This is a genomic window from Clostridium acetireducens DSM 10703, from assembly GCF_001758365.1.
In the GTDB taxonomy this organism is placed as follows: domain Bacteria; phylum Bacillota; class Clostridia; order Clostridiales; family Clostridiaceae; genus Clostridium_C; species Clostridium_C acetireducens.
In genome coordinates, this window is the sequence record NZ_LZFO01000013.1 from 1 (window position 1) to 57,671 (window position 57,671).

At 28.1% G+C, this 57,671-nt stretch carries 54 protein-coding genes, 22 tRNA genes, 1 pseudogene and 2 riboswitches (1 of these 79 running past the window's edge); of the genes and pseudogenes, 69 read left to right on the forward strand and 8 right to left on the reverse strand.

The window, feature by feature from the left end:
• Window positions 1–234 precede the first annotated feature (234 nt).
• The 11 genes from CLOACE_RS05535 (at window position 235) to CLOACE_RS05585 (ending at window position 11,792) form a co-directional block, all read left to right on the forward strand.
• A complete protein-coding gene (locus CLOACE_RS05535; RefSeq protein ID WP_070110055.1) occupies window positions 235–870 on the forward strand; it encodes a redox-sensing transcriptional repressor Rex in 636 nt (211 codons plus the stop codon).
• Between the two features lie 214 nt (window positions 871–1,084).
• The gene (locus tag CLOACE_RS05540; RefSeq protein ID WP_070110057.1) at window positions 1,085–1,864 is read left to right on the forward strand and encodes a short-chain-enoyl-CoA hydratase; all 780 of its coding nucleotides are present in this window, start codon (window positions 1,085–1,087) and stop codon (window positions 1,862–1,864) included.
• 13 nt (window positions 1,865–1,877) lie between these two features.
• Window positions 1,878–3,017 carry an acyl-CoA dehydrogenase gene (locus tag CLOACE_RS05545; protein ID WP_070110059.1) on the forward strand — a complete coding sequence of 380 codons (1,140 nt, stop codon included), beginning with the start codon at window positions 1,878–1,880 and terminating at the stop codon, window positions 3,015–3,017.
• Between the two features lie 20 nt (window positions 3,018–3,037).
• Window positions 3,038–3,817, forward strand: coding sequence for an electron transfer flavoprotein subunit beta/FixA family protein (locus CLOACE_RS05550; protein WP_070110061.1), 780 nt, complete (start codon window positions 3,038–3,040; stop codon window positions 3,815–3,817).
• Window positions 3,818–3,837: 20 nt separating this feature from the next.
• On the forward strand, window positions 3,838–4,857 hold the full coding sequence (locus tag CLOACE_RS05555; protein WP_070110063.1) for an electron transfer flavoprotein subunit alpha/FixB family protein: 1,020 nt from the start codon (window positions 3,838–3,840) through the stop codon (window positions 4,855–4,857).
• A gap of 98 nt (window positions 4,858–4,955) precedes the next feature.
• Complete coding sequence (locus CLOACE_RS05560; RefSeq protein WP_070110144.1) at window positions 4,956–5,810, forward strand: 3-hydroxybutyryl-CoA dehydrogenase; 855 nt, start codon at window positions 4,956–4,958, stop codon at window positions 5,808–5,810.
• A gap of 117 nt (window positions 5,811–5,927) precedes the next feature.
• Window positions 5,928–6,818, forward strand: coding sequence for a sulfide/dihydroorotate dehydrogenase-like FAD/NAD-binding protein (locus tag CLOACE_RS05565; RefSeq protein WP_070110065.1), 891 nt, complete (start codon window positions 5,928–5,930; stop codon window positions 6,816–6,818).
• Complete coding sequence (gene gltA, locus CLOACE_RS05570; RefSeq protein WP_070110067.1) at window positions 6,818–8,203, forward strand: NADPH-dependent glutamate synthase; 1,386 nt, start codon at window positions 6,818–6,820, stop codon at window positions 8,201–8,203. Before CLOACE_RS05565 ends, gltA begins: the two co-directional genes overlap by 1 nt.
• Before the next feature lie 111 nt (window positions 8,204–8,314).
• Entirely contained in the window at window positions 8,315–9,220 is a 906-nt protein-coding gene (locus CLOACE_RS05575; protein ID WP_070110069.1) for a DNA-3-methyladenine glycosylase family protein, read from the forward strand.
• A 227-nt stretch (window positions 9,221–9,447) separates the two neighbouring features.
• On the forward strand, window positions 9,448–10,932 hold the full coding sequence (locus CLOACE_RS05580) for a 4Fe-4S dicluster domain-containing protein (protein ID WP_070110071.1): 1,485 nt from the start codon (window positions 9,448–9,450) through the stop codon (window positions 10,930–10,932).
• Window positions 10,933–11,111: 179 nt separating this feature from the next.
• Window positions 11,112–11,792, forward strand: coding sequence for a TVP38/TMEM64 family protein (locus tag CLOACE_RS05585; RefSeq protein WP_070110073.1), 681 nt, complete (start codon window positions 11,112–11,114; stop codon window positions 11,790–11,792).
• Between the two features lie 19 nt (window positions 11,793–11,811).
• Here the strand turns inward: CLOACE_RS05585 and CLOACE_RS05590 are convergent, their stop codons facing one another.
• On the reverse strand, window positions 11,812–12,459 hold the full coding sequence (locus CLOACE_RS05590; protein ID WP_070110075.1) for a TIGR01906 family membrane protein: 648 nt from the start codon (window positions 12,457–12,459) through the stop codon (window positions 11,812–11,814).
• Between the two features lie 310 nt (window positions 12,460–12,769).
• On the opposite strand from CLOACE_RS05590, the gene groES reads away from it, so the two are divergent.
• The gene (gene groES, locus CLOACE_RS05595; RefSeq protein ID WP_070110077.1) at window positions 12,770–13,054 is read left to right on the forward strand and encodes a co-chaperone GroES; all 285 of its coding nucleotides are present in this window, start codon (window positions 12,770–12,772) and stop codon (window positions 13,052–13,054) included.
• Window positions 13,055–13,098: 44 nt separating this feature from the next.
• Window positions 13,099–14,724, forward strand: coding sequence for a chaperonin GroEL (groL, locus tag CLOACE_RS05600; protein ID WP_070110078.1), 1,626 nt, complete (start codon window positions 13,099–13,101; stop codon window positions 14,722–14,724).
• 38 nt (window positions 14,725–14,762) lie between these two features.
• Here groL and CLOACE_RS05605 read toward each other — a convergent pair whose 3' ends face one another.
• The gene (locus CLOACE_RS05605; RefSeq protein ID WP_070110080.1) at window positions 14,763–15,494 is read right to left on the reverse strand and encodes a tRNA lysidine(34) synthetase; all 732 of its coding nucleotides are present in this window, start codon (window positions 15,492–15,494) and stop codon (window positions 14,763–14,765) included.
• Window positions 15,495–15,601: 107 nt separating this feature from the next.
• Here CLOACE_RS05605 and CLOACE_RS05610 point away from each other — a divergent pair, with 107 nt between their 5' ends.
• The 3 genes from CLOACE_RS05610 to guaA all read left to right on the forward strand — a co-directional run bounded on the left by CLOACE_RS05610 (window position 15,602) and on the right by guaA (window position 19,621).
• Window positions 15,602–16,324 carry a prepilin peptidase gene (locus tag CLOACE_RS05610; protein WP_070110082.1) on the forward strand — a complete coding sequence of 241 codons (723 nt, stop codon included), beginning with the start codon at window positions 15,602–15,604 and terminating at the stop codon, window positions 16,322–16,324.
• A gap of 91 nt (window positions 16,325–16,415) precedes the next feature.
• A riboswitch (purine riboswitch) is annotated at window positions 16,416–16,513 on the forward strand.
• Window positions 16,514–16,613: 100 nt separating this feature from the next.
• Entirely contained in the window at window positions 16,614–18,068 is a 1,455-nt protein-coding gene (gene guaB, locus CLOACE_RS05615) for an IMP dehydrogenase (protein WP_070110084.1), read from the forward strand.
• A 20-nt stretch (window positions 18,069–18,088) separates the two neighbouring features.
• Window positions 18,089–19,621 (forward strand): glutamine-hydrolyzing GMP synthase, encoded by a 1,533-nt coding sequence (guaA, locus tag CLOACE_RS05620; protein ID WP_070110086.1) that lies wholly within the window; start codon window positions 18,089–18,091, stop codon window positions 19,619–19,621.
• A 34-nt stretch (window positions 19,622–19,655) separates the two neighbouring features.
• On the opposite strand, the gene CLOACE_RS05625 is transcribed toward guaA, so the two are convergent.
• Window positions 19,656–20,144 (reverse strand): YbaK/EbsC family protein, encoded by a 489-nt coding sequence (locus tag CLOACE_RS05625; protein ID WP_070110088.1) that lies wholly within the window; start codon window positions 20,142–20,144, stop codon window positions 19,656–19,658.
• A gap of 135 nt (window positions 20,145–20,279) precedes the next feature.
• Between CLOACE_RS05625 and CLOACE_RS05630 the strand changes: the two genes are divergently transcribed.
• Together CLOACE_RS05630 and CLOACE_RS05635 are read left to right on the forward strand one after the other, a co-directional pair.
• Window positions 20,280–21,635, forward strand: coding sequence for a glucose-6-phosphate isomerase (locus CLOACE_RS05630; protein ID WP_070110090.1), 1,356 nt, complete (start codon window positions 20,280–20,282; stop codon window positions 21,633–21,635).
• A gap of 24 nt (window positions 21,636–21,659) precedes the next feature.
• A complete protein-coding gene (locus CLOACE_RS05635; RefSeq protein ID WP_070110091.1) occupies window positions 21,660–22,097 on the forward strand; it encodes a YaiI/YqxD family protein in 438 nt (145 codons plus the stop codon).
• Between the two features lie 32 nt (window positions 22,098–22,129).
• On the opposite strand, the gene CLOACE_RS11770 is transcribed toward CLOACE_RS05635, so the two are convergent.
• Window positions 22,130–22,294 carry a hypothetical protein gene (locus CLOACE_RS11770; protein ID WP_175429438.1) on the reverse strand — a complete coding sequence of 55 codons (165 nt, stop codon included), beginning with the start codon at window positions 22,292–22,294 and terminating at the stop codon, window positions 22,130–22,132.
• 176 nt (window positions 22,295–22,470) lie between these two features.
• On the opposite strand from CLOACE_RS11770, the gene CLOACE_RS05640 reads away from it, so the two are divergent.
• From CLOACE_RS05640 to gatB, 10 genes are all read left to right on the forward strand, one after another.
• Complete coding sequence (locus CLOACE_RS05640) at window positions 22,471–24,477, forward strand: triple tyrosine motif-containing protein (protein WP_070110093.1); 2,007 nt, start codon at window positions 22,471–22,473, stop codon at window positions 24,475–24,477.
• Between the two features lie 17 nt (window positions 24,478–24,494).
• Complete coding sequence (locus CLOACE_RS05645; protein WP_070110094.1) at window positions 24,495–25,166, forward strand: lytic transglycosylase domain-containing protein; 672 nt, start codon at window positions 24,495–24,497, stop codon at window positions 25,164–25,166.
• Between the two features lie 110 nt (window positions 25,167–25,276).
• On the forward strand, window positions 25,277–26,002 hold the full coding sequence (locus tag CLOACE_RS05650; protein WP_070110096.1) for a pseudouridine synthase: 726 nt from the start codon (window positions 25,277–25,279) through the stop codon (window positions 26,000–26,002).
• 302 nt (window positions 26,003–26,304) lie between these two features.
• A complete protein-coding gene (locus tag CLOACE_RS05655; RefSeq protein WP_070110098.1) occupies window positions 26,305–26,625 on the forward strand; it encodes a YerC/YecD family TrpR-related protein in 321 nt (106 codons plus the stop codon).
• A 162-nt stretch (window positions 26,626–26,787) separates the two neighbouring features.
• Window positions 26,788–28,983 carry a DNA helicase PcrA gene (gene pcrA, locus CLOACE_RS05660; RefSeq protein WP_070110100.1) on the forward strand — a complete coding sequence of 732 codons (2,196 nt, stop codon included), beginning with the start codon at window positions 26,788–26,790 and terminating at the stop codon, window positions 28,981–28,983.
• A gap of 26 nt (window positions 28,984–29,009) precedes the next feature.
• Window positions 29,010–31,007, forward strand: coding sequence for an NAD-dependent DNA ligase LigA (ligA, locus tag CLOACE_RS05665; protein WP_070110102.1), 1,998 nt, complete (start codon window positions 29,010–29,012; stop codon window positions 31,005–31,007).
• Between the two features lie 67 nt (window positions 31,008–31,074).
• Window positions 31,075–31,344, forward strand: a complete 270-nt coding sequence (locus CLOACE_RS05670) for a hypothetical protein (protein ID WP_070110104.1) — start codon at window positions 31,075–31,077, stop codon at window positions 31,342–31,344.
• A gap of 166 nt (window positions 31,345–31,510) precedes the next feature.
• Entirely contained in the window at window positions 31,511–31,804 is a 294-nt protein-coding gene (gatC, locus tag CLOACE_RS05675) for an Asp-tRNA(Asn)/Glu-tRNA(Gln) amidotransferase subunit GatC (protein WP_070110106.1), read from the forward strand.
• A gap of 61 nt (window positions 31,805–31,865) precedes the next feature.
• Window positions 31,866–33,323, forward strand: a complete 1,458-nt coding sequence (gatA, locus tag CLOACE_RS05680; protein WP_070110108.1) for an Asp-tRNA(Asn)/Glu-tRNA(Gln) amidotransferase subunit GatA — start codon at window positions 31,866–31,868, stop codon at window positions 33,321–33,323.
• 57 nt (window positions 33,324–33,380) lie between these two features.
• The gene (gene gatB, locus CLOACE_RS05685; RefSeq protein WP_070110110.1) at window positions 33,381–34,811 is read left to right on the forward strand and encodes an Asp-tRNA(Asn)/Glu-tRNA(Gln) amidotransferase subunit GatB; all 1,431 of its coding nucleotides are present in this window, start codon (window positions 33,381–33,383) and stop codon (window positions 34,809–34,811) included.
• A gap of 39 nt (window positions 34,812–34,850) precedes the next feature.
• Here gatB and CLOACE_RS05690 read toward each other — a convergent pair whose 3' ends face one another.
• Window positions 34,851–35,042 carry a hypothetical protein gene (locus tag CLOACE_RS05690; RefSeq protein ID WP_070110111.1) on the reverse strand — a complete coding sequence of 64 codons (192 nt, stop codon included), beginning with the start codon at window positions 35,040–35,042 and terminating at the stop codon, window positions 34,851–34,853.
• A gap of 120 nt (window positions 35,043–35,162) precedes the next feature.
• Between CLOACE_RS05690 and CLOACE_RS05695 the strand changes: the two genes are divergently transcribed.
• Window positions 35,163–35,636 carry a hypothetical protein gene (locus CLOACE_RS05695; RefSeq protein WP_070110113.1) on the forward strand — a complete coding sequence of 158 codons (474 nt, stop codon included), beginning with the start codon at window positions 35,163–35,165 and terminating at the stop codon, window positions 35,634–35,636.
• Between the two features lie 98 nt (window positions 35,637–35,734).
• Window positions 35,735–37,270, forward strand: coding sequence for a peptide ABC transporter substrate-binding protein (locus tag CLOACE_RS05700; protein WP_070110115.1), 1,536 nt, complete (start codon window positions 35,735–35,737; stop codon window positions 37,268–37,270).
• Between the two features lie 13 nt (window positions 37,271–37,283).
• Here the strand turns inward: CLOACE_RS05700 and CLOACE_RS05705 are convergent, their stop codons facing one another.
• Both CLOACE_RS05705 and CLOACE_RS05710 read right to left on the reverse strand, forming a co-directional pair.
• Complete coding sequence (locus tag CLOACE_RS05705) at window positions 37,284–37,442, reverse strand: hydroxymyristoyl-ACP dehydratase (RefSeq protein WP_084027564.1); 159 nt, start codon at window positions 37,440–37,442, stop codon at window positions 37,284–37,286.
• Between the two features lie 117 nt (window positions 37,443–37,559).
• The gene (locus tag CLOACE_RS05710; RefSeq protein ID WP_341465049.1) at window positions 37,560–38,990 is read right to left on the reverse strand and encodes a hypothetical protein; all 1,431 of its coding nucleotides are present in this window, start codon (window positions 38,988–38,990) and stop codon (window positions 37,560–37,562) included.
• An 88-nt stretch (window positions 38,991–39,078) separates the two neighbouring features.
• Between CLOACE_RS05710 and CLOACE_RS05715 the strand changes: the two genes are divergently transcribed.
• The 26 genes from CLOACE_RS05715 to CLOACE_RS05840 all read left to right on the forward strand — a co-directional run bounded on the left by CLOACE_RS05715 (window position 39,079) and on the right by CLOACE_RS05840 (window position 43,949).
• On the forward strand, window positions 39,079–40,074 hold the full coding sequence (locus tag CLOACE_RS05715; protein WP_070110119.1) for an AIR synthase family protein: 996 nt from the start codon (window positions 39,079–39,081) through the stop codon (window positions 40,072–40,074).
• 20 nt (window positions 40,075–40,094) lie between these two features.
• The gene (gene rph / locus CLOACE_RS05720) at window positions 40,095–40,847 is read left to right on the forward strand and encodes a ribonuclease PH (RefSeq protein WP_070110120.1); all 753 of its coding nucleotides are present in this window, start codon (window positions 40,095–40,097) and stop codon (window positions 40,845–40,847) included.
• Window positions 40,840–41,442 (forward strand): XTP/dITP diphosphatase, encoded by a 603-nt coding sequence (locus CLOACE_RS05725; protein WP_070110122.1) that lies wholly within the window; start codon window positions 40,840–40,842, stop codon window positions 41,440–41,442. Before rph ends, CLOACE_RS05725 begins: the two co-directional genes overlap by 8 nt.
• 1 nt (window position 41,443) lies before the next feature.
• A complete protein-coding gene (locus CLOACE_RS05730; protein ID WP_070110123.1) occupies window positions 41,444–41,914 on the forward strand; it encodes a metallophosphoesterase in 471 nt (156 codons plus the stop codon).
• 97 nt (window positions 41,915–42,011) lie between these two features.
• A tRNA-Pro gene (locus tag CLOACE_RS05735) sits at window positions 42,012–42,087 on the forward strand.
• Window positions 42,088–42,098: 11 nt separating this feature from the next.
• Window positions 42,099–42,172: transfer RNA gene (locus CLOACE_RS05740), tRNA-Gly, on the forward strand.
• A gap of 7 nt (window positions 42,173–42,179) precedes the next feature.
• Window positions 42,180–42,256: transfer RNA gene (locus tag CLOACE_RS05745), tRNA-Arg, on the forward strand.
• Window positions 42,257–42,261: 5 nt separating this feature from the next.
• Window positions 42,262–42,337 (forward strand) — tRNA-Lys (locus tag CLOACE_RS05750).
• A 6-nt stretch (window positions 42,338–42,343) separates the two neighbouring features.
• Window positions 42,344–42,419 (forward strand) — tRNA-His (locus CLOACE_RS05755).
• A 6-nt stretch (window positions 42,420–42,425) separates the two neighbouring features.
• Window positions 42,426–42,500, forward strand: a tRNA-Gln gene (locus CLOACE_RS05760).
• A 4-nt stretch (window positions 42,501–42,504) separates the two neighbouring features.
• Window positions 42,505–42,580, forward strand: a tRNA-Lys gene (locus CLOACE_RS05765).
• Between the two features lie 24 nt (window positions 42,581–42,604).
• Window positions 42,605–42,688, forward strand: a tRNA-Leu gene (locus tag CLOACE_RS05770).
• Between the two features lie 14 nt (window positions 42,689–42,702).
• Window positions 42,703–42,777, forward strand: a tRNA-Gly gene (locus tag CLOACE_RS05775).
• Window positions 42,778–42,785: 8 nt separating this feature from the next.
• Window positions 42,786–42,859, forward strand: a tRNA-Gly gene (locus CLOACE_RS05780).
• Window positions 42,860–42,865: 6 nt separating this feature from the next.
• Window positions 42,866–42,942 (forward strand) — tRNA-Arg (locus CLOACE_RS05785).
• Between the two features lie 12 nt (window positions 42,943–42,954).
• Window positions 42,955–43,030: transfer RNA gene (locus CLOACE_RS05790), tRNA-His, on the forward strand.
• A 6-nt stretch (window positions 43,031–43,036) separates the two neighbouring features.
• Window positions 43,037–43,111 (forward strand) — tRNA-Gln (locus CLOACE_RS05795).
• A gap of 4 nt (window positions 43,112–43,115) precedes the next feature.
• Window positions 43,116–43,191, forward strand: a tRNA-Lys gene (locus CLOACE_RS05800).
• 24 nt (window positions 43,192–43,215) lie between these two features.
• Window positions 43,216–43,299 (forward strand) — tRNA-Leu (locus CLOACE_RS05805).
• Between the two features lie 16 nt (window positions 43,300–43,315).
• Window positions 43,316–43,390, forward strand: a tRNA-Gly gene (locus CLOACE_RS05810).
• A gap of 8 nt (window positions 43,391–43,398) precedes the next feature.
• Window positions 43,399–43,472 (forward strand) — tRNA-Gly (locus CLOACE_RS05815).
• Window positions 43,473–43,479: 7 nt separating this feature from the next.
• A tRNA-Arg gene (locus CLOACE_RS05820) sits at window positions 43,480–43,556 on the forward strand.
• Between the two features lie 8 nt (window positions 43,557–43,564).
• Window positions 43,565–43,640, forward strand: a tRNA-Lys gene (locus CLOACE_RS05825).
• Between the two features lie 38 nt (window positions 43,641–43,678).
• A tRNA-Pro gene (locus tag CLOACE_RS05830) sits at window positions 43,679–43,754 on the forward strand.
• A gap of 14 nt (window positions 43,755–43,768) precedes the next feature.
• Window positions 43,769–43,842 (forward strand) — tRNA-Gly (locus CLOACE_RS05835).
• 30 nt (window positions 43,843–43,872) lie between these two features.
• Window positions 43,873–43,949, forward strand: a tRNA-Arg gene (locus CLOACE_RS05840).
• Window positions 43,950–43,990: 41 nt separating this feature from the next.
• On the opposite strand, the gene CLOACE_RS05845 is transcribed toward CLOACE_RS05840, so the two are convergent.
• Window positions 43,991–44,872: a DMT family transporter gene (locus CLOACE_RS05845; protein ID WP_070110124.1), complete on the reverse strand. Its 882-nt coding sequence runs from the start codon at window positions 44,870–44,872 to the stop codon at window positions 43,991–43,993.
• 152 nt (window positions 44,873–45,024) lie between these two features.
• A riboswitch (purine riboswitch) is annotated at window positions 45,025–45,126 on the forward strand.
• 137 nt (window positions 45,127–45,263) lie between these two features.
• Here CLOACE_RS05845 and CLOACE_RS05850 point away from each other — a divergent pair.
• From CLOACE_RS05850 to carB, 13 genes and pseudogenes are all read left to right on the forward strand, one after another.
• Window positions 45,264–45,839 (forward strand): xanthine phosphoribosyltransferase, encoded by a 576-nt coding sequence (locus tag CLOACE_RS05850; protein ID WP_070110125.1) that lies wholly within the window; start codon window positions 45,264–45,266, stop codon window positions 45,837–45,839.
• Window positions 45,840–45,888: 49 nt separating this feature from the next.
• The gene (locus tag CLOACE_RS05855) at window positions 45,889–47,001 is read left to right on the forward strand and encodes a BMP family ABC transporter substrate-binding protein (protein ID WP_070110126.1); all 1,113 of its coding nucleotides are present in this window, start codon (window positions 45,889–45,891) and stop codon (window positions 46,999–47,001) included.
• A gap of 11 nt (window positions 47,002–47,012) precedes the next feature.
• Window positions 47,013–48,545, forward strand: coding sequence for an ABC transporter ATP-binding protein (locus CLOACE_RS05860; RefSeq protein WP_070110127.1), 1,533 nt, complete (start codon window positions 47,013–47,015; stop codon window positions 48,543–48,545).
• Window positions 48,538–49,602, forward strand: a complete 1,065-nt coding sequence (locus tag CLOACE_RS05865) for an ABC transporter permease (RefSeq protein ID WP_070110128.1) — start codon at window positions 48,538–48,540, stop codon at window positions 49,600–49,602. Before CLOACE_RS05860 ends, CLOACE_RS05865 begins: the two co-directional genes overlap by 8 nt.
• On the forward strand, window positions 49,599–50,531 hold the full coding sequence (locus CLOACE_RS05870; protein WP_070110131.1) for an ABC transporter permease: 933 nt from the start codon (window positions 49,599–49,601) through the stop codon (window positions 50,529–50,531). Before CLOACE_RS05865 ends, CLOACE_RS05870 begins: the two co-directional genes overlap by 4 nt.
• A gap of 253 nt (window positions 50,532–50,784) precedes the next feature.
• Window positions 50,785–51,702 (forward strand): annotated as a pseudogene (gene pyrB / locus CLOACE_RS05875) (aspartate carbamoyltransferase); the annotation flags it as partial.
• A gap of 75 nt (window positions 51,703–51,777) precedes the next feature.
• Window positions 51,778–51,912 carry a hypothetical protein gene (locus CLOACE_RS11950; protein WP_242866409.1) on the forward strand — a complete coding sequence of 45 codons (135 nt, stop codon included), beginning with the start codon at window positions 51,778–51,780 and terminating at the stop codon, window positions 51,910–51,912.
• A gap of 29 nt (window positions 51,913–51,941) precedes the next feature.
• Complete coding sequence (locus CLOACE_RS05880) at window positions 51,942–53,129, forward strand: dihydroorotase (RefSeq protein ID WP_070110132.1); 1,188 nt, start codon at window positions 51,942–51,944, stop codon at window positions 53,127–53,129.
• Window positions 53,130–53,153: 24 nt separating this feature from the next.
• Window positions 53,154–54,014 (forward strand): orotidine-5'-phosphate decarboxylase, encoded by an 861-nt coding sequence (gene pyrF / locus CLOACE_RS05885; protein WP_070110133.1) that lies wholly within the window; start codon window positions 53,154–53,156, stop codon window positions 54,012–54,014.
• A gap of 31 nt (window positions 54,015–54,045) precedes the next feature.
• Window positions 54,046–54,792: a dihydroorotate dehydrogenase electron transfer subunit gene (locus CLOACE_RS05890; RefSeq protein WP_070110135.1), complete on the forward strand. Its 747-nt coding sequence runs from the start codon at window positions 54,046–54,048 to the stop codon at window positions 54,790–54,792.
• Between the two features lie 15 nt (window positions 54,793–54,807).
• The gene (locus tag CLOACE_RS05895; RefSeq protein WP_070110137.1) at window positions 54,808–55,707 is read left to right on the forward strand and encodes a dihydroorotate dehydrogenase; all 900 of its coding nucleotides are present in this window, start codon (window positions 54,808–54,810) and stop codon (window positions 55,705–55,707) included.
• 16 nt (window positions 55,708–55,723) lie between these two features.
• Window positions 55,724–56,299, forward strand: coding sequence for an orotate phosphoribosyltransferase (gene pyrE / locus CLOACE_RS05900; protein ID WP_070110139.1), 576 nt, complete (start codon window positions 55,724–55,726; stop codon window positions 56,297–56,299).
• A 335-nt stretch (window positions 56,300–56,634) separates the two neighbouring features.
• Window positions 56,635–57,671, forward strand: the 5' end (the start) of a protein-coding gene (gene carB, locus CLOACE_RS05905) for a carbamoyl-phosphate synthase (glutamine-hydrolyzing) large subunit (RefSeq protein WP_070110141.1). 2,161 nt of this gene lie beyond the right edge of the window; only the first 1,037 of its 3,198 coding nucleotides appear in the window; it begins with the start codon at window positions 56,635–56,637; its stop codon lies off the right edge, out of view.

Genomic DNA, 57,671 nt, shown 5'->3' on the forward strand with positions numbered 1-57,671 from the left:
AAGTATTCACTCCTCTTTGTTGTGTATTTTTGGTGGTACTTAAATATTCGACATTTTGGGGTGAATTTCCTTTTTGAATAATAAAAAAGTTAGTAAAATCAATGATTATAAAATATGAAATTTACTCAATTATATATATACTATACAATAGTATATGGAATAATAGTAATTAATAAGAATTTGAAAGTAATGTTTGTTAATAAATTATTAAAATTGTTTGTATAGAGGTGTGTTATGGATAAGAAGAAGAATATATCAATGGCAGTAATTAAAAGATTACCTAAATATCATAGATATTTGGCAGAGTTAATGAAAAATGATGTTGATAGAATTTCATCAAAAGAACTTAGTGAAAAGATAGGTTTTACAGCATCTCAAATAAGACAGGATTTAAACTGTTTTGGAGATTTTGGACAGCAAGGGTATGGGTATAATATAAAAGAACTTTATAACGAAATTAGTATAATACTAGGTCTTACTAGAGAATATAAAACAGTAATAGTAGGTGCTGGTAACATAGGTCAAGCCTTGGCTAATTATACCAGATTTGAAAAATTAGGATTTTCTTTAGAAGGTATTTTTGATATTAATCCTAAATTAATAGGTTTAAAAATAAGAGATATTGAAGTAAAGGATATAGACTATTTGGAGCAGTTTTTAAAGAAAAATCACATTGATATAGGCGTAATTTGTGTTCAAAGTAAAAATGCACAAAAAGTATGTGATATATTAGTTAAAAATAATGTAAAAGGAATATGGAATTTTGCTCCAGTTGATTTAGTAGTTTCAGAAGATATAACAGTTGAAAATGTTCATTTAAGTGATAGTTTAATTACTTTAAGTTGTTTATTAAATGAAAGAAATAATTAAAATTTTAAATTTTAATTATTGCATAGATATTGATAAATATACAATTACAAAATGCTAACAAATTTTTGTTGTTAAAAAAATGAGAAAAGTCTGAACTTAGTATTGAAATATATTTAATTAAAGTATATAATAAGAATGAAGCGTTTAGCTTCAATTATTTTTGAATGTATTTGTTATAATATTAACAGACAATTAATTTGTGGGGAGGATTATTATGGAATTAAAAAACGTCATCCTCGAAAAAGAGGGTAAAATTGCTGTGGTTAAAATTAATAGACCTAAGCAACTAAATGCTTTAAATTCAGAAACCCTAACAGAATTAGAAGCTGTAGTAGATGAATTAGCATTAGATGATAATATCTTTGCAGTAATACTTACAGGAGAAGGAAAGGCATTTGTAGCAGGTGCAGACATAACAGAAATGAAAGACTTAAGAACAATAGAAGGTAGAAAGTTTGGAATATTAGGAAATAGAGTATTTAGAAAATTAGAATTATTAGAAAAACCAGTGATTGCAGCTGTAAATGGATTCGCATTAGGCGGAGGCTGTGAATTGTCAATGGCATGTGATATAAGAATAGCTTCAGCAAAAGCTAAATTTGGACAACCAGAAGTAGGACTAGGAATAACCCCAGGATTTGGAGGAACTCAAAGACTTCCAAGATTAGTTGGAATGGGAATGGCTAAACAATTAATATATACATCTGAAATTATAAAAGCAGAAGAAGCTTTTAGAATTGGACTTGTAAATAAAGTTGTTGAGCCAGAAAAGTTAATGGATGAAGCAAAAGCTTTAGCCAACAACATAGCTGAACAAGCACCTATTGCTGTAAAGCTTTGCAAGGCAGCCATAAATAAAGGCATGCAATGCGATGTGGATACAGCATTAGCATATGAATCAGAAGTTTTCGGCGAATGTTTCTCAACAGAAGATCAAAAAGAAGGAATGACAGCATTCGTTGAAAAAAGAGAAAAATGCTTTAAAAACAGATAGGAGGTAAAGGTAAATGAATTTTGCATTAACAAGAGAACAAGAATTTGTTAGACAAATGGTAAGAGAGTTTGCTGAAAATGAAGTTAAACCTTTAGCAGCAGAAATTGATGAAACAGAAAGATTCCCAATGGAAACTGTTGAAAAAATGGCTAAGTATAACATTATGGGTATACCATTTTCAAAAGAATATGGTGGAGCAGGTGGAGATGTTCTTTCATACGTTATAACTGTAGAAGAACTATCAAAAGTTTGCGCATCAACAGGTGTTATAGTTTCAGCTCATACATCATTATGTGCATCATTAATAAACGAACATGGAACAGAAGAACAAAAACAAAAATATTTAATTCCATTAGCAAAAGGTGAAAAACTTGGTGCTTTTGGTTTAACTGAACCAAACGCTGGAACAGATGCAGCAGGACAACAAACTGTAGCTGTTTTAGATGGAGACAACTATGTTATAAATGGTTCAAAAATATTTATAACAAATGGTGGAGCAGCTGATGTTTTCTGCATATTTGCAATGACAGATAAGAGCAAAGGCGTAAAAGGAATATCATGCTTTATAGTTGAAAAAGGAGATAAAGGATTCTCAATTGGTAAAGTAGAAGATAAGATGGGAATTAGAGCATCATCAACTACAGAACTTGTATTTGAAGATTGTGTAATTCCAAAAGATAGATTAGTAGGAAAAGAAGGAAAAGGCTTTGGTATAGCAATGCATACTCTTGATGGAGGAAGAATTGGTATAGCAGCTCAAGCTTTAGGTATAGCTGAAGGAGCTTTTGAAGAAGCTAAAACATATATGAAAGAAAGAAAACAATTTGGTAGATCATTAGATAAATTCCAAGGATTAGCATGGATGATGGTTGATATGGATGTTCAAATCCAAGCAGCTAAGCATTTAGTATATGAAGCAGCATGGAGAAAAGACAATGGACTTTCATATACAGTTGAAGCAGCAAGAGCTAAATTAGTTGCAGCTAATACTGCTATGGATGTAACTACTAAAGCAGTTCAATTATTCGGTGGATATGGATACACTAAGGATTATCCAGTTGAAAGAATGATGAGAGATGCTAAGATAACAGAAATATATGAAGGAACTTCACAAGTTCAAAAGCTAGTTATAGCAAATCATATATTTAAATAAGAATAAGGAGGGTTTGAACTATGAAAATAGTTGTTTGCTTAAAGCAAGTTCCAGATACAAATGAAGTTAAAATTGATCCAAAAACAGGAACTCTTATAAGAGAAGGTGTTCCTTCAATAATAAATCCAGATGATAAAAACGCTTTAGAAGAAGCATTAGTTCTAAAAGAAGAAAATGGTGCACATGTTACAGTAGTAAGCATGGGACCACCACAAGCTGAAGCAGCTTTAAGAGAAGCTTTAGCTATGGGAGCAGACGAAGCTATATTAGTATCAGACAGAGCTTTCGCAGGAGCTGATACATTAGCTACATCAAATGCTTTAGCAGGAGCATTAAGACAATTAGATTACGATATAATATTTGCTGGAAGACAAGCTATAGATGGAGATACTGCTCAAGTTGGACCAGAAATAGCTGAACACTTAGGACTTCCACAAGTTACTTATGTTGAAGAAGTAAAAGTTAATGGTAATGAATTAGAAGTTAGAAGAGCTTGGGAAGACGGATATGAAACTCTAACAGTAAAAACACCAGTTCTTTTAACAGCTATAAAAGAATTAAATGAACCTAGATACATGAGTATAGGAAACATTTTCGAAGTTTTCAATAAGGAAATTAAGGTTTGGAGTGCAGATGATATAAAGGTTGATAAATCCCTTCTTGGCCTTAAAGGTTCAGCAACAAAGGTTAAGAAGTCAATGACAAAAGAAGCAAAAGGTAAAGGTGAAGTAGTTAACATGCCACCTAAAGAAGCAGCAGCATATGCGGTTTCTAAATTAAAAGAAAAACACTATATTTAATAGAGTAGGAGGGATTTTAAATGAATATAGCAGATTACAAAGGCGTTTGGGTATTTGCTGAACAAAGAGACGGAGAACTTCAAAAAGTTGCTTTACAACTTTTAGGAAAAGGAAGAGAATTAGCTGATAAATTAGGAGTTGAATTAACTGCATTACTAATTGGTGATGAAGTTGATAATATAGCAGAAGAATTAGCAGCTCACGGAGCTGACAAAGTTCTATATTTAGAACATCCACTATTAAAGCATTTTACAACTGATGGTTATGCAAAAGTTATATGTGATACAGTAAATGAAAGAAAACCAGAAGTAGTATTAGTTGGTGCTACATTCTTAGGAAGAGACTTAGGACCAAGAGTTGCTGGAAGACTTAACACAGGTTTAACAGCAGATTGTACTGGACTTGATGTTTCAGAAGAAAGAAACTTATTAATGACAAGACCAGCTTTTGGTGGAAACTTAATGGCTACAATAGCTTGCGAAGAAAGAAGACCTCAAATGTCAACAGTAAGACCAGGAGTTTTCGAAGCTTTATCAAAAACTGATAAAAAAGGTGAAATAGAAAAAGTTACACCAGCAATTGCTGAATCAGATATCAGAACTAAAGTTGGCGAAGTTGTTAAATCATTAAAAGACGTTATTGACATCAGTGAAGCTGAAATATTAGTATCTGGTGGTAGAGGAATAGGTTCAAAAGAAAAATTTGAATTATTAAAAGAATTAGCAGATGCATTTGGCGGAGATGCTTCAATATCAGGATCCCGTGCTACTGTAGATGCTGGTTGGATTGACAAAAACTATCAAGTTGGACAAACAGGAAAAACTGTAAGACCTAAAGTTTACATAGCTTGCGGTATTTCAGGAGCTATTCAACATTTAGCAGGTATGTCAGACAGTGATTTCATAATTGCTGTAAACAAAGATGAAGATGCACCAATAATGCAAGTTGCAGACTTAGGATTAGTAGGTGACTTAAACAAAGTAATTCCAGAAATGATAAATGGAATAAATGCATTAAAAGCTGCAGAAGAAAATAAATAGTTAATACAATACTTGCCTATTTAATTATAGGCAAGTATATAAAATATTAAATATAGTATAATATATATATATTTAAAATTTGAGGAGGGTTTTTTATGATTAAAAAGGTAGCTATTGACGGTCGTGGTACTATGGGTACAGGTATAGCACAAGTTTTTGCTTCAAAAGGATATGAAGTAATAATAAAGGTTAGAAACATAGACCCATCTCTTACTAGAAAAGGTAAGGCAGGAGTAAAAACTAACCTTTCAAAAAGAGTTGCTAAAGGCAAAATGGAAGAAGCAGATATGAATGCAATTCTTGATAGAATTACAGAAACTACAGATATAAATGATTTAAAAGATTGTGATTTAATAATAGAAGCAGCAAGTGAAGATATGGAATTAAAGAAAAAAGCATTTGCTGAATTTGATAAAGTTTGTAAGCCAGAAGCAATATTAGCTACAAACACATCATCTCTTTCAATAACAGAAATAGCATCAGCTACTAATAGACCAGAAAAAGTAATAGGAATGCATTTCTTTAATCCAGTTCCAGCTATGAAACTAGTAGAAGTAATCAGAGGAATAGCTACTTCACAAGAAGTTTTTGACGCTATAAAAGAAGCTTCAGAAGCTATAGGAAAAACTCCAGTTGAAGTTGCTGAAGCTCCAGGATTTGTTGTAAACAGAATATTAATTCCAATGATCAATGAAGGTATCGGAATTTTAGCAGAAGGTATTGCTTCAGCTGAAGATATAGATACATCAATGAAACTTGGCGCTAATCATCCAATGGGACCTCTAGCTTTAGGAGATCTTATAGGATTAGACGTATGCTTAGCTATAATGGAAGTACTTTATACTGAAACAGGAGATTCAAAATACAGACCACATCCATTACTAAGAAAATATGTTAGAGCAGGATACTTAGGAAGAAAAACTAAAAAAGGATTCTTTGATTATACAAAATAAGGCAATTTTAAAAAAGCCATTGAAGTTTTCAATGGCTTTTTTTTAGAAATTGAGAATTTTAAAAAAATAGTGTATAATTAGATTATATAAATCTAAGTTTAAGATGGAGGAATGAATATGTATAAAATATTAACTAAAAAGCAATTGGCGCCAAAAATATACATGATGGATATTGAAGCACCAAGAGTAGCAAAATCAGCATTACCTGGTCAATTTATAATTTTAAGAATTGATGAAAAAGGTGAAAGAATACCTCTAACTGTATGCGATTACGATAGAGAAGCAGGCACTATAACTATAGTATTCCAAGTAATTGGTGGATCAACTATGGAATTAGCAAAATATGAAGCTGGAGACGCTATAGCTGACTTTGTTGGACCACTAGGACAACCTTCAGAACTTGTACATGAAGAAAAAGAATCTTTAAAGAAAAAGAAAATAATTTTTATTGCCGGTGGAGTTGGTGCTGCACCAGTATATCCTCAAGTAAAATGGTTACATGAACATGGAGTAGATGCAGATGTTATAATCGGCGGAAAGTCCAAAGATTTTATACTTTTTGAAGATGAAATGAAAAAAGTAGCAGGAAATGTTTACATAGCTACAGATGATGGTTCCTATGGATTTAATGGTATGGTTACAGATTGTCTAAAAGATTTAGTTGAAAATCAAGGAAAGAAATATGATTTAGTAGTTGCAATAGGACCTATGATAATGATGAAGTTTGTTTGCAAATTAACAAAAGAATTAGGTTTAAAGACAATTGTAAGCTTAAATATGTTAATGGTTGATGGTACAGGAATGTGTGGAGCTTGTAGAGTAACTGTAGGCGGAGAAACTAAATTTGCATGTGTAGATGGACCAGAATTTGATGGTCACCAAGTAGATTTTGAAGAAGCTATGAGAAGACAAGCTATGTACAAAACAGAAGAAGGAAAGCTATTCTTAGAAGCGCAAGAAAAAGCAGAAGGTCATGTGTGTCACGTTGGTTTAGGAGGCGATAAATAATGGATAGAATGAAGAGAATTCCAATAACAGAACAAGATCCAAAAGTAAGAGCAACAAATTTTGATGAAGTATGTTTAGGATATACAAAAGAAGAAGCAATGAAAGAAGCAAGCAGATGCTTAAATTGTAAAAAACCTATGTGTGTAACTAAATGTCCTGTATCAATTAGTATACCAGAATTTATCCAACATGTTAAAAATGGTGAATTTGAAGAAGCTGCTAGAGTTATAGCTAGATCAAGTGCACTTCCAGCAGTATGTGGAAGAGTTTGTCCTCAAGAAAACCAATGCGAAGGTAAATGCGTACTTGGAAATAAGGGAGAAGCTATAGCTATAGGAAAATTAGAAAGATTCGTAGCAGACTGGGCAAGAGAAAACAATGTAAATGTAGCAGAAACTAAGCCAAGCAACGGAAAGAAAGTTGCTGTTATAGGAAGTGGTCCTTCAGGACTTACTTGTGCTGGTGACTTAGCTAAAATGGGATATGACGTAACTATTTTTGAATCACTACATGAAGCAGGCGGAGTTTTAGTATATGGTATTCCAGAATTCAGACTTCCAAAAGAAAAAGTAGTTAAAGCAGAAGTAGAAAATCTTAAAAAATTAGGCGTTAAAATTGAAACTAACGTTATAATTGGTAGAACTGTTACTGTAGATAGTTTAATTGATGATGAAAAATTTGATGCTGTATTTATAGGATCAGGAGCAGGTCTTCCTATGTTTATGGGAATACCAGGAGAAAACTTAAATGGTGTATTCTCAGCTAATGAATATTTAACTAGAAATAATTTAATGAAAGCGTTTAGAGAAGATTATATTACACCTATTAAAGCTGGAAAGAAAGTTGCAGTAGTAGGTGGCGGTAACGTTGCTATGGACGCTGCAAGAACTGCTTTAAGATTAGGTGCAGAATCTCATATAGTATACAGAAGATCAGAAGAAGAACTTCCAGCAAGAGCTGAAGAAGTTCATCACGCTAAAGAAGAAGGCGTAATATTTGACCTTCTAACTAACCCAGTTGAAATCTTAGAAGATGAAAAAGGTTGGGTTAAAGGAATGAAATGTGTAAGAATGGAATTAGGTGAACCAGATGCTTCAGGAAGAAGAAGACCAGTTCCAATAGAAGGTTCAGAATTTGTAATGGATGTAGATACTGTTATAATGTCATTAGGAACAAAAGCAAATCCATTAGTAGCTAATACTACTAAGGGAGTAGAAATTAATAAAAAGAAATGTGTAATTGCAGATGAAGAAACAGGTCTTACAACTAGAGAAGGAGTATATGCTGGTGGAGACGCCGTAACAGGTGCAGCTACAGTTATATTAGCTATGGGAGCTGGAAAGAAAGCTGCTAAAGCAATTGACGAATATTTATCAAATAAATAGTTGATTTAATATAAACCAGTAAGTGGTATTAACTGCTTGCTGGTTTTTTTATTATTTATATGTATATAATATAATTAATTACATATAAATTTGATTTAAGGAGGTATTTAATTGGATTTTAATAGAGTTGAAAGTTTTCATAATGGAGTAATAATAAAAGATGTTGTGAATTTTGAGTTACCACATATATTTGAATGTGGTCAATGTTTTAGATGGAATAAGCAGCCAAATGGAAATTACATAGGAGTTGTTAAAGGAAATGTTATAGAAGTAGAAAAAAAACATAAGGATGTTTTAATATATAATATTAATCAAGAAGATTTTAAAAATGTGTGGGCAGATTATTTTGACTTATATAGAGATTACGATGAAATTAAAATATTAGTTGGTCAGGATGAAATATTAAAAAAATCTGTAGAATTTGGCAGCGGAATAAGATTATTAAAACAAGATCCTTATGAAGTTATAATATCTTTTATAATATCTGCTAATAATAGAATACCTATGATAAAAAGAGCTATAAATAATATAAGTAAAAAATGGGGTAAAAAATTAACTTATAAAGACAAAGAATATTATACATTTCCGAGTTATAATGACTTGAGTAATGTATCTATTGAAGAATTGGAAGAATGCGGTGTAGGATTTAGAGCTAAATACATAAAGGATACAGTTGAAAAAATTAATAATAGGGGAAATATTAATAAAAGTGGATATATTAAAGAATTTGATATAGAGTGGATTAAAAATCAAGAAGATGACATATGTCATAAAGAATTAATGAAATTTAGTGGAATAGGTCCTAAGGTAGCAGATTGTATAATGTTATTTTCCATGGGAAAGTATTCAGCTTTTCCAGTAGATGTATGGGTAAAAAGAGCTATGCAAGATTTTTATTTAGCTCCAGATGTATCTTTAAAAAAGATTAGAGACTTTGGAAGAAATAAATTTGGTGCTTTATCAGGATTTGCACAACAATATTTATTTTATTTTGCTAGAGAAAATAAAATAATATAGTAAAAATTTTGAATTTATTTACTAAAATAGCTGTATAATTTTTAACAACTTTAAACGTTTTTATAAAATAAAAAAATGTAGAAATTTGACTAAAAAAATAAATTAAAAAAGCGTTACATTTTCTTTAGTAATCTGGTATTATAGTGTTGATAAAGGTTTTTGCATAAATAATAATTAGTATGTTTGTTTAAAATGATATGGTTTACACTAATAGGAGGTAAGTTAAATTGATAACATTTGAAACTCAATTAAAAGAATTAAAGTATAAAGTTTTAAAGGAAATAGCTACTTTAGCTAAAAATGGTGAATTAAATAAAGATTCTTTAGAAAACATTTCTACAAAAATAATACAAGGGGATAAACCTCAATATAGATGCTGTGTTTATAGGGAAAGAGCTATAGTATATGAATCAGCTCGTCTAGCAGCTGGATTTAAGCCTAGTCCAGAAATAACTTCTGATTTAGAGGAAACAAATGAGGGACAAATAATATATGTAATTTCATCTGCTTGTGATAAATGTCCAATTGATAGATTTACAGTAACAGAAGCCTGTAGAGGGTGTGTACAACACAAGTGTATGGAAGTGTGTGGTAGAAATGCAATTACAAGAGTGGCTGGAAAAGCTTATATAAATCAAGATTTATGTATAGAATGTGGAATGTGCAAAAAAGCTTGTCCTTACAATGCCATAGCAGAAGTTATGAGACCATGTAAAAGAGCATGTCCTACAGCAGCTCTTGATATAGATCAAGAAACAAAAATAGCTATGATAAAAGAGGAAGATTGTATAAACTGTGGTGCTTGTATGGCAGCATGTCCTTTTGGAGCAATATTAGATAAAAGCTATATAGCAAATGTTACAAAGGCTTTAATAGATAAGAAAAAGGTTTATGCAGTAGTAGCTCCTGCTGTAACAGGACAATTTGGACCAAAGGTTACAGTTGGACAAGTTAAAGATGCTTTTAAAAAGATAGGATTTACAGATATGGTTGAAGCAGCTTGTGGTGCAGATGCTGTAACAGTTCATGAAAGTAATGAATTTGTTGAAAGAATGGAAGAAGGACATAAATATATGACAAATTCTTGTTGTCCAGGCTTTATGAGTTATATAGAAAAAAAATTCCCAACTGAAGTTGAAAAAATATCTGGAACAGTATCTCCTATGATCGCTACTGGAAGATATATAAAGAAAAATGATGCTGATGCTGTAGTTGTATTTGTAGGACCATGTACAGCAAAAAAATCAGAAGCTTTAAGACCAACTATAAAAGATGCAGTAGATTATGTCATGACTTTTGAAGAGTTAGCTGCACTTATGGGGGCTTTTGATATAGATCCAGAAAGCTGTGAAAACATAGAAGTTGATGATGGTTCATCCTTTGGTAGAGGATTTGCTCAAGGTGGAGGATTAACATCAGCTATACAAAACTATGTAAAAGATAAAGAGATAGATATAGACTTTAAGCCAGTTAGAATAAGTGGATCAGAAGAATTAAAGAAAACTATGACTTTAGCTAAAATTGGAAGATTACCAGGAAACTTTATTGAAGGTATGATGTGCGAAGGCGGCTGTATTGGTGGACCAGGTAATATGGTTTCAATTATGAAATCTAGACCTCAATTAAATAAGTTTAGTAAAGAATCTTCTAAACAAGCAGTGCTTGAAAATGATAAAATTAAGGATTTTGAAGATGTTAATTTAGAAAGATAATATAAAAGCAAAAAAGCAAATTTGTATTTACAAGTTTGCTTTTTTATTTGTCTTAAATATTTATTTTATAAAATAATACAAAAACATTAAAATATTTACAAAGATATTAATATTTTTTGATAATATAATTATCAATATATATTAATACTAATTAAAAGTAATAAAAAAAGGGTGAAGATATGAAAAAGTTTTTTAATAAGTATAAAAATTATAGTTTTATAGCAATATTTTTATTAATAACTTTGTATATTACATATGAATATTATAATAAGTATTTTTATATGTTAAAAAATCCATATAAGGTAAAAAGTTTTATATTAAGTTATGGTAAATATGGATTTGTTGTTTTTATATTATTGCAAATTATACAAGTGGTAGCGTTTTTTATTCCAGGTGAAATAATACAAATTACTGGAGGGTATATATATGGAACTGTAGTAGGTACTATATTGTCTTTAATAGGTATAACTATAGGAAGCTGTATAACCTTTTTTACTTCTTATTTGTTTGGAAAATCCTTTACTAAAAAAATAATTCCTAGGAAGGATTTTAAATTTTTTAATAAAATATTAAAATTTGGAGATATAAATATTATAGTGTTCCTATTATATCTAATTCCAGGTATTCCCAAAGACGTATTAGGATATATATGTGGAATAGCAAACATTAATTTTAAGAATTTTTTAATGTATTCTACTATAGGAAGAATACCAGGTATAATAGTTTCTTCGTATTTTGGTCGTAATTTAAATTCAGGGAATAATATAACTTTAATAACCATAGCTATAGTAATGACTATACTATTTTTTATAGGTGTTTATAAAGGAGAAAAAATTATTAAAAATATTATTAGTAAATAAAAAATCTAATCTAAAATAATTATTTTAGATTAGATTTTTTATTTAATGATTTATATATAATAAATAATAATATTCCTTGTAATATTGTTATTAGTAGTATAATTAAGCTACAATGCAAAAAAAATTCTATAGGAAGTATATTTATTACAGGATCTTTTTCAGGATCAAAAATCCAATAGTTATTACCAAATGTTATTTTATGAAATAATGTAAATGTTTTGTTAAAATTTATAACTAATATAGTAATTAAAATCAAAGGTAAAGTTAATAAAAATTTAGAACATAGTTTAATAATGTAAAAATCTTTATTTTTTATTATTGAATAATAAAAGAAAATTAAGGTAATAGTACAGATATAAAATAAATAGGTTAATATAGTAAAAATATTTTTTACTTCTTCAAAGTGTATTATTCCTTCTTTAGATGAAGGTAAATTAGGTAATTTGAAATTAACATAAGAATTATTTGAAAGATAGTTTATTATGTAATCATAATTTGTTTTTATGGATTCTATACTTAAATTAGATAATTTATTTATATTTAGATTATATATTTCAAAATAATATAGCTGTTTAATTTTTAACACTATATTAAAGGATAATAATAAAGAAAATAACAATGAAATAAATATAAATGCTATTTTAAAGAAAATATTAGTTTTTTTCATAAAAATAAAATAACCTCCTAAAAATTTATTATATTCTTATTTTATAAAGTTTTTAATATAATATATATGGATAATTAAGAATATAGTAGATAAATTTAGGAATATTACGAAAAATAATGAAAAGTCAAATTAAGTTCATATAATTACTTTACATTATATAATATTATATTATATGGGATTTGATATAATAAATACAATTAATTATCATAATAATTGTATTAGCACTCAATATTAATGAGTGCTAACAAATAAATTTAGTATATTTTATTGAAAATAAATAATATAAAAATATTTAAGGAGGGGTTTTAAAATGAAAATAAGACCACTTGGAGACAGAGTTGTTATTAAAAGATTAGAGGCTGAAGAAACTACAAAAAGCGGAATAGTATTGCCAGGAGCTGCTAAAGAAAAGCCTCAACAAGCAGAAGTTATTGCGGTAGGACCTGGAGGAGTAGTAAATGACAAAGAGATAAAAATGGAAGTTAAAGTAGGAGATAAGGTATTATTCTCAAAATATGCTGGAAATGAAGTTAAAATTGATAGTGAGGAATATATAATTTTAAGACAAGATGATATATTAGGAGTATTAGAATAATTTAGTATGAAATTATAACTTAAAATTAAGTAGGAGGGTTCAAAATGGCAAAGAGTATAAAATTTAGTGAAGATGCAAGAAGAACTATGCAAAAAGGTGTAGATAAATTAGCTAATACTGTTAAAGTTACACTTGGACCAAAAGGAAGAAATGTTGTATTAGATAAAAAATTTGGTTCACCACTTATAACAAATGATGGTGTTACTATAGCTAGAGAAATAGAATTAGAAGATCCATATGAAAATATGGGAGCACAATTAGTTAAGGAAGTTGCTACAAAAACAAACGATGTTGCAGGAGATGGTACTACAACAGCTACATTACTTGCTCAAGCTATAATAAGAGAAGGATTAAAAAATGTTACAGCAGGAGCAAATCCTATATTTGTAAGACAAGGTATTAAGATGGCTGTAGATAAATCAGTAGAAGAAATAAAGAAAATATCAAAGCCTATTAATGGAAAAGAAGATATAGCTAGAGTTGCAGCTATTTCAGCAGCAGATGAAGAAATAGGAAAATTAATAGCAGATGCTATGGAAAAAGTAGGAAATGAAGGAGTTATTACAGTAGAAGAATCAAAATCTATGGGTACAGAATTAGATATAGTTGAAGGAATGCAGTTTGATAGAGGATATGTAAGTCCATATATGGTAACAGATACAGAAAAAATGGAAGCATCCTTAGATGAACCTTATATTTTAATCACGGATAAGAAGATATCTAATATTCAAGAAATTCTTCCTGTATTAGAACAAATAGTTCAACAAGGCAGAAAACTATTAGTAATAGCTGAAGATATAGAAGGAGAAGCATTAGCTACATTAGTTGTTAATAAATTAAGAGGAACATTTACTTGCGTAGCAGTAAAGGCTCCTGGATTTGGAGATAGAAGAAAAGAAATGCTTCAAGACATAGCAATTCTTACTGGAGGTCAAGTAATTTCAGAAGAAGTTGGCAGAGATTTAAAAGAAACAACAATTGATATGCTAGGAAGAGCAGAATCTGTAAAAATTTCTAAAGAAAATACTACAATAGTAAATGGAAGAGGAGATAAAACTCTTATTAAAGATAGAGTAAATCAAATTAAAACTCAAATTGAGGAAACTACTTCTGATTTCGATAAAGAAAAACTTCAAGAAAGACTTGCAAAATTAGCAGGAGGAGTAGCTGTTATAAAAGTTGGAGCTGCTACAGAAACTGAATTAAAAGAAAGCAAACTAAGAATAGAAGATGCTTTAGCAGCTACAAAAGCAGCAGTAGAAGAAGGAATTGTTCCAGGTGGTGGAACAGCTTATGTAGACATAATACCAAAAATGTCAGAATTAACTTCTGAAAATTTAGATGTTAAATTAGGTATAGACATAGTTACGAAAGCTCTTGAAGAACCAGTAAGACAAATTGCAGATAATGCAGGAGTTGAAGGTTCAGTTGTAATAGAAAAAGTTAAAAGTACTGATTCTGGAATGGGATATGATGCATTAAATAATGATTATGTAGATATGATTAAAGCAGGAATAGTAGATCCAACAAAAGTTAATAGATCTGCTTTACAAAATGCTGCATCAATTGCTGCTACTTTCTTAACAACAGAAGCTGCAATTGCTGATATTCCTGAAAAAAATAATGCTCCAATGCCAGCACCAGGAATGGATATGGAAGGAATGTATTAATAATTAATAGGTATGATACAATTGTATCATACCTATATTTATTTCCATAAATTTTTATAATCTACATTAGATAATGAAGTAATAATTTTATTTTGAGCATCAGGATAGTAGCATTCTAACTTTTTTAATAAAATTTTCATTTCTTCTCTCTTTGTTTTTTTATCTTTAGGACATAAATTCTTTACTATAGGTAAATTTAATTCTTGTATTAATTTTTTAATTAAGTCTTCTCTTATGTATATTAAGGGTCTTATAATATTTATATTTTTATCTTTATAATATATATTCGGATGAAATGTTCCAAGCTTTCCTACATTTAATATATTCATAAATAGTGTTTCAATAACGTCATCACTATTATGACCTAAAGCTATTTTATTCATATTATATTTTTTAGCTACTCTAACTAAAGCTCCTTTTCTTAATTTTGAACATAATGAGCAAGGATTTTTCTCTTTTCTATCTTGGAAAATAACTTCAGCTATATTGGTTTTTTCTATTAACAAAGGTATGTGGTTTAAATTACAAAATTCTTTTATAGAGTTAAAATTCATATCAAAACCTAAGTCTATATGTAATGCTGTAAATGTAAAATCTTTTATTGCAGTTAATTGAATAAGTTTTAGCACAAATAATAAAAATATGCTGTCTTTTCCTCCAGATAATGCTACAGCTACATTATCACCACTTTCTATCATATTAAAATTGTCAATAGCTTTTCTTACGTTTTTTAAAAACATTTTATTATATTTTCTTTCAAATTTTATCATAATAAACCTCCATATTAAATTATAAATATAAAATTAAGTTTAAGGATTATAAAGTTAATATATGGATATAAATTTAAATATGAATATTATTTAAAAAGGAGAAGAAAATGAATATAGTTATATTTATAGCCAGTATTTTTCTTGGAAGTTTTTTAAGTAGTTGTGTTTATAATATACCAAAAGGGAAAACTATATTTAATTTTAAATATAAAAGCTTTATTTTTGAAAGTATAATTTATATTATTAGTTATTTGTGTAAATATTTTAATAATGATTTCAATTTAAAAAAATATAATAAATTATCTAAAAAATATGTTGTTGTAGAATTGATTACAATGTTAACTACTATTTTAGTTTATAACAAATATGGATTTAATCAAGAATTTTTAAAATATATAGCAGTTATTTACTTTTTAATAGTTATAGCAAGTATTGATTTATATACAAGTAATGTTTACTTTAAAGTAAGTATTATATTTTTTTTATTTACAAATGTTTGTTTAGGGTATAAAATTTTAATAGGAAGTAGTATAAAAAACAATATAGCTGGTGGAATAATAGGATTTCTAATAATATGTTTTATAATTTTAACTACTAATGGAATGGGTTGGGGAGATGCAGAAATATGTTTTATATTAGGGCTATTTTTAGGTAAGGATTTAATTATTCCTATAATTTTAATTTCTTTTGTATTAGGAGGAATAATAGGAATTTATATTTTAATTCTAAAAATAAAGTCTTCAAAAGATTATATACCTTTTCTTCCATTTGTATTTTTAGCTACCTTTACTGTTATATTTTTCAAAGAGTATTTGACAATATTTTTATAAAAGTATTTGTTTTTAGGGCTAATTAAAAATATTTGACAAAATAAATAAACTTGAATAAAATAGTGTAAAAGCTGAAATATTTATAGAAATTATAGATATTGATAAAGTTACTCATATATACCTTGAATACGGCAAGGAGTCTCTACCGGGAACCTTAAATTTCCGACTATGGGTGAAATTTTTATGTGTTTAGACATACTAATTTTACTCTAAGTGTTAAAGGTATGTTTTTTATTTATATTTTAAGTTAATTAAAATATTTATGCCATAATAAAAAGGAGTGGGTTAAATGGCAAAAATTATAAAACAAGCATATACTTTTGATGATGTACTATTAGTACCAAATAAATCTGAAGTTTTACCTAAAGAAGTTAATTTATCTACTAATTTAACTAAAAAAATAAAATTAAATATACCTATTATAAGTGCAGGTATGGATACTGTTACAGAATCTAAGATGGCTATTGCTATGGCTAGAGAAGGCGGAATAGGAATAATACATAAGAATATGAGCATAGAACAGCAAGCTATGGAAGTGGATAAAGTAAAAAGACAAGAAAACGGCGTAATAACAGATCCATTTTATTTAGCACCAGATAATTCTATTCAAGATGCTTTAGACTTAATGAGCAAGTACAGAATTTCCGGCGTGCCTATTACTGTTAAGGAAAAGTTAGTTGGAATAATAACTAATAGAGATATAATATTTGAAAATAATTATTCTAGAAAAATATCCGAAGTAATGACAAAAGAAAATCTTATAACTGCTCCAGAAGATACTACTATAGAAAAAGCTAAAGAACTATTAAAGGAACACAAAATAGAAAAATTACCATTAGTAGATGAAAATAATAATTTAAGAGGATTAATAACAATAAAAGATATAGAAAAAGTTAAGAAGTTTCCTAATGGTGCAAAAGATGAAAGAGGAAGATTGTTATGTGGAGCTGCTGTAGGTGTAACTGAAGATATGATGGATAGAATAGATGCTTTAGTGAAAGCTCAAGTTGATGTAATAACAGTAGATACAGCTCACGGACATTCCAAGGGAGTTTTAGAGGCTGTAAAACAAATTAAAAAAGTATATCCTGATTTACAAGTTATAGCAGGAAATGTAGCAACACCAGAAGCAGTTAGAGATTTAATACAATCAGGAGCAGATTGTATTAAAGTAGGAATAGGACCAGGTTCAATTTGTACAACAAGAGTAGTAGCAGGTGTGGGAGTACCTCAACTTACTGCAGTAATGGATTGTGTTGAAGAAGCTAATAAATATGGAGTACCAGTTATAGCTGATGGAGGAATTAAATATTCTGGAGATATAGTAAAATCTTTAGCTGCAGGAGCTAAAGTAGTTATGATGGGATCAATGTTTGCAGGTTGCGAAGAGTCACCAGGAGAAATAGAAATATATCAAGGAAGAAGTTACAAAGTATATAGAGGAATGGGATCTCTTGCATCTATGGCTTGTGGTAGTAAGGATAGATATTTTCAAGAAGGAAATAAAAAGTTAGTACCTGAAGGTGTTGAAGGAAGATTGCCTTATAAAGGATATGTAGCAGATACTATATATCAACTTACAGGAGGAATTCGTTCAGGTATGGGATATTTAGGAGCAAAAACTTTGCAAGACTTATATGAAAATGCAGGATTTGTTGTTCAAACATCAGCAGGACTTAGAGAAAGTCATCCTCATGATATTGTTATAACAAAAGAAGCTCCTAATTATAGTGTGAATCAATAATAATTTTGATGGAGGTAAAAATGAATAGAGAATTAGTGTTAGTTGTTGATTTTGGAGGTCAATATAATCAACTTATAGCTAGAAGAGTAAGGGAAAAAAATGTTTATTGCGAAATAATACCTTACACATATTCAGCAGAAAAAATAAAAGAAAAAAATCCTAAAGGCATAATATTTACTGGAGGACCTAATAGCGTTTATGGAGAAAATGCTCCTAGAATAGATAAAGAAATACTTAATTTAGAAATACCAGTATTAGGAATATGCTATGGACATCAACTTATAACATATACTTTAAATGGAGAAGTAAAAAGTGCAGATATAAGAGAGTATGGAAAAACAGATATAAAATTAGATAACAAATCTTTATTATTTGATGAAATAGAAGAAAATAATATTTGCTGGATGAGTCATACTGACTTTGTTTCTAATACACCAAAAGAATTTAATATTATAGCAAGTACAAGTCAGTGTCCTGTAGCTGCAATGGAAAATAAAGATAAAAATATATATGGAGTTCAATTTCATCCAGAAGTTTTGCACACACCATTTGGAAATAAAATGTTAGAAAACTTTTTATTTAAAGTTTGTAAATTAAATAGCGATTGGTCTATGACATCTTTTGCTGATGAACAAATAAAACTTGTAAAAGAAAAAGTTGGAGATAAAAAGGTTATATGTGCTTTATCTGGAGGAGTAGATTCATCAGTAGCGGCAGTATTGGTACATAAAGCTATTGGTAAGCAATTAACTTGTATATTTGTTGATCATGGTTTACTTAGAAAAGATGAAGGAGATCAAGTAGAAAAAGTATTTAAACAGCAATTTGATATGAATTTAATAAGAGTTAATGCTCAAGATAGATTCTTAGGAAAACTTAAGGGAGTAACTGAACCTGAAAGAAAAAGAAAAATAATAGGAGAAGAATTTATAAGAGTTTTTGAAGAAGAAGCTAAAAAGCTAGGAAAAATAGATTTTTTAGTACAAGGGACTATATACCCAGATGTAGTTGAAAGTGGAACTTCTACATCTGCTACAATAAAAAGTCATCACAATGTTGGAGGACTTCCAGAAGATATAGAATTTTCTTTAATAGAGCCTTTAAGAGAATTATTTAAAGATGAAGTTAGAGCAGTAGGAGAAGAACTTGGAATACCTCATAAATTAGTTTGGAGACAGCCATTCCCAGGACCAGGTCTTGCTATAAGAGTTTTAGGAGAAATTACAGAAGAAAAACTTGAAATAGTAAGAGAAGCAGATGCTATTTTCAGAGAAGAAATTGCAAATGCAGGACTTGAAGAAGAAATATGGCAGTACTTTGCTTGTCTGCCTAATATAAAATCAGTAGGAGTTATGGGAGATGAAAGAACTTATTGCCATACAATAGCATTAAGAGCAGTAACATCTACAGACGCTATGACTTCTGATTGGGCTAAGATACCTTATAATGTATTAGATACAGTGTCAAGAAGAGTAGTAAATGAAGTTAAAGGAGTAAATAGGGTAGTATATGATATAACAAGCAAACCACCATCAACTATTGAATGGGAATAATAAAAATGAAGTGGAAAATTCCACTTCATTTTTATTATTCTAAATCTACTACCTCACCATCAGTAATTTCTTTTAATTCTTCTAAAGTTATAGGAATTGCAGAATGAGGGGTTCCAGCAGCTAAATATACTTTATCAAATCTGTTCATACTATCATCTAAGAAAATTTTTATTTTAGTTTTTAAATTCAAAGGACAAACTCCTCCTATAGGATAGCCTGTAACATTTAATACTGTTTCTTCATCTGCAAATTTTACTTTTCTTACATTTACTAATTTTTTTAATTTTTTTTGATTTACCCTTTTATCACCACAAGTTATTACCATAATTGCATCTTCACCTGCTGTAAATAGTAAAGACTTAGCTATTTGAGCAGGTTCAACACCTAAAGCTTCTGCTGCTAATTCACAAGTTTTTGTACTTGCATCTTTAAATTCAATAACTTTTAAACCTAAATTAAATGTATTTAAGTATTCTTGAATTTTAATATGTGTTGGATTTGTTAGATTATTAATTGTTTCCATAAAATTACCTCCTAAAATATGTATAATTAAAGTATAACATAATATACTTATATATATAATATGTTTTTTGTAAGTATAGTTAAATAAGTTTTGTGATATACTTATATTACTAATAAATTATGGGGGTATTCAAGTATGAAAACACCAATAAAATTAGATTTAACTAAAGCTAAACCTTATTTAGAAGATAAAGAAATTGCAGAAATAGTTCCTTTTATTAATACAGCTCATAATATTTTACATAAAAAAATTGGAGTAGGAAATGAATCTTTGGGCTGGATAGATATTCCCGTAAATTATGACAAAAAGGAGTTTTCAAGGATAAAAAAAGTAGCAGAGAGGATAAAGTCAAACTCTGATGTATTAATAGTTATAGGAATAGGAGGTTCTTATTTAGGAGCAAGAGCAGCTATAGAAATGTTAAAAAATTCCTTTTATAACATTTTAGATAGAGAAACTAGAGATAATCCTGCCATATTTTTTGCTGGAAATAATATAAGTTCAAAGTACATGATAGACTTATTAAATTTAATAGGAGACAAGGATTTGTCTATAAATGTAATATCAAAGTCAGGAACTACTACAGAGCCTGCTATAGCTTTTAGAATCTTTAGAGATGTTTTAGAAAAAAAGTATGGAAAAGAAAAAGCTAGGAAGAGAATATTTATAACTACAGATAAAGAAAAAGGAGCCTTAAAAGAACTAGCAGATAAGGAACAATATGAAACTTTTGTTATTCCAGATGATATAGGCGGAAGGTACTCTGTTTTAACTGCAGTAGGATTACTTCCTATAGCTGTTGCAGGAATAAATATAGATAATATTATGTTAGGAGCAGCGGAAGCAAGAAATAGATATAGTACTTGTGATTTAAGTATTAATCATGCATACTTATATGCGGCTGCAAGAAATATTCTATATAAAAAAGAAAAAAATATAGAAATACTAGCTAACTTTGAACCAAGTTTACATTACTTTGGAGAATGGTGGAAACAATTATTTGGAGAAAGTGAAGGAAAAAATAATAAGGGAATTTTTCCAGCATCAGTTGATTTTTCTACAGATTTACATTCTATGGGTCAGTATATTCAACAAGGAAGAAGAAGTATATTTGAAACTTTTATTAATATAGAAAATGTTAAAAATGATATTCTTATAAAACAAAGCAATAATGATGATGGATTAAACTTTATTTCAGGAAAAAGTATGCATTTTGTGAACAAACAAGCTTTTAAAGGTACTGTAATAGCTCATAATACAGGAGGAGTACCAGCTATAATTTTAAATGTGCCTAAGTTAGATGAATTTTATTTTGGATATATGGTTTATTTTTTTGAAAAAGCTTGTGCTATTAGTGGATATTTATTAGGAATAAATCCTTTTAATCAACCAGGAGTAGAAGATTATAAAAAAAATATGTTTGCATTATTAGGGAAATCAGGATATGAACATAGAAAATTAGAAATAGAAAGTGAATTTCAGAAATATTAAATTTTACTTAAGAGGGGTTATTTTATGAATATTTTAGTTGATGCAGATAGCTGTCCCGGAAAAGATATTGTAGAGAAGGTAGCTAAATCATATAACATTAAAGTAATAATGTATTGCGATTTAAGTCATACTATTAATAGTAATTATAGTGAAACTAGATATGTAGATGTTGGATTTCAAAGTGTGGATATTGCTTTAATAAACGATATAAAAAGTGGAGATATAATTATAACTCAAGATTATGGAGTAGCTGCTATAGCTCTTAGTAAAAATAGTTATGTAATAAATCCTAAAGGATATATTTACAGTAACGATAATATAGATAAGTTATTATTTGAAAGGCATTTATCTTCAAAGATTAGAAAATCTGGAGGAAAAACTAGTAATCCAAAAAAAAGAAATAAAGAAGATGATAATAGATTATATAAAAATTTAATAAAACTAATAATAGCACATCATTAAATTTAATATGATGTGCTATTAAAAAATTTAAATTACTTAAAGTCCATTAAATCTATTCCTTCTTTAGGACCTTCAGGATATAATAAAGCATTATTTGTTCTTTCAATTATAGGATATCCTTTTTCAGACATATAAATTGTTATGTCATGCTTTTTGTAAGTATAGTTAGGATTATATCTATCTAATTTTCTTTGCATATTATCATCCTCCTTTTATATTATTTTTTGCAATTAATTTTATTTTATTAGTGTAAGTTTATATAAAACTATACATAAAATATAAAAAATTTAGAATAAATCCATTACAATATATGGTATTTGTAGTATAATGTAATGAGAAAGTATAACATAAATTAACAGGGGATGAATTAGGTATGAATGAGTTTAATATTATATTTAATTTAGAAAGTCCTCAAAAGAAAGATACAAATATAAAAATTACTATAGAAAATGAACCAAAAGAGGATTTACTATTTAAATATATTGTGGGGTATAATGGAGTATGGAATACAATTCAAGATTTTTCAAAAAAGAAGTTTATTCAGTGGATTCCTAAAAAGAATGGACGGTATATAATTATGGTACAAGCTAAAAAAGAGAACAGTATTAAAGGATTTGATTATGTTTCTAAGGCAGATTACATTATTGGAGAAATAGAAGAAAAATTAATAAATAATTTATATTTAGATAAATCTAAATTAGAATTAGGAGAAAAAATAAATATTAATGTGCAATCTAGTAAAGTTTCCGTAATGTTTAGGTATTGGATAAAGGAACTAGATAAGTGGAAATTAGTTAAAGACTATTCTGCAGATAATACCTTGACATTTACAACTCAAGTTCCTGGAAAACATCAGGTGCTTGTTGAATGTAAAAATATAGATTCTAAAAGCAATTTTGATGATTTTGAAAAAAAAGAGTTTGAAGTTACAGCTATAGAAAAGCCTGAAATAATAAATTTTCAATGTTTAAATTCTGATATACTTATTAATTCTGAATTAATATTTCAAGTAGATGCTAAGTTTAATTTTGATAGAACTATATTATATAAATTTATAAAGATAAATTCTAATGGAATATGTAGTTGTATTCAAGATTATTCTACAAAACGTATAGTAAGTTATATAGAAGATGAAAGTGGAGAATATAAGCTTTTATGTATGGTAAAGGATATGTATTCTCAAAGCGAATTTGATGATAGGGCTATTATAAATTTTAAAGTAAAAAAATATAAGGACATAGTTATAAAAAGTTTTACTACAGATTTAGTTTCACCTCAAATAAGTGGTACCTTTGTGAACTTAAGAGCTATTGTTGAAGGTGGAAGTGAGCTTCTTTATAAATTTAAGGTAGATGGACAGTATAGTGAAGATTCTGGTTATATAAGAGAAATGAATTATTTGTGGAAAACTAAGGAGCCAGGAGAATATAAAATTACTTTATGGGTTAAAGATGTTTCTTTTGATGGCAATTATGAAGCAGAGAAAAGTTTTAATTTCATAGTTGACGAAAAGAGTAGTGATCCTGTTAGTATAGATGATATTTTAGTGGATAAAAAAGAAAGAGCTTTGAAAAATGAACCAATAAAAGTTAAGGTTTCAGCTAGTGGTGGTATAGATTTAAAATATAGATTCATAATAACTTTAAATGGTAAACAAATAGAAAAATTAGAATATGGTGATTGCAATTGGATAGAGTTTATTCCTAAATGTGCAGGAAATTATAAATTAGAAGTTAAAGTAAAGGATAAATACTCCACAAGGAAATTTGACAATCACTCTATAACTTATATTAATGTATATGATTATATTCCAGCTTGTATAGATTATATATTACTTCCACCTAGAGAATATTATATATGTGGAGATAAAGTATTTATAGATATTGTAACTAGAAATGGTAGTAGTGTTTTAATAAATTATGTATTAAAAATAAATGGACATAAAGTAGAAGAAACTGGATTTGTAAAAAGCAAAAAATATATATTTACTCCAAAGTATAGCGGAGTATATACTGTAGAAATGTATGCTAAAAATTTAAATAGTGAAAAAATATTTGATTGTAAAAGAACATTAAAGGTAAAAGTATATGAGTGTTTACCTGTAACCAATACTAAAATAAAATGTGATAAAGTAAATGTAATATGCAATGATTCAGTAACATTTACTGCAGAATGTGATGGTGGAAAAGATATACTATATGAATTTTATATAATGGAAAAAGGTGAATGGAATTTGGTTCAGAATTATAGTAGAAAAAAATATTACACTTTTATTCCATTTTCAGAAGGAAAATTTAAAGTATTATTACTTTGTAAAAGTCAGTATAGTAAAAAATCTTATGAAGATTATGATATCATGGAAATTGATGTATGTAATTAATGTTTAGAGGTGAGAATATGAAAGTAGATAACAAAATTGATAATAATATTGAAAATATATTTAAATTTCAATTAATAACTCAGGTACTTGATAAAGCTTTTTCTTCTAAAAGTAGTAATTATGCATTTCAATTAGTATTACAAAGTTTTTTAAATGCTGCATCAAAAAATACTACAACTCCTAATTTAGATAAATTAATGCTAAATGATGTAGATTTAAGTAATTTAGGATATGCAAAGGGTTCTAAAATAGATAATGCAATAAAAAATGTTAAAAGTAATATAAAATGTGGAGTTAAAAGTATAGAAGAAGCTGTAGAAAAAGCATCAGAAAGATTTGGTGTTGATAAAAATTTAATAATGGCAGTTATAAAGCAAGAATCTTCATTTAATCCTTTATGCAAATCTTCTGCAGGAGCTGAAGGATTAATGCAGTTAATGCCAGGAACAGCAAAGGAAGTTGGTGTGAATGATCCTTATGACATAGAACAAAATATAAATGGAGGAACAAAGTATTTAAAAGGATTATTAGATATGTATGGAAATTGTAAAGAATTAGCTTTAGCAGCGTATAATTCTGGTCCAGGAACATTAAAATATAGAGGGGTTAAAAATACTAAGGATATATCAAAGCTACCATATGAAACTAGAGATTATGTAAAAAAGGTTATGAAATATTATGGAAAATAGGGTAGAATTCTTGGTAGGTAGTTTCATAGTACTTACTAAGAAACTACCTTTTTCAACTTTTTATATGGTATAATAATTAAAATTAAAGTATGCTTTAAGGAGGAAAATTTATGGAAAGAATTGATAAAATTCTATCTAATTTAGGCTATGGTTCTAGAAAAGAAATAAAGGCTATTATAAAAAAAGGGCTAGTAGAGATTGATGGTAAAATTATTAAAGATAATACTATTAAAATTAATCCTAAAGAATGTATTATTAAAGTTAATGATGAATTAGTAGAATATAAAAAATATATTTATATTATGATGAATAAACCTGCTGGAGTTGTGTCTGCAACTTATGATAAATATGACGAAACAGTAATAGATTTGTTAGATATAAAATATCAAATATTTAATCCATTTCCAGTAGGAAGATTAGATAAGGATACTGTAGGATTGCTTTTAATAACTAATGATGGAGAATTAAATCATAAACTTATATCACCAAAATGGAATGTAAATAAAGTTTATTATGCAGAAATAAATAAACCAGTAACTTCTTTAGATATAAAAAGCTTTGAAAAAGGAGTTATATTGGATGATGGATATAAATGTTTACCTGCAAAATTAAGCATAATAAGTGTTGATGAAAATGGGTCAAGGGTTGAAGTTACTATACAAGAAGGAAAATTCCACCAAGTAAAGAGGATGTTTGAAAGTTTAGATAAAAAAGTAGTTTATTTAAAAAGAATTAAATTTGGAAATTTAGAATTAGATAAAAATTTAGAAGAAGGTAGTTATAGAGAATTAACACAAAGAGAAATTGAAATCTTAAATATGGATCCACATAATTAAAAATGAATTAAAAAAATTACCAAAACTAATATATGAATTAAATGTTTCTACATGTAAAAATTCATGATTATTAACATTGCAAGATTAGCTTGCAATTTAAAATATTTTTTAATATAATGTAATTATAAGAATAAAAATAGTGAAAGAATAAATAGCCCCCTTTTGTTAATAGCTCATTCCCCGTGAGCTATTTTTATTTAATATTCAATTTAACACAATAAAGTTTTAAATTGATATAGAAAATTTTGCTTATAAATGATAAAATTTATATATAATATATAAATCTATGAGGAGTTGAGCCTATGAGCCAATATAAATCCAAATTAGAAAGCAAAGAAATGGATTGGTTATGCAAAGCTATTTTAAATTTAAAAAATAAAGAGGAAGTATATAGGTTTTTCGAAGACATATGTACAATTAGTGAAATAAAAGCCTTAGAACAAAGGTTTCAAGTGGCAAGAATGTTAAAAAAGAAAAAAACCTATTCTGAAATAGCTAATATTACAGGGGCTAGCACTGCTACTATAAGTAGAGTTAATAGGTGCTTGAACTATGGAAGTGATGGTTATAATATTATACTTGAAAGACTAAATAAAGAGTTGGAAAAAAATATTAAGGAATAATTAAATGCTATTCTAGGTTTATTATAATATTGATAAACTTAGAATGGTATTTTTTTATTGAATAGATTTTATACTTTATTTATGATTAAATATAATTTAAAATGTTATAATATTAAACAGTACTATAAATTAAATGATAGTATTATTGAGGAGTGAAAATAAATGGATTTAAAAAAACTTTTGAATGAAGAACAATATGAAGCGGCGACTACTATACAAGGTCCTTTATTAATTTTAGCTGGAGCTGGTTCAGGAAAGACTAGAGTATTGACTTATAGAATAGCTTATATGATTAAAAATTTAAATATATATCCTTCTCAAATTTTAGCAATAACTTTTACTAATAAAGCTGCTGGTGAAATGAGAGAAAGAATACGGGATTTAGTAGGAAATGATGTAGATAGTATGTGGGTATCTACTTTTCATTCTACTTGTGTAAGAATATTAAGAAGAGAAATAGATAAAATAGGTTATAATAAAAATTTTGCTATATATGATTCTTATGATCAAAAAGTCTTAATAAAAGAATGTATGAAAGAATTAGATATAAATAGCAAAGATATAGATGAAAGAGAAGTTATTAATAAAATAAGTTCTCAAAAAGATATATTAGTAAATGCTGAAAGTTTTAAAAAAGAAAATGAACATAATTATAGGCTAAATAAAATAGCAGATATATACTTATTGTATCAAAAGAAGTTAAAGTCTAATAATTCTTTAGATTTTGATGATTTAATATTTAAAACAGTAGAATTATTTACAAAAAATCCAGAAGTATTGGATTTTTATCAAAGAAAGTTTAAGTATATTATGGTAGATGAGTATCAAGATACTAATAAATCACAATATGAATTAGTTAGGCTTTTAGCTAATCAACATAAAAATATATGTGTTGTAGGTGATGATGATCAATGTATATATGCTTGGAGAGGTGCAGATATTAGAAATATATTAGATTTTGAAAAGGACTATCCTAATACTAAAGTTATAAAATTAGAAAAAAACTATAGATCAAAATCTAATATATTAAATGCAGCTAATGATGTTATAAAAAATAATACAGAAAGAAAATTTAAAATATTAAAAACTGAAAATGAACCTGGTGAAAAAATAAAATTATATAGAGCCATTTCAGAGTTAGAAGAAGCTCAATTTATAGCTTCAGAAATAAAAAAAATTAAGAATAGTGAAAACAAAAATTATAGAGATTTTGCAGTACTATATAGAACTAATGCCCAATCTCGTGTGTTTGAAGATGCATTTATGAAAAATTCTATACCTTATAAAATAGTTGGTGGTTTAAAATTCTATGATAGAAAAGAAATAAAAGATATTATGTCTTATTTAAAGCTTATAAATAATCCTTTAGATAATGTAAGTTTAAAAAGAATAATAAATGTTCCTAAAAGAAGTATAGGAAATGTTACAGTAAATAAGATAGAGGAATTTGCAAATTCTATGGATGAATGCATATATAGCATATTATTAGATATAGAGAACGTTCCAGGTATATCTAATAGGGCATTAGCATCAATAAACAAATTTGTTAGTTGCATAAATAGTTTTATAAGAAGAAAAGATGATATATGTGTATCTAAATTAATTGAAGAAGTAATGGAATCTAGTGGATATTTAGATGAATTAAAAAAATCTAATACTTTAGAAGACTTAACTAGAATAGAAAACTTAAAAGAGTTAGTTTCTGCAGCAGTTGACTTCGAAAATACTTCAGAAGAAAAAACTCTTTCTGCATTTTTAGAGCAGGTTACTTTAGTATCTGATATAGACAAACTTGATGATAAAGCAGATGCAGTAGTTCTTATGACAGTACATAGTGCAAAAGGGTTAGAATTTCCAACAGTATTCATGGTAGGAATGGAAAATGGCATTTTCCCTGGAATGCAATCCTTAAATAATTATAATGAAATGGAAGAATCAAGAAGACTATGCTATGTAGGAATAACAAGGGCAAAAGAAAAACTATATATGACTTCTGCTGAAACTAGAAAAGTATATGGAAGAACTGTATCATATTCAGAATCTGAATTTATAAGTGAAATATCCCTAGATTTAAGAGAATATGTAAATAATTTTCGTACAAATAGTAGAAATTTTAATAATAATAAATTTGATAAATTTAATAATAATAATTACAATATTAAAAGAAACTTTAATAATATTAGTACATTAAAACAAGAAGAAGCTGTACCAGGAAAAAAGGTTAAACATAAAAAATTTGGAGTAGGTACTATTATTAGTGTTTCTGAAACAAATAATAATATAAAACTTACCATAGCTTTTGATAATATGGGTATAAAAAACTTAATGTTGGGAGTAGCTCCTTTAGAAGCTATTTAAACTTTATATAAGAGAGGAAGAATATAATGGTGGATGATATAAAGATTGATTTAATGAAAAAACTTATAGAAGAACTTAATAAGTATTCTTATGAATACTATGTTTTGGATAATCCTTCTATATCAGATAAAGAATATGATAAAAAGTATGATCAATTACTGAAGCTTGAGGAAGAAAGCAAAATAGTTCTTTCTAATTCTCCTACTCAAAGAATTGGTGATGCAATTTTACCTGAATTTAATAAATATACCCACAAAGCTCCTTTACTAAGTTTAGATAAGGCTCAATCTATGGAAAAGTTAAAAGAATGGCATAATAAGAATTTAAAATTTATAGAGGAGTACAATTTAAATCATGATGATAAACTTCCACCTATAAGTTATATAGTAACTAAAAAATTTGATGGACTTACTATAAATTGCACTTATAATGAAAAAGGAGTACTAATAAAAGCTGCTACAAGAGGTACAGGCATAGTAGGAGAAGATGTAACACTGCAAGCAAAAACTATAATGGGAGTACCTTTAAAAATAGAACATAATCATACAATAGAAGTTCATGGAGAAGCTATAATGACAAAAAAGGCTTTTCAAGAATATAATAAAAGTGCAGAGGTTCCTTTAAAAAATTTAAGAAATGGAGCAGCTGGAGCACTTAGAAATTTAAATATAAAAGAAACATACAAGAGAAAGCTAAGTTCATTTTTTTATGATATAAGTTATAATGAGGGAGAACAATTTAAAACTTATATAGAAATGATGAATTTTATAATTGAAAAAGGGTTTATGGTAGATGATTATATAAAGGTATGTAGTACTATAGAAGAAATTAAAAAAGAAATAGAATATGTAGAAGGTATAAGAAATGATTTAAATTATGAAATAGATGGTATAGTTATAGCTATAAACCATATTAAAACTCGAGAACTCCTAGGTTATACAGTTAAATTTCCTAAATGGGCTATTGCTTATAAATTTGAAGCACAAGAAATTACAACTAATCTTTTAGAAGTAGAGTGGAATGTAGGAAGAAGTGGAAGAGTTACTCCTACAGCTATTTTAGAACCTGTAGAATTAGGAGGAGTTACTGTTAAAAGGGCTACATTAAATAACATGGATGATATTGAGAGAAAAGGAGTAAAAATTGGATGTAAAGTGTTTGTAAGAAGATCTAACGATGTCATTCCAGAAATAATGGGTGTAGTAGAAGAAACTATAAAACAGGGAAAAATAATAAAGGCACCAACAGTATGTCCTTATTGTGGAAGTGAATTGGTTAAAGAAGGAGTACATTATTTTTGTGAAAATACTTTATCGTGTAAACCTCAAATGATTAAAAGTTTAGTTCATTTTGCTAGCAGAGAAGCAATGAATATAGAAGGATTTAATGAAAAAACTGCAGAGCAACTTTTTGAAAAGCTAAATATAAAATCTATAGCAGATTTATATAGAATACAAAAGGAAGATTTACTAGGACTAGAAAGGTTTGGGGAAAAAAAAGCTAGTAACTTAATTAAAGCCATTGAAAAAAGTAAAAATTGTAAATTGGATTCTTTTATATTTGCATTAGGTATACCTAATGTAGGTAAAAAAACTGCAAAGGATGTAGCTGATAAATTTAAAAGCTTAGACAAAGTTAGAAATGCTAATTTTGATGAACTTATATCTATTTCAGATATAGGAGAAGTAGTAGCTAAAAGTATATTAGATTTTTTTACAGAAGAAAAAATAAAAAGTAGTATAAACGAACTTATGTCACTAGGAATAACACCTTATTTTAATGAGAATATTATATCTGAAAATGAATTTAAAGAAAAAACAATAGTTGTAACCGGAAGTTTAAAGAGTTATAGTAGAAGTGAAATAAAAAGTAAATTAGAATCATTAGGTGCAAAAGTTTCTAGTAGTGTAAGTAAAAAAACAGATTATATAATTGTAGGTGAAAATCCAGGATCTAAATATGATAAAGCTTTACAATTGGGAATAAAAATAATAAATGAAGATGAATTTGAAAAATTAAGTTAAAATATGTTTACAAAGTGCTTAATACTAGAGTAAACATATAGCAAACAAGGTATTGCGGAGGATAAAAATGAAGAAAGCTATTAATTTTTTATGTTGGACATTTGTTAGTTTTACTATAATATCATTAGTACTTACATTACTTACTACTTATCAGTTTGTTTATGTTAAATATTTTGATAGTTATTATACACTCCAATTATCTATAATTATTACTATGATTATGTGGAGTGTAAGGTTATTTAGTTTTAATAAAAAATTAAGAAATATAGTTTATCCATTATTATGTGTTATTATAGCAGTAGGAGCAATATTTTTTATGTACATGAAAGTATTTTAAAGGTTAAACTTAAAAGTTTGACCTTTTTATTTTATAATATAGGTAAAAAGTATTTTTTGTGGTAAAATAAAAATGTCGTTTATACAGTAATTTAATAAATATGGTATTTTATGTTGATATACATAAAAATAAATAAAAAATAATTTATAGAAGGAAGTGATATACAATGGCTGTTTTAAAAAAGGATGTTGAATATGTAGCAGAACTTGCAAGATTGAGTTTTGATGAAAAAGAAAAAGAAGAACTTGTTAATGATTTAAATAAGGTTTTAGGCTATATGGAAAAATTAAATGAATTAGATACAGATAATGAAGAAATTATAGTAAACCCTTATTATATTGAAAATAAATTTAGAGAAGATGAAGTTAAAGAATCTATGCCATTAAAAGATGTATTAGAAAATTCTCCGCAAAACCTTGAAGAATATGTAGTTGTACCACAGATAATAGAAGATAATTAATTTTATATTTAGCCTCTAGTGCTTTTAATTTACATTATAAATAAGGAGGTATCATTATATAATGGAATTATATAAATTAACAGCTCATGAATTAAAAAAACTTATATGTGAAAAAGAAGTAAAGGCTGAGGAAGTAGTTCAAAGCTATTTAAATAGAATAAATAATATAGATGAAAAAGTAGGAGCTTATCTTTGTGTATCATCAGAAGAAGCTTTAAATAAAGCTAAAGAATTAGATAAAAAAATTGAAAAAGGAGAAAAATTAGGGGGATTATCTGGAATTCCTATTGCTATAAAGGATAATATAAGTGTAAAGAGTATGCAAAATACTTGTGCATCAAAAATGCTTCAAGGATATAAATCTCCTTATGATGCTCATGTAATAGAAAAAATAAAAAATGAGCAGGGAATAGTTATAGGAAAAGTTAATTTAGATGAATTTGCAATGGGGTCTTCTACAGAAAATAGTGCTTTAAAAGTTACTAGAAATCCATGGGATTTAGAAAGAGTTCCAGGAGGATCCTCTGGAGGTTCAGCAGTAGCTGTAGCATCTAACGAAGCTCCACTAGCTTTAGGAACAGATACAGGAGGTTCTGTAAGACAGCCATCTTCTTTTTGCGGAGTAGTAGGATTAAAACCTACTTATGGAAGAGTATCTAGATATGGTGCAGTAGCTTTTGGATCTACATTAGACCAAATAGGACCTATAGCTAGAGATGTAGAAGATTGTGCTTTATTAACTCAGCATATAGCTGGATTAGATAAAAAAGATTTTACTACAGCAAATATAGAAGTGCCAAATTATAAAGAAAGTTTAAAAACAGATTTAAGAGGCAAAAAAATAGGAATTCCAAAAGAATTTTTTCAAGAAGGTCTAAATGATGAAGTTAGAAATGCAATTAAAGAATCTATTAATGTGTTAAAAGAAAACGGAGCACAAGTAGAAGAATGTTCATTACCTTTAGCAGAATATGCACTTTCTGCTTATTATATAATATCTAGTGCTGAAGCATCATCAAATTTAGCAAGATTTGATGGAATAAGATATGGATATAGAACAAGCAATCCTAAAGATGCTGTTGATATATATGTAAAATCAAGAAATGAAGGATTTGGAAAAGAAGTAAAGAGAAGAATAATGCTTGGAACTTATGTGCTTTCTGCAGGATACTATGATGCATATTATAAAAAAGCATTAAAAGTAAGAAACCTTATAAAGAAAGATTTTGAAAATGTATTTAAACAATTTGATGCTATATTATCTCCAACTTCTCCGACTACTGCATTTAAAATAGGAGAAAAAACAGATGATGTATTATCTATGTATTTATCAGATATATATACGGTACCTGTAAATGTAGTTGGAGTTCCTGCTATATCAATTCCATGTGGAATGTCACAAGGGCTTCCAATAGGACTTCAGATAATAGGAAATTATTTTAAAGAAGATGTATTATTTAATATAGCATATAGTTATGAGCAATCAACTAAATGGCATACAATGACACCAAAACTTTAAATGCGTGGTAACTATAAAAAAGAGAGCTATACAGAATTAAAAGGAGTGAAAAGGTAAATGGATTTTGAAGCAGTTGTTGGATTAGAAGTTCATGCTGAACTTTCAACCAAAACAAAAATATATTGTGGATGTAGTACAGAGTTTGGAGGGCAACCCAATACACATGTTTGTCCTATTTGTATGGGATTACCAGGTTCACTTCCACATTTAAATAAAAGAGTTGTAGATTATGCTATAAAAGCAGGTCTTGCTTTAAACTGTTCTATATCTAAACTATCTAGAATGGATAGAAAAAATTACTTTTATCCAGATTGTCCTAAAAATTATCAAATAACACAAGATGAAATTCCTTTATGTAAAGATGGATATATAGAAATAGAGTTAGAAAGTGGAGAAAAGAAAAAAATAGGTATAGAAAGAATACATATAGAAGAAGATGCAGGCAAACTTCTACATACTGCAGCTGGAACATTAGTAGATTTTAACAGAGCAGGTGTTCCACTAATTGAAATAGTATCTAAACCTGACATGAAAAGTGGAGAAGAAGCTGTTTTATATCTTCAAAAACTTAGAAGCATATTATCTTCTATAGATGTATCAGACTGTAAAATGGAACAAGGTTCCTTAAGATGTGATGCCAATATATCTGTAATGGAAAGAGGAGCTACTGAATTTGGAGTAAGAACAGAAATAAAGAATATGAACTCTTTTAAATCTGTTGAAAAAGCTTTAGCTTATGAATATAAAAGGCATATAGATACAATACAATCAGGAGGAGCTATTGAACAAGAAACTAGAAGATGGGATGAGGCAAATAATGTTACAATAGTTATGAGAAGTAAGGAACATGCTCATGATTATAGATATTTCCCAGAAGGAGACTTAGTTAGTATAAATGTATCTGATGAATGGATAGAAAATATAAGAAAAACCATACCAGAATTACCTCATGAAAAAGCTGAGAGGTTTGTAAAGGAATATAATATACCTAAATATGATGCTCATGTGCTTACTTTAACTATGGATATGGCTAACTTCTTTGATGAGACTACTAAGATATGTAATGATGCTAAAGCTGCTTCAAATTGGCTTATGGGTGATATATCAAGACTTATGAATGAGAATTTAGTTGAAGTAAAAGATTTAAAGTTTAATCCAACACAATTAGCAGAATTAATAGAACTTATAAATTCTAAAACTATTTCAAATAACATAGGCAAAAAAGTAGTAGAGTATATGTTTGAAAGCGGTAAAGATCCTAGAGAAATAGTTAAAGAAAAAGGATTAATCCAAAATAGTAATGAAGATGAAATATTAGATGTAGTTAAAAAAGTTATAGAAAATAATCCTAAATGTATTGAAGATTTTAAAAATGGAAAAAAGAGAGTTAAAGGCTTTGTGGTAGGTTTAGTAATGAAAGAAACAAGAGGAAAAGCAAATCCTGTAATAGTTAATAAACTTGTAGATGAAGAAATAAAAAAATATTAATAAAAAACAACAGGCACTATATATTGTGTCTGTTGTTTTTTATTCATTATCAGTTTTATTTTCTCTACATTTCTTAGTAAGTAAGTACATATGCTGGCAAAGTTTTTCCATAATATAATTAGAGTATCTTTTTTGATTTAAAATTTTAGCTAATAATATAATTCCTAAAATGGATACTGAAATTAAAGTTGTCATGGTAATGATAGCTAATATTTTTAAAGTTAATATCATGAAAGTACCTCCATACATAATTAAGATATTAAATATTATATCATAAAAACATTTGTAAAATATAATAAAGAGGATGTTTTATAAATATACTGTATTGAAGGTATATATTTGGAGGTATTCATGGGCAAGTTTTTTAATAAAGTATATAAAAAATATAGGAAAGAAGAAATAATAAAGTCTTGTATAAGATTAAGAAAAATAAAAATAAATTATATAATGGACAACATAACTAGCACTTGCTGGAATTATGGTTTGTATTATGAAATAATTATGAAAACTAGTAATGTATTAATAATTAGAGTAAAAGGCAAAAAAAATGAAAAATTAATACAATACGATAAAAATAGAATAGTGTTTATGAATAATTTTAATAGATTTTTAAATTATATGAATACATTTAATATAAAAAGAGGAACATATATATATATGGGTATTTTTAATATGACTGTAGTAAAATTAAAGGATAAATACTATAGAGAAATTGATTTAGTTGATAAGTATGAATTTATAAAAGAGCAATTAGGATTAAATAGAAGAGCTGAAGATATAATAAAAGAACATAAATTAAGTTTTATAAAATATTTGCCGGAGTAATATAAAAAAGTAAGCAAAATGTAAAAAAGTTTTGTTTACTTTTTTATATTATTGTAAATAATTATATAAAGAATTATATAAAGTATAGGAGTTTTATTATGAAAAAATTAATATGTTTTATATTAACAATAACTTTAATATTATGGAATGGATGTATAGAAAAAAAGTCAGATAATTTAGAGGAAAAAACAAAAAGAGAATATATAGTTTATAATATAGAAGATATTCCTAAAGATTTAATTATGTTAAATAGCAACAATATAAGACAAAAAGATTTATTAATTGCTTTATTTGAAGGACTTGTAAGTACAGATGAAAAAGGAAATATAATTCCAGCATTAGCAGAGAGTTGGGAAATAAATAAAGATTATACTTTTTATAGTTTTAAAATAAGAGAAAATGCTTATTGGAGTAATGGAGATAAAATTACTTCTAAAGATTTTAAAAAATTATTTGATATTTTATTAAATAATAATAAAATAAATAATGATTTTATTATCAATTCAAGGGAAGATAGCATATTAGAAATTAAATCAATTCATCCTTGTACTTATTTATTAGATTTATTAAGTGAACCTGTATATAGGTTAAGAAATATAGACAATAAATTATCTAACTGGAAAGTTAAGTATAATGAAATTAAATATACGGGAGCTTTTAAAATAGATTCAATAACAAATGAAAATGAAGTAATACTTACAAAAAATAATTATTATTGGGGAAAAAATAATGTAAAGAGTAATAAATTAAAACTTTCATTTATAAAAGGTAGTGAAAATGCTTTAGCTAATTTTAAAATTAACAATATAGATTTTTTTGAGAATATTCCATTAAGTGAAAAGGAAAGCCTAACAGATAGTAATAATATAAAAATGTTTTCTAGCCAAATAGGAGAATGTATAAATTTTAATTTATACAAAAAAGGAATAGTAAGAGATATTAATTTTAGAAAAGCAATATCGCTATCTATAAATAGGTCACAAATATGTTCTAATGTTTTAAAAAATACTGTAGAATCTGCATTAGCATATGTTCCCTATGATATAAAGGATGGTTTAAATGGACTCTTTAGAAAGAAAAATTATTTTAGTGAATATGGAGATGTACAAAAAGCAAAAGAATATCTAAATAAGAGCAATTATTTTAAAAATAGAGAAAAAATAGTTCTGATATATGTAAAAGATTTAAATAATAAAAGAGTATGTCAGCATATTAAAGAATACTTAAAAAGCAATTTAAATATTGATTTAGAATTAAAAGAATATGATGAGAGCGAGATTTTAGATGCAATTAAAAATGGAGACTATGATTTAATTAAAACCAGTTATAATGGAGAATGCAATTATCCATCAAGTTTCCTAGAAAAATGGACTTCATATTCTAACTTTAATAAATATGGGTATAATAACAATAAATATGATAAATTAATAGAAAAAGCTAATATTGAAAGCAATAAATTTACTAAAAAACAATTACTACAAATAGCAGAAAACACATTGATGGAAGATTATGTTACAATTCCTTTGTATTTTAAAAAAGTAGTATTATGTAAAAAAGAAAATATAAACGGATTAAAAGTAACTAAAATAGGTAATATAGATTTTACTAATGTTTACATAAAATACATTCAATAAATAGTGAGTCCCTCTAACTTTTAGAGGGAGCTTCATTATATGCTTTTTTTTTAACAAAATAGCCACAATTTTTATTATTTGAAGAAATGTTTAAAATTGGAGTAACGTGATTTAATGTACATTTTCCATTTTGTTCATATATACATTGTTCAGAACAATTAATGTTCACCATATTAGTTCCTCCTTTTAAATAGATGCTTGTACGGATTTGTATTATTATATGCATAAATTAAAAATCAAATTCATTATTAAATGCCACAATTATATGTAATTGTGGCATAATTAGAGTTTATCTATTTTTTGAAGAGTATTGAACTACAGCAGAAAAATTTTTAAATTTAAATAAATATAAAGTTAAAAATAAAATAGTAAAGTTTTTGTCACTATTAAAAGATGATTTAGGGTTTTTAAATGTTTGCTTTTTAATATTATAGGTTACTTTTTTTGCAAATACAGGAGCTAACAAATTATCTTTAGGAGTAGAGATATAAGGCATTCTAAAGTTTTCTTCGTTTAATAAATCATTAGAATTAAGAGAAAAATTCCTATATCTTTCTCTATCATTTAAATTAGGTGATTCTGGCCAACTTAAAATTATACCTGAATCTATAATTTGATGTTTATAAATATCTGCTAAAATTCTGTTGTCTTTTGAATCTTCATCAATGTATGAATGCATCATTAATGTTATTAAATAAAGAAGTAAATCTGTAGAATAAAAGGTTATATCTTTTTGGTTAATGTTTTTTATTATAATGCCCAATTCTTCATTATATAAATTTAATAATCTATGGTATATGTTCTTTAAACTTTGCTTAAATTTTACTATATTAGAATTTTTATAAAAAAGGTAAAAATTTAAATAATTCATACACAAATGCTCTATTTCATCTTCAATTTCATAATCAATAGATTCAAAACGCTCTAATAGTAATTCATTTAAATCTAATAAAAGTAGCTTAGCTTCTTCGTTTTTGGAATAATCATAAAATATGTTTAAAGCCATACACAATTTACATAACTCTCCTGAATTTATTCCATATAATTCAGATTTAAAATTTAAAAACATATTTAATATATCTAAGGAGAATGTTTTGTAAATATTATTCTTTTTTTTATTGTTTTCATAACAAGAAAATTTATAAAAGGCAGACATAGCTAAAGCTTGATCAGAAAATTTAAATTTTTTATTTTTATCTTCAAATATTATATTATCAGCTAAAGAATCAGAGGATAGTTTTTTATCTACAAATAATCCTTCTAAATTTCTAAAGTTTGATGTGTAAAATTCTAATTGCTTTTTACAAAGGTTTAAATAAATATCATATAAACTATGTTTTTTATCATCAATACCTTCAAAAAGTTTATAGTAATCTACCATTTCTAATAAAGATAATGTCATTAAAATATTGCTATATATGTTTATTTCTTTTTTAAATTTATCCTCATTCCAGCAAAAATCATTATCTATTTCATACAACTTTGCATTAGCTTTTTTATATATACATAGAAGTGGAGAAATAGATTTAAATGTGTTATTATCAAAATTAGATGTTTTTTTTATTTTCAAGTTTTTAACTGGAATTGTTATACCACATTTTGAATTAAGTACAATGTGTTTTAGAGATTCTTTGCAAAAGTAAAAAAGTTGATTTTCAATATTTTCTTTTTTTAATGTGTTAATCCTTAAAAAAGGACCTATATATTTCAAAATATACACCACCATAATATTAATCCTTATATAAATAATATGATTAACATAGTGAAAAAGTGCTATTTTTTATAAATTTGAAAGGAAGCGGTTGCTAATGAAAAATGGAAAATTAAATTGGAATGTTTTAAAAGACATAATAGATAGCAATAAAAGTGTATCAAGAGACGATGTTAGAATTAGGAGTAATATAGGTGAAGATTGTAGTGTAGTTAATTTTGGAGACTATGAATGTGTTTTATCTACTGATCCTATAACAGGTGCAGAAAAAAGTGGAGGAAGCTTAGCAGTTCATATAAATTGTAATGATATAGCTTCTTGTGGAGTAGAACCTGTGGGTATACTTGTTACTATATTAGTTCCAGAGTTTTCAAAGCTAGAGGATATAAATCAAATTATGAGAGAAATATCAACAGAAGCTAAAAAATTAAATATAGAAATATTAGGTGGGCATACAGAAGTAACATCTGCAGTAAATAAAACAATAATTTCTTGTACTGTTATAGGAAAAGGTAAAAAAGGAGAGGCAATTTCTACATTAGGATCCCAAGAAGAAGATGACATAATAGTTACTAAAAATTTATGTTTAGAAGGAACTTATATATTAGTAAATGATTATTTGGAAAAAGTAAAAAAATTTTTATCTAAAGAAGAAATTACAGAAGCAAAAAATTATATAAGTTATATAAGTGTATTAAAAGAAGGAGTAATAGGCGGGAAATTTGGGGTAAACTCTATGCATGATATTACAGAAGGAGGAGTGTTAGGAGCTTTATGGGAAATATCAAAAGGAAATAATTTAGGATTTAAAGTATACAAGGAAAAAATGCCTATTTCTCAAGTAACAAAGAAAGTATGTAGTCATTTTGATGTAGATCCGCTAAGATTTATTTCATCAGGAAGTATGCTTATAACTACTAAAAATGGAGATGAATTAATTAAATTATTAAATAAAGAAGGAATTAAAGCTACTAAAATAGGAAAAATTATTAAAGAACAAAAAGGAATATTAATAAATAACAATAAAGAAGAATTAGTATCACCTCCCCAAAGGGATGAGTTGTATGTATTTATAGATAAATTAAGTAATTAAAGTTTTATGGAGGTAATTTAATGCGAATTGACGGTAGAAAAAATGAACAAATAAGGCAGGTAAATATAATTAGAAATTATAATAAATATGCGGAAGGATCTGTACTTATAGAGTCAGGAAATACTAGAGTTATTTGTACAGCATCTATAGAAGACAAAGTTCCTATTTTTTTAAAAGGAAAAGGTGAAGGTTGGATTACTTGTGAATACAGTATGATTCCTAGAGCTACTCAAATAAGAAAAATAAGAGATGCAGTAAGAGGAAAGATAGATGGTAGAACTATGGAAATCCAAAGGCTTATAGGAAGATCTTTAAGATCTGTAGTAGATATGAAAGCTCTTGGAGAAAAAACTATTTGGATAGATTGTGATGTTATACAAGCAGATGGTGGAACTAGAACAACTTCTATAACAGGAGCGTTTATAGCTTTAGTAGATGCTGTTAATTCCTTGCATAAAAAAAAGTCTTTTAAAGTTTATCCTATACGTAATTTTGTAAGTGCTATAAGTGTGGGAATTGTAAATGGAGATAAAATGTTAGATTTATGTTATCAGGAAGATTCTAATGCATCAGTAGATATGAATATTGTTATGACAGATGAAGAAGAATATATAGAAATACAAGGAACAGGAGAAAAAAATCCTTTTTCTAAAAAAGATTTTAATGAATTATTAGAATTAGCAGAGAAAGGAATAAAAAATGTAATTTCTATACAAAAAGGAGTATTAAAAAATGATTGTTTATGGATAGGGACAGGTGAAGAAATTGGATAAATTAGTTGTAGCAAGTAATAATAAAGGAAAAATTAAAGAAATAAAAAATATTTTAAGCAAATTACCATTAGATGTAGTGTCTTTAGAAGATATGGGAGTAAAATCAAGTGTAGAAGAAGATGGAGAAACTTTTGAAGAAAATGCTTTTAAAAAGGCATTAGAAATATATAAAATTCTTGGTTCAAAGCATATGGTGTTAGCTGATGATTCTGGATTAATGGTAGATGTGTTAAATGGGGCTCCTGGAGTATATTCTGCTAGATTTGCAGGGGAACATGGAAATGATAAAAAAAATAATGAAAAATTATTAAAAATGTTAGAAAGCAAAGAAAATAGAAAAGCTAAATTTGTTTGTAGTATGGTTTTAATATATAGAAATAAGGTTATAAAAGTTAATGGAGAAGTAGAAGGAAATATTATAAAAGAAACAAGAGGAGCTAATGGTTTTGGATATGACCCCTTGTTTTACATTCCTGAATATAATATGACTTTTGCTGAAATGGATAGTAGTATTAAAAATAATATAAGCCATAGAGCAAAAGCATTAAATAAGATTTTAAAAGAAATAACTAAGTTAATTCAGGGGGAAAAATAAATTGAAAATAGGATTAATAAGTGATACCCATGGATATATTAATTATATAAATAAAGCTATGGAAAAACTTAATAATACAGATATGATAATACACTTAGGAGATAATGTTAAGGATGTAAAATATATAAAATTAAAGTATAAAAATAAAATTATAAATGTAAAAGGCAATTGTGATATTACTTGTACTGTAGCAAGTGAAAAGATTGAAATAATAGAAAATAAAAGGTTTCTTATAACTCATGGACACAAATATAACGTAAAAAGAGACTTGTTAAATTTAAAATATAAGGCTGTAGAATGCAGAGCAGATATAGTGCTATTTGGTCATACTCATGTAGCAGATATAACTTATGAAAATGGTATTTGGTTTATAAATCCAGGTAGTGCTTCTTTGCCTAGAAATAGGATAAATACTGTTGCCGTTTTGGAATTAAATGATAATAAAATAAATTCATATATAATAGACATATAAAAAAAATAAAAAAAATTCAAATTACCTATTGACGAATTTAAATATATCGTGTAGAATAATTAATGTCGTCAGGAGTTAAGAAATTCCTGATGAATTTCGGGGTGTGGCGCAGATGGGAGCGCGCGTGGTTTGGGACCATGAGGTCGCAGGTTCAATCCCTGTCACCCCGACCAAATAAAGATATGCGGGTGTAACTCAATGGTAGAGTGCTAGCCTTCCAAGCTAGTTACGAGGGTTCGATTCCCTTCACCCGCTCCAATAATGTGCGTCTTTAGCTCAGTAGGATAGAGCAACGGCCTTCTAAGCCGTGTGCCAGGGGTTCGAATCCCTTAAGACGCACCAGATAAGCGCCATTAGCTCAGTTGGTAGAGCACCTGACTCTTAATCAGGTTGCCCCGGGTTCGAATCCCTGATGGCGCACCATATATGGTGAGTATAGTTCAGTTGGTAGAGCGCCAGATTGTGGTTCTGGTTGTCAAGGGTTCGAGTCCCTTTACTCACCCCAGAACAATGGGATGTCGCCAAGCGGTAAGGCATAGCACTTTGACTGCTACACGCGTAGGTTCGAATCCTGCCATCCCAGCCATATTGATCTACTAGCTCAGTCGGTAGAGCACATGACTTTTAATCATGGTGTCCGGGGTTCGATTCCCCGGTAGATCACCAATTTTTAATTTAATATTTAATTACGCAGGTGTGGCGGAATTGGCAGACGCACTAGACTTAGGATCTAGCGCCTTTGGCATGGGGGTTCAAGTCCCTTCACCTGCACCATAAATCCAAAATATGCGGGAGTGGCTCAGTGGTAGAGCGTCACCTTGCCAAGGTGAACGTCGCGAGTTCGAATCTCGTCTTCCGCTCCAATAAATATGCGGGTGTAACTCAATGGTAGAGTGCTAGCCTTCCAAGCTAGTTACGAGGGTTCGATTCCCTTCACCCGCTCCAATATTTGCGTCTTTAGCTCAGTAGGATAGAGCAACGGCCTTCTAAGCCGTGTGCCAGGGGTTCGAATCCCTTAAGACGCACCATTTATAATAGTGGTGAGTATAGTTCAGTTGGTAGAGCGCCAGATTGTGGTTCTGGTTGTCAAGGGTTCGAGTCCCTTTACTCACCCCAGAATAATGGGATGTCGCCAAGCGGTAAGGCATAGCACTTTGACTGCTACACGCGTAGGTTCGAATCCTGCCATCCCAGCCATATTGATCTACTAGCTCAGTCGGTAGAGCACATGACTTTTAATCATGGTGTCCGGGGTTCGATTCCCCGGTAGATCACCAATTTTTAATTTAATATTTAATTATGCAGGTGTGGCGGAATTGGCAGACGCACTAGACTTAGGATCTAGCGCCTTTGGCATGGGGGTTCAAGTCCCTTCACCTGCACCATAAAATCACAAAATATGCGGGAGTGGCTCAGTGGTAGAGCGTCACCTTGCCAAGGTGAACGTCGCGAGTTCGAATCTCGTCTTCCGCTCCAATAAATATGCGGGTGTAACTCAATGGTAGAGTGCTAGCCTTCCAAGCTAGTTACGAGGGTTCGATTCCCTTCACCCGCTCCAATAATTTGCGTCTTTAGCTCAGTAGGATAGAGCAACGGCCTTCTAAGCCGTGTGCCAGGGGTTCGAATCCCTTAAGACGCACCAACAGACAGGCGCCATTAGCTCAGTTGGTAGAGCACCTGACTCTTAATCAGGTTGCCCCGGGTTCGAATCCCTGATGGCGCACCAAGCACAATAAAAATTAAGTGATATAATGTAGTATATATCGGGGTGTGGCGCAGATGGGAGCGCGCGTGGTTTGGGACCATGAGGTCGCAGGTTCAATCCCTGTCACCCCGACCAAATAATAGAGATATGCGGGTGTAACTCAATGGTAGAGTGCTAGCCTTCCAAGCTAGTTACGAGGGTTCGATTCCCTTCACCCGCTCCATTTATATTTATTTAGATTTTATTAGAAAGTGCGCCTATAGCTCAGCTGGATAGAGTGACGGACTTCGAATCCGGAGGTTGCAGGTTCGATTCCTGTTAGGCGCACCAAGAGGATAATATAAAAAGCATTATGATTAATCATAATGCTTTTAATTTTTTTGACATATGTATACTCCACTTATTATTAATGCAGTAGTAAATAATTTAATTACTGTAATAGTTTCTCCTAATATAAGTATAGAAAGTATAATTGAAAAAACAGGAACTAAATTATTAAAAACAGATGTTTTTCCTGGTCCTATTTCTTTTATAGACATTTGCTGTATTAAATATCCTATTACTGAAGGAAATATGCTCATGTATATAATAGCTATATATGAATAGTAGGGAATAGTGCTTACATATTTTAATGGAGTTTCATATAAAACGAAAGGTATTAAAAATAATGTGCAAACTAAAAAACTATAAAATATTAATGTAATAGGTGTATAGTTTTTAGATATTTTTTTACTATATACCATATATATAGACCATAAAAGTACAGCCACTAGCATTAAAATATCACCTTTGTTTAGTGAAATATTTTTTATAGTTTCTATTTTAGCATTAGTTATTGTTAAAAAAACACCTATAAAAGATAATATTATTCCAAATATTCTTTTATAATTTACTTTTTCTTTTAAAAATATAACACACAATATGGTAGTTATAATGGGATTAGAAGCCCCTATAATTGAAGAATTTATTGCAGTAGTATATTTAACAGAAGAAAAGAAAAAAATGTGGTATCCAAACATTCCTATAATTCCTGTGAAAAGAAAAGCAGGTATGTCTTTTTTTGTTGGCTTATATACTTTCTTGTCTTTGATTTTTATTATAAAGTATAGTATTATTGTAGCTAAAGAAAACCTTAAAAATGTTAATGTAAATACAGGTATATAAGGTGATGAAAGTTTTGCAGCTATAAATGCTCCAGCCCAAAATATAGTAGTTAGTATCATTAGTAAATAGATTTTTATTGAGTCTTTCATTTTGTCTCCTTTCATTTTTATCTATTTTTAGTAAATACATAATTTATTTATATAGTAAATAGAGATTTATGTCAAGAAAAATAAAAACTTAAAAAATATTGATTTTTACTTAAAAGTGGTATACTATATAATTAACGAATGTTTAAGATAAAAAAAATGGTATTATTCGCACTCGTATATGTTCTATAATAGGGTTTGAACGTTTCTACCTAACAGCCGTAAACTGTTTGACTATGGGTGTTTATAGTTAGATTTGTATGTAGTATAGGTACATTGTGATACAAAACTAATACAATTTACTTGCAGCTACATAAATTTAGCAATAAACTCTCAAGTTGTTTCTTGGGAGTTTTTTTTATAATAAATAAAAATTTAGAAAGGAAATGACAGAATGAAACTATTAAAAGATAGAATACTAAAGGATGGAAAAGTAATAAATGATAGCATATTGAAAGTTGATAATTTTATAAATCATCAACTTGATATTAGTCTATTTAATGAAATAGGAAAAGAATTAAAAAAAAGATTTAATGATAAAACTATAAATAAAATACTTACAGTAGAAACTTCAGGTATAGCAATAGCTTCTATAGTTTCACAGTATTTTGATAATGTACCAGTATTATTTGCAAAAAAACATGCTGGAAGTAATATGGATACAAATGTTTTTGAATCTACTGTACATTCCTTTACTAAAAATACAGATTATAAAATTAAAGTTTCTAAGGAATATTTAACTTCAAAAGACAAAGTACTTATAATTGATGATTTTTTAGCTAGTGGAAGTGCAGTAATAGGATTGTTAGATTTAGTAAAGCAAGCTAATGCTGAAGCTGTTGGAGTTGGCATAGTAATTGAAAAATATTTTCAAGGAGGCAGAAAATTAATAGAAAATCAAAATGTAAAATTGGAATCACTTGCAGTTATTGAAGGATTTAAAAATGGAGAAGTTATTTTTAAAAAGTAAAATAATTATATTATAAAAGTTCATGGAATAATTTTAAGGAGGGGTATAAATGAAAAAAATTAAAGGATTAAGTTTAGTATTAAGCTTAGTTATGATTTTAGGTTTAGTATTTGCTGGATGTGGAAGTTCAGACAAGGAAAATGGAAAAGGAAATGAAAATCCAAAAGATATAAAAGTAGGATTTTTATATGTAGGACCAATTGGAGATGGTGGTTGGAGTTATTCTCATAATGAAGGAAGAGAATATTTAGAAAAAGAATTAAAAGTAAAAACAGTTTATAAAGAATCAGTAAAAGAAGATTCTGCAGAAGTTCAAAAAGTTGTAGAAGATATGATAAATCAAGGTTGTAATGTAATAATAGGTACAAGTTTTGGATTTATGGATGGTATGGAAAAGGAAGCAAAAAAACATCCAGAAGTTAAGTTCTTACATTGCTCAGGATATAAAACAGCAGATAATATGTCAAATTACTTTGGAAGAATTTATCAAGCTAGATACTTATCAGGTATAGTAGCAGGTTTAAAGACAAAGACAAATAAAATAGGATATGTTGGAGCTTTTGAAATTCCAGAAGTTGTAAGAGGTATTAACGCATTTACTTTAGGTGTACGTTCTGTTAATCCTAATGCAGTAGTAAAAGTAAATTGGACTCATACTTGGTATGACCCTGCAAAGGAAAAAGAAGCAGCTAAAGCTTTACTTGATCAAGGAGTAGATGTAATAGCTCAACATCAAGATACAGCTGGTCCACAGCAAGCAGCAGAAGAAAAAGGAGTATTTTCTATAGGATATAACACAGATATGAAAGATAAAGCTCCAAAGGCATATATGACAGCGCCAATATGGAATTGGGGTCCATTTTATGTAAAACAAATTAAAGCTATAAAAGAAGGAACATGGAAGCCAGAAAGTTATTGGAAAGGTCTTGAAGATGGTATAGTTGAATTAGCTCCTTTAACTGAAAATGCACCAGAAAACGCTAAAGAATTAGTAGAGAAGGCTAAGAAAGATATAGTATCAGGAAAAAATAAAATATTCCAAGGACCTATAAAAGATCAAAGTGGAAAAGTTAGAATAGAAAAAGACCAAGTTATGAGTGATAAAGAATTATTACAATTTGATTGGTTTGTTGAAGGTGTTGAAGGACAATTAAAGAAATAGTAGGTGATAATATGTCAAGCAAAAATGCCTATGTCCATATGGATAATATTACTAAGAAATTTGGAAAAGTTGTGGCTAATAATAATGTAAATTTAGTTATAAAAAGTGGAGAAATACATGCTCTTTTAGGGGAAAATGGAGCAGGTAAAAGCACTCTTATGAATATGCTGTCAGGAATATATACTCCTGACAGCGGTTCTATATTTATTCATGGAAAAGAAGTTAGTTTTTCTTCACCTAAAGATGCTATACAATCTGGTATAGGTATGATATATCAGCACTTTAAACTTGTAGAAAATATGACTGCAGAGCAAAATATAGTGCTTGGTCAAAAAAGTAGTTTATTTATGAGTAAAAATAAAGTTAGAAAAAAAATTAAGGATATATGTGAAAAATTTTCTTTGGAAATTGATTTGGATAAGATGGTATATGATATGTCTATGGGAGAAAAAGAGATATTGCAAATAATTAAGGTTTTATATAGAGGAGCAGATATATTAATATTAGATGAACCTACTACAGTTTTTACTCCACAAGAAACTAAAAAATTGTTTGAAATAATGAAAAAAATGAAGGAAAATGGATGTGCAGTTATTTTTATAAGTCATAAATTAGATGAAGTTATGGGCATATCAGATAGAATAACAGTATTAAGAAAAGGTGAGACTATAAAAACTGTTAACAAAAGTGAAACTAATCCAGATGAGTTAGTGGAATTAATGGTGGGACGTTCAGTTGATTTATCTATTAAAAAAGTTAATAAAGAATTTGGCAATAAAGTTTTAGAAATTAAAAATTTAAATTTAGTTAATGACGAAAGCATTCAGGTGCTAAAATCTATAAATTTAGACATTTATTCTGGTGAGGTATTAGGTATAGCTGGAATTGCAGGTAGTGGTCAAAAGGAATTATGTGAGTCAATAGCAGGAATACAGAAAGTACAGTCTGGTGAAATATTTTTAGAAGGTGAAAATTTAGTAGGTAAAAATCCTAGAGATATAATAAAAAAAGGTGTTAGTATGAGTTTTGTACCAGAAGATAGGTTAGGTATGGGTTTAGTAGCTTCAATGAATATGGTAGATAATCTTTTACTTAAATCATATCACAATCAAAAGGGCATGCTTATAAGAAAGAAGGATACAATTAAAAAAGCAGAGAAAATAAAAGAAAGCTTGAATATACAAACTCCTAATATATATTATCCAATTAAAAATTTATCTGGAGGAAATATTCAGAAAATATTATTAGGAAGAGAATTAGATTCAAATCCTCATTTGTTAATTATGGCTTATCCTGTAAGAGGATTAGATGTGAACACTTGTTATACTATATATGATCTTATTAATCAGCAAAAACAAAAGGGAGTATCTGTATTATTTATAGGAGAAGATTTAGATGTACTTATTAATTTATGTGATAGAATTGCAGTAATGTGCGGTGGAGAAATTATGGATGTAATTAAATCGAAAAATGCAACTAAAGAAAAATTAGGTCTTTTAATGGCTGGGAAAAAGATAGAAAGTGAGGGGACAAAAGTTGATTAGAGTAATAAAAAAAAGCGAAGTAAGTAAAAGAGAAAGCACTATAATAAGATTAATAGCTATTGTCCTAGCACTTTTAGTATCAGGAGCGTTTATAGCAGTATTAGATTTAAATCCAATTCAAGTATATGGAGCTATGATAAAAGGAGCTTTTGGTTCAGCTTATAGTATAAAGGAGACCATAGTAAAGGCAATTCCTCTTTTGATAACTTCGCTTGGTATAGCAGTAGCATTTAAAATGCAATTTTGGAATATTGGTGGCGAAGGACAAATAATAATGGGAGCTTTTATGGCAGCTTTTTTTGCGTTAAAATTTCCAGAGCTACCTATACAAATTATGCTTCCTATAATGCTTATAGCAGGAATTATTGGAGGAGCTGCTTGGGCGTTAATACCTGCTTTTTTAAAAGCTAAATTGGGAACAAATGAAACTATAGTTACTTTAATGATGAATTATGTGGCTTTAAAATGGGTAACTTTTTTACAATATGGTCCATGGAAGGATAAAAATGCATTAGGATTTCCCAAAATACCTAACTTTGGTGATAATGCTATACTTCCAGAACTGTTTGGTATACATATTGGTTGGATTATTGCATTGATTCTAGTTTTAGTTATGTATATATTTATGAATTACACTAAAAAAGGTTATGAAATTTCAGTACTTGGAGAAAGTGAAAACACTGCTATTTATGCTGGAATAAATGTTAATAAGACAATTATTGTAGCTATGCTTTTAAGTGGGGGACTTTGCGGCATAACTGGAATGATACAAGCTTCTGCCGTTAGTAATACATTATCTGTAGAAGTATCTGGAGGAGTAGGATATACTGCTATTATAGTAACTTGGTTAGCTAATTTAAGTGCTCCTTTAATTTTGTTAGTGTCTATATTGTTTGCTGCATTACTAGAAGGAGGAGCTTTTATTCAAACTGCCTTCGGTATTCCAGAGTCTGCATCTCTTATAATTCAAGCTATGATATTATTTTTTGTATTAGGAAGTGAATTTTTTATAAGATATAAAGTAGTTTTTGATGATGTAAGGAGGGCAGTAGAATGAATGCAGTAATATCATTTTTAGCGGCTTCAATAGTAGCAGGTACTCCTCTTTTATTTGCAACCTTAGGAGAAATTTTAACAGAAAAGTCAGGTAACCTTAATTTAGGTGTAGAAGGTATGATGCTTATGGGAGCAGTTGTAGGTTTTATGGTAGGAGTTAATACAGGTAATCCTATTATGGCTATGCTATTTTCTATGATTGCAGGAGCAGCAGGAGCGTTTATATATGCTTTTTTAACTATAAGTTTAATGACTAATCAAGTTGTAACAGGTCTTACATTAACTATTTTTGGAACGGGATTTTCAAGTTTAGTAGGTAAAAATTTAATAGGTCAAGTAGCACCTGAAAGTATAAAAGCTTTTTTTAGGGCAAAACCTATACCTATATTAGGTGAAATACCTATAATAGGATCTATATTTTTTAGACAAGATATATTTGTATATTTTGGATATATATTAGCTATTTTATTAGGTATATATTTATATAATACTTCTAAAGGATTAAACTTGAGAGCTATAGGAGAAAATCCTTCTTGTGCAGATGCTGCAAGTATTAATGTTACACTTTATAAGTATATACATATTTTAATAGGAGGAGCCTTGTGTGGATTGGGAGGAGCATATTTATCTCTTGTTTATGTTCCAGCTTGGCAAGAAAATGTAACAGCGGGAAGAGGATGGATAGCTGTTGCTTTAGTAATATTTGCTGCATGGAATCCATATAAAGCATTATTAGGAGCATATCTTTTTGGAGGACTTGATATTATTGGTTTTAGAACTCAAGGGACTATTCATATATCCCAATATTTAATTGATATGTTGCCTTATATAGTTACTATATTAGTATTAGTACTTATATCATTGAAAAAATCCAAGAAAAATGCACCACCTAAAGCTTTAGGTAATGCTTATTATAGAGAAGAAAGATAATTGTATTAGCATATGGATTTAGTTTATAATAAAATCTATATGCTAACTTTAATATTGACTTATAAATAAAAAAATGATAATATAACTTAAGAAATAAATATAGTACCTTTAACAAGATCCAGAGAGGTCTTGAAGGAAGAGTAGATAATTTTTAAATAAGATTTTTGTAGACGGGATATCTATGCCTTCCTTTAAGGAAGGCATTTTTTATACCTTTAAGTTAGTCCAGAGAGACTAAAAAGGAGGAGATAATATGTTAAAAGGAAAAAGTCTTATAGATCCAATGGATTTTTCTTTAGAAGAATTAGAACAAATATTTAATTTAGCAGATCGAATTATTACAAATCCAAAAAAGTTTTCCCATTGTTGTGATGGAAAAATACTTGCCACATTATTTTATGAGCCTAGCACACGAACTAGATTTAGTTTTGAAGCTGCCATGCTAAGATTAGGCGGAAAGGTAATAGGTTTTTCTGAACCTAACTCTAGTTCACTATCAAAAGGAGAAAGCATAGCTGACACAGTAAGAGTAGTAAGCTGTTATGCAGATATAATAGCTATGAGACATCCTAAAGAAGGAGCACCTCAAGTAGCATCAATGTATTCAAAAATTCCAATTATAAATGCAGGAGATGGAGGACATCAACATCCAACACAAACATTAACAGATTTATTAACTATAAGAAATATAAAAGGAAAATTAGATAATTTATCTATAGGTCTTTGCGGAGATTTGAAGTTTGGAAGAACAGTTCATTCGCTTATAAAAGCTATGTCAAGGTATGAAAATAATAAATTTACTTTGATTTCACCAAATGAATTAAAAATTCCAGATTATATAAAAACAGAAATACTTAATAAAAATAATCAGATATTTAAAGAAGTATTAAATATAGAAGATTGTATAAAAGAATTAGATATATTGTATATGACTAGAGTACAACAAGAAAGATTTATAAATAAACAAGAATATTTAAGATTAAAAGATAGTTTTATATTGGATAAAGAAAAAATGAAATCAGCTAAAAGTAATATGATAATAATGCATCCACTTCCTAGAGTTAATGAAATAGCTTATGAAGTAGATAATGATGCTAGAGCATGCTATTTTAAACAAGCTCAATATGGTATGTATGTAAGAATGGCTTTAATACTAAAACTTTTAGGAATAGATCCAGATGTAGTTGAAAATGAAGAAATAAATGAAAGTGAAGAATTTAAATTACCTAATAATATTGAAAATCACATGAAATGTAAGAATACTAGATGTATTACATCCGTAGAAAAACATATTCCTCATATATTTTATTTGTCAAATTCAGAAAAAAAAGAATACAGGTGTAAATACTGTGATCAAATATATGATAATTCTGAATTGTAATATTAAAATTTATAAATAGGAGGATAACTATGGAACTTTTAATTAAAAATGCTTATGTAGTGGATTGGTGTCAAGAATTTAAGGGAGATTTATATATATATGAAGGAAAAATAAAGGAAATAGGAAAAGAATTAAATAAAGATTGCAAAACAATAGATGCAGAAGGATTGACTCTTATTCCTTCATTCATAGATTTACATGTACACTTTAGAGATCCTGGATTTACTTATAAAGAGGATATTTCTACAGGAAGTAATGCTGCAGTTAAAGGTGGATATACTATGGTAAATCTTATGGCAAATACTAAACCAGTTTGCAGCACTATGGAGACTATAAATTATGTTAATGAAAAAGCAAAAAAAATAAATCTTGTAGATGTACATCAAGTAGCTTCTATAACAAGAAATTTTGATGGCAAAGATATAAGTCATTTAGATGATATAGATGAAACCGTAAAAATTATTTCAGAAGATGGACGAGATGTTATGGATAGTGAAGTAATGTTAAATGCTATGGTTAAGGCAAAAGAAAAAGATATTATAGTTATGTGTCACTGTGAAAATCATGAATTATCTGTAGTAGATACTAGGTTAGCTGAAAATACAATGACTTGGAGAAATATAACTTTATCTGAATTCACAGGATGCAGTATTCATTTAGCACATGTAAGTACTAAAGAAGCTATGGAATATGTAATACAAGCTAAGAAAAAGGGATTAAGTGTAACATGTGAAGTTACTCCTCATCACATAGCTTTAACAGATGATATAGAATATAGAGTTAATCCACCTATGAGAAAAAAAGAAGATGTAGAATTTTTAATAAAGTCAATAAAAAATGATTGGGTTGATACTATAAGTACAGACCATGCACCTCATAGTTTTGAAGATAAAAAGAAAGGTGCACCAGGAATATCTGGATTGGAAACAGCTTTTGCAGTATGCTATACAAAGCTTGTTAAAGAAAATAATATAAGTTTAAATAAATTATCAGAACTTATGTCAAAAAATCCTGCTAGAATATTGAAAGAAAATAAAGGACAAATAAAAATAGGATATGATGCAGATTTAGTTTTGGTAGACACTAATAAAAAGTTAAAGATAGATTCTAATAATTTTGAATCAAGAGGGAAAAATACCCCATTTAATAATATGGAAGTGTACGGAGATATTATTACTACTATAAAAAATGGAAAGGTAGTATATAGCCAAAATTAATGCCTATAAGAAAGGGTGTATAAATTGATAATAGATAAATTATATGAAAGTGTAAATAATAAAGGACCAGTTTGTGTAGGATTAGATACAGCTATAGAATACATTCCTAAGGATTTTTTAGATAAATACAATTATACAGAGGATGCAATATTTAGATTTAATCAAAAGATAATAGATTCTACTTTTGATGTATCAGCATGCTACAAAGTACAAATAGCTTATTATGAAGCTTTAGGAATAAAAGGACTTATAGCTTACAAGAATACTTTGAAATATATAAAAGAAATAGGTGGCATAGCAATAGCAGATATAAAAAGAGGGGACATTTCAAAAACTGCTGAAATGTATGCGAAAGCTCACTTTGAAGGAGATTTTGAAAGTGATTTTATAACTGTAAATCCTTATATGGGACTAGATAGTATAGAACCTTATGAAGATTATGTGAAAAATAATGAAAAAGGACTGTTTATATTAGTTAGAACATCTAATAAAGGGGCAAAAGATATACAATATATAGATTCTAAATCAGATGAAAGAATATATAATATAGTTGGAGAAAAAGTACAAAAAATAGGAGAAAAATATATAGGAAACTGTGGATATAGCTCTATAGGAGGAGTAGTTGGATGTACTCATTTAGAAGAAGGTATTGAAATTAGAAATAATTTAGATAAAACTTTTTTCTTAATACCAGGTTATGGAGCTCAAGGGGGAAAAGCAGATGATGTTGCTGTATATTTTAAAAATGGTAATGGAGGGGTAGTTAATTCTTCTAGAGGAATATTATTAGCTTATAAAAAACATGAAAATCATGAAAAATTTGATTTATGTGCTAGAGAAGAAGCTATAAGCATGAGAGATAATATTTTAAAGTCAATAAAATAATATCTAATTCTAAGGGAAATGGAGAGGTTTTATGAGCTTAAATAAAATTAACTATAATACATTTAAAGTTTTTGAAAATAAAGTATTTAGCAATAATATATACAAATTAACTATTAAAGGAAATTTCCAAGGTATTCCAGGACAATTTTATATGATAAGAGGTTGGGGAAAAGAACCTATATTGAGCAGACCAATAAGTATTAATTATATAAATGAAAATGAAATAAGTTTTTTATATCAAGTAATAGGAAGAGGGACAAAATTATTAAGCAAATTAAAAAGCGAAGATGAAATACAACTTTTAGGTCCCCTAGGAAACGGATTTGATGTAGAAAATATTAAAGGTAATATTGCTGTAATTTCAGGGGGAATAGGTATTGCACCTATGATGTATTTAATAAAGCAATTAAAAGACTGTAATATAGATTTGTATTCTGGATTTAAAGATAGTGTATATGGTATAGAAGAAGTACGTGAGAATATAAAATCATTGAACATAGCTACAGATAGTGGAAAAGTAGGTCATAAAGGATACATAACAGATATATTTAAACCTGAATTATATGACAAAGTATTATGTTGCGGACCAGAAGTAATGACAAAAAAGGTTATAAGGATGTGTAGGGATAATAAAATACCTTTAAGTGTATCTTTAGAAAATAAAATGGCTTGTGGTATAGGTGCATGCCTTGTTTGTACATGTAGTACAAAATTAGGGAATAAAAAAACTTGCAAAGATGGTCCAGTATTTTCTGGAGAAGATATAATAATTGAATAGTTTGGAGGTATTTTAATGCTTAATACAAATATATGTGGAGTAGATTTAAAAAATCCTGTAATAGCTGCTTCTGGTACTTTTGGATTCGGACAAGAGTATTCGCAAATATATGATGTTTCTCAATTAGGAGGAATATGTTCAAAAGGATTAACCTTAAATCCTAAATCAGGAAATAAAGGTGAGAGGATTTATGAAACAGAAAGCGGAATTTTAAATAGTGTAGGATTGGAAAACCCAGGTGTGGATAATTTTATAAAATATAATCTTCCAGAAATGAATAAATATAATACTTCAATAATTGCTAATTTAGGGGGAGCTTCTATAGAAGATTATATAAATGGTATAGAAAAATTAAATGAAACCAATATAGATTTTATAGAACTTAATATATCTTGTCCTAATGTTAAATCAGGGGGAATGGCTTTTGGAATAAAGTCAAAAGTAGCTTATGAAGTAGTAAAAGAAGTTAAAAAAGTTTGTAAAAAACCATTAATAGTTAAATTATCTCCTAATGCTGAAGATATTCAAGATATGGCATATAAATGTTGTAGTGCTGGAGCGGATGCAATATCTTTGGTAAATACTTTTAAAGCTATGGCTATAGATATAAATAATAAAAAACCAGTATTTGATAATGTAACTGCAGGACTATCTGGACCAGCTATAAAACCAATTGCTTTAAGAATGGTATATGAAGTTTCTAAGGTTGTAGATGTACCTGTAATAGGTATAGGAGGTATATGTTCTTATGAAGATGCCATAGAATTTATAATGGCAGGGGCTCATGCAGTACAAGTAGGCACAGCAAATTTCATAAAACCAGACATATGTATAGATATAATAAAAGGCATAGAAAATTATATGATAAAAGAAAAAATTAATAATTTAAAAGAGATAAGAGGAATAATAAAATAATTGGAGGTATGATTTTATGGAAAATACTAGCGTTTTAAATATATTAAAAGAAGTTGGGGCTTTACTAGAAGGACATTTTTTACTATCTTCAGGTAAACATAGTAATAGATATTGTCAATGTGCTAAGTTATTACAATATCCAAATAAAGCTGCAGAAGTGTTAAAGACTGTAGCAGAAAAGGTAAAAGATGTAGATTTTGATAAAGTAGTGGGACCAGCTATGGGAGGAGTAGTTGTATCCTATGAATTAGCAAGACAACTTAATAAACCGGGTATATTTGCTGAAAGAAAAGATGGAGAAATGTGTGTAAGAAGAGGATTTGAAATTAAAAAGGGTGAAAAAGTTATAATTTCAGAAGATGTAATAACTACAGGAAAATCTTCATTAGAAGTGGCAAAAGTTATAGAGGAATTAGGTGGACAGGTAGTAGCTATGTGTTGCATAGTAGATAGAAGAGATGAAGGTGTTAAATTACCTTATCCCATATATAGTGCAATTAAGTTAAATATAAATACTTATGAAAAAGAAGAATGTCCTCTTTGTAAAGAAAATATACCTTATTTCAAACCAGGAAGTAGAAATATAAAATAGAAAAATAATAAAAAATATAAGCAATAGTTTTTATTTTAGGCTGTTGACAAGAAAAAATTGTCAATAGCCTTTTTATTTTTATTAATTGACAATAAAGAATTAATATGATAATCTATTGAATAAATATAATATAAAATGAATAAAAATAAAAAATAAAGTTTAAAATACGGCATTTAAAATAATAATATGCATAATTATGCTAAATTATTAAAAAATTTATTCAGTACAACTTCATCTAGAAGGAGCTGCTGGACTTAAAATTCTATATATTTGTTTGATAAATTCATATAAAAATAATGAAAGAAAGCTAATTGAGAATAAATGGAGGAAATAATATGGCATTAGATAAAAGTTTAAAAAAAGTTATAATATTAGGTTCTGGACCTATAATAATAGGACAAGCAGCAGAGTTCGATTATTCAGGAACTCAAGCTTGTAAAGCTATAAAAGAGGAAAATATAAAAACTATACTAGTAAATAGCAATCCAGCTACTATTATGACAGATAATAATGTAGCAGATAAAGTATATATAGAGCCTTTAACAGAAGAAGTAGTAGAAAAAATTATTATAAAGGAAAAACCAGAAGGAATATTAGCAGGTTTTGGAGGACAGACATCTCTTAATATTGCTATGAAACTTAATGAAAAAGGAATTTTAGATAAATATAATGTTAAACTTTTAGGAATAAATAATGAATCAATAAAAAAAGCAGAAGATAGAGAAGAATTTAAAAAATTAATGTTAGATATAAATCAGCCAATACCTATGAGTATAATTGCTACAAATTTAGAACAATGTATAGAGTTTGTAAAAAAATATGATTTTCCAGTTATAATTAGACCAGCATATACACTAGGAGGAACTGGTGGTGGAATAGCTGAAAATATAGAACAATTAATAGACATATGTGATAAAGGTATAAAAATGAGTCCTATAGGACAAATATTATTAGAACAAAGTGTAGCTGGATGGAAAGAAATTGAATATGAGGTTATAAGAGATAAAAAAGATAATTGTATAATAATATGTAATATGGAAAACTTAGATCCAGTAGGAATACATACTGGAGATAGTATAGTAATAGCACCTTCTCAAACCTTAAAAGATAAAGAGTGTAATATGCTTAAACAAGCTTCAATAGATATAATAAGAAGTTTAAAAATACAAGGAGGATGCAATATACAATTTGCATTAGATCCTAGCAGTAGCAAATACGTAGTAATAGAAGTAAATCCAAGAGTTAGTCGTTCTAGTGCATTAGCTTCAAAAGCTACAGGTTATCCTATAGCTAAAATATCAGCTAAAATAGCTGTAGGATATACTTTAGATGAACTTAAAAATTATGTAACAGGAAATTCTAATGCTTTTTT

Coding starts and splice junctions, on each gene's coding strand:
- pyrE (WP_070110139.1), top strand. CDS start 55,724: ATGGAAAATACTAGCGTTTTAAATATATTAAAAGAAGTTGGGGCTTTA.
- CLOACE_RS05555 (WP_070110063.1), top strand. CDS start 3,838: ATGAATATAGCAGATTACAAAGGCGTTTGGGTATTTGCTGAACAAAGA.
- CLOACE_RS05605 (WP_070110080.1), bottom strand. CDS start 15,494: ATGATAAAATTTGAAAGAAAATATAATAAAATGTTTTTAAAAAACGTA.
- CLOACE_RS05550 (WP_070110061.1), top strand. CDS start 3,038: ATGAAAATAGTTGTTTGCTTAAAGCAAGTTCCAGATACAAATGAAGTT.
- CLOACE_RS05540 (WP_070110057.1), top strand. CDS start 1,085: ATGGAATTAAAAAACGTCATCCTCGAAAAAGAGGGTAAAATTGCTGTG.
- CLOACE_RS05690 (WP_070110111.1), bottom strand. CDS start 35,042: ATGATATTAACTTTAAAAATATTAGCTATCATTACCATGACAACTTTA.
- CLOACE_RS05635 (WP_070110091.1), top strand. CDS start 21,660: ATGAATATTTTAGTTGATGCAGATAGCTGTCCCGGAAAAGATATTGTA.
- gatC (WP_070110106.1), top strand. CDS start 31,511: ATGGCTGTTTTAAAAAAGGATGTTGAATATGTAGCAGAACTTGCAAGA.
- CLOACE_RS11950 (WP_242866409.1), top strand. CDS start 51,778: ATGAAATGTAAGAATACTAGATGTATTACATCCGTAGAAAAACATATT.
- CLOACE_RS05695 (WP_070110113.1), top strand. CDS start 35,163: ATGGGCAAGTTTTTTAATAAAGTATATAAAAAATATAGGAAAGAAGAA.
- CLOACE_RS05715 (WP_070110119.1), top strand. CDS start 39,079: ATGAAAAATGGAAAATTAAATTGGAATGTTTTAAAAGACATAATAGAT.
- CLOACE_RS05850 (WP_070110125.1), top strand. CDS start 45,264: ATGAAACTATTAAAAGATAGAATACTAAAGGATGGAAAAGTAATAAAT.
- CLOACE_RS05895 (WP_070110137.1), top strand. CDS start 54,808: ATGCTTAATACAAATATATGTGGAGTAGATTTAAAAAATCCTGTAATA.
- CLOACE_RS05625 (WP_070110088.1), bottom strand. CDS start 20,144: ATGGAAACAATTAATAATCTAACAAATCCAACACATATTAAAATTCAA.
- rph (WP_070110120.1), top strand. CDS start 40,095: ATGCGAATTGACGGTAGAAAAAATGAACAAATAAGGCAGGTAAATATA.
- CLOACE_RS05855 (WP_070110126.1), top strand. CDS start 45,889: ATGAAAAAAATTAAAGGATTAAGTTTAGTATTAAGCTTAGTTATGATT.
- CLOACE_RS05640 (WP_070110093.1), top strand. CDS start 22,471: ATGAATGAGTTTAATATTATATTTAATTTAGAAAGTCCTCAAAAGAAA.
- CLOACE_RS05565 (WP_070110065.1), top strand. CDS start 5,928: ATGTATAAAATATTAACTAAAAAGCAATTGGCGCCAAAAATATACATG.
- gatA (WP_070110108.1), top strand. CDS start 31,866: ATGGAATTATATAAATTAACAGCTCATGAATTAAAAAAACTTATATGT.
- CLOACE_RS05645 (WP_070110094.1), top strand. CDS start 24,495: ATGAAAGTAGATAACAAAATTGATAATAATATTGAAAATATATTTAAA.
- guaA (WP_070110086.1), top strand. CDS start 18,089: ATGAATAGAGAATTAGTGTTAGTTGTTGATTTTGGAGGTCAATATAAT.
- CLOACE_RS05870 (WP_070110131.1), top strand. CDS start 49,599: ATGAATGCAGTAATATCATTTTTAGCGGCTTCAATAGTAGCAGGTACT.
- pcrA (WP_070110100.1), top strand. CDS start 26,788: ATGGATTTAAAAAAACTTTTGAATGAAGAACAATATGAAGCGGCGACT.
- CLOACE_RS05670 (WP_070110104.1), top strand. CDS start 31,075: ATGAAGAAAGCTATTAATTTTTTATGTTGGACATTTGTTAGTTTTACT.
- CLOACE_RS05545 (WP_070110059.1), top strand. CDS start 1,878: ATGAATTTTGCATTAACAAGAGAACAAGAATTTGTTAGACAAATGGTA.
- CLOACE_RS05655 (WP_070110098.1), top strand. CDS start 26,305: ATGAGCCAATATAAATCCAAATTAGAAAGCAAAGAAATGGATTGGTTA.
- guaB (WP_070110084.1), top strand. CDS start 16,614: ATGGCAAAAATTATAAAACAAGCATATACTTTTGATGATGTACTATTA.
- CLOACE_RS05845 (WP_070110124.1), bottom strand. CDS start 44,872: ATGAAAGACTCAATAAAAATCTATTTACTAATGATACTAACTACTATA.
- CLOACE_RS05535 (WP_070110055.1), top strand. CDS start 235: ATGGATAAGAAGAAGAATATATCAATGGCAGTAATTAAAAGATTACCT.
- CLOACE_RS05860 (WP_070110127.1), top strand. CDS start 47,013: ATGTCAAGCAAAAATGCCTATGTCCATATGGATAATATTACTAAGAAA.
- gatB (WP_070110110.1), top strand. CDS start 33,381: ATGGATTTTGAAGCAGTTGTTGGATTAGAAGTTCATGCTGAACTTTCA.
- groES (WP_070110077.1), top strand. CDS start 12,770: ATGAAAATAAGACCACTTGGAGACAGAGTTGTTATTAAAAGATTAGAG.
- CLOACE_RS11770 (WP_175429438.1), bottom strand. CDS start 22,294: ATGCAAAGAAAATTAGATAGATATAATCCTAACTATACTTACAAAAAG.
- CLOACE_RS05590 (WP_070110075.1), bottom strand. CDS start 12,459: ATGAAAAAAACTAATATTTTCTTTAAAATAGCATTTATATTTATTTCA.
- CLOACE_RS05585 (WP_070110073.1), top strand. CDS start 11,112: ATGAAAAAGTTTTTTAATAAGTATAAAAATTATAGTTTTATAGCAATA.
- CLOACE_RS05700 (WP_070110115.1), top strand. CDS start 35,735: ATGAAAAAATTAATATGTTTTATATTAACAATAACTTTAATATTATGG.
- CLOACE_RS05890 (WP_070110135.1), top strand. CDS start 54,046: ATGAGCTTAAATAAAATTAACTATAATACATTTAAAGTTTTTGAAAAT.
- CLOACE_RS05610 (WP_070110082.1), top strand. CDS start 15,602: ATGAATATAGTTATATTTATAGCCAGTATTTTTCTTGGAAGTTTTTTA.
- gltA (WP_070110067.1), top strand. CDS start 6,818: ATGGATAGAATGAAGAGAATTCCAATAACAGAACAAGATCCAAAAGTA.
- groL (WP_070110078.1), top strand. CDS start 13,099: ATGGCAAAGAGTATAAAATTTAGTGAAGATGCAAGAAGAACTATGCAA.
- CLOACE_RS05630 (WP_070110090.1), top strand. CDS start 20,280: ATGAAAACACCAATAAAATTAGATTTAACTAAAGCTAAACCTTATTTA.
- ligA (WP_070110102.1), top strand. CDS start 29,010: ATGGTGGATGATATAAAGATTGATTTAATGAAAAAACTTATAGAAGAA.
- CLOACE_RS05650 (WP_070110096.1), top strand. CDS start 25,277: ATGGAAAGAATTGATAAAATTCTATCTAATTTAGGCTATGGTTCTAGA.
- CLOACE_RS05705 (WP_084027564.1), bottom strand. CDS start 37,442: ATGGTGAACATTAATTGTTCTGAACAATGTATATATGAACAAAATGGA.
- CLOACE_RS05880 (WP_070110132.1), top strand. CDS start 51,942: ATGGAACTTTTAATTAAAAATGCTTATGTAGTGGATTGGTGTCAAGAA.